Annotated in this window: 46 protein-coding genes and 2 pseudogenes (1 of these 48 running past the window's edge); 15 read left to right on the forward strand and 33 right to left on the reverse strand. The window is 71.8% G+C overall.

The window, feature by feature from the left end:
* Positions 1 to 45 precede the first annotated feature (45 nt).
* The 17 genes from ACFU5K_RS07195 to ACFU5K_RS07275 all read right to left on the reverse strand — a co-directional run bounded on the left by ACFU5K_RS07195 (position 46) and on the right by ACFU5K_RS07275 (position 21,992).
* A complete protein-coding gene (locus ACFU5K_RS07195; RefSeq protein ID WP_384057826.1) occupies positions 46 to 1,107 on the reverse strand; it encodes a sugar phosphate isomerase/epimerase family protein in 1,062 nt (353 codons plus the stop codon).
* Between the two features lie 41 nt (positions 1,108 to 1,148).
* Positions 1,149 to 2,540 carry an alkaline phosphatase family protein gene (locus ACFU5K_RS07200; protein WP_384057828.1) on the reverse strand — a complete coding sequence of 464 codons (1,392 nt, stop codon included), beginning with the start codon at positions 2,538 to 2,540 and terminating at the stop codon, positions 1,149 to 1,151.
* The gene (gene eboE / locus ACFU5K_RS07205; RefSeq protein WP_384057830.1) at positions 2,537 to 3,712 is read right to left on the reverse strand and encodes a metabolite traffic protein EboE; all 1,176 of its coding nucleotides are present in this window, start codon (positions 3,710 to 3,712) and stop codon (positions 2,537 to 2,539) included. The genes ACFU5K_RS07200 and eboE overlap by 4 nt, the downstream gene beginning before the upstream one ends.
* Positions 3,713 to 3,714: 2 nt before the next feature.
* Entirely contained in the window at positions 3,715 to 4,563 is an 849-nt protein-coding gene (locus ACFU5K_RS07210; RefSeq protein ID WP_384057831.1) for a TatD family hydrolase, read from the reverse strand.
* Entirely contained in the window at positions 4,563 to 5,192 is a 630-nt protein-coding gene (locus ACFU5K_RS07215) for an EboA domain-containing protein (protein WP_384057832.1), read from the reverse strand. The genes ACFU5K_RS07210 and ACFU5K_RS07215 overlap by 1 nt, the downstream gene beginning before the upstream one ends.
* Positions 5,186 to 6,103, reverse strand: coding sequence for a sugar phosphate isomerase/epimerase family protein (locus ACFU5K_RS07220; RefSeq protein ID WP_384057833.1), 918 nt, complete (start codon positions 6,101 to 6,103; stop codon positions 5,186 to 5,188). Before ACFU5K_RS07220 ends, ACFU5K_RS07215 begins: the two co-directional genes overlap by 7 nt.
* Positions 6,100 to 7,278, reverse strand: coding sequence for an SCO3242 family prenyltransferase (locus tag ACFU5K_RS07225; RefSeq protein ID WP_384057835.1), 1,179 nt, complete (start codon positions 7,276 to 7,278; stop codon positions 6,100 to 6,102). The genes ACFU5K_RS07220 and ACFU5K_RS07225 overlap by 4 nt, the downstream gene beginning before the upstream one ends.
* Positions 7,279 to 7,319: 41 nt before the next feature.
* Positions 7,320 to 8,438, reverse strand: a complete 1,119-nt coding sequence (locus tag ACFU5K_RS07230) for an inositol-3-phosphate synthase (RefSeq protein ID WP_384057837.1) — start codon at positions 8,436 to 8,438, stop codon at positions 7,320 to 7,322.
* A 93-nt stretch (positions 8,439 to 8,531) separates the two neighbouring features.
* Positions 8,532 to 12,236 carry a ThuA domain-containing protein gene (locus tag ACFU5K_RS07235; RefSeq protein WP_384057838.1) on the reverse strand — a complete coding sequence of 1,235 codons (3,705 nt, stop codon included), beginning with the start codon at positions 12,234 to 12,236 and terminating at the stop codon, positions 8,532 to 8,534.
* 350 nt (positions 12,237 to 12,586) lie between these two features.
* Positions 12,587 to 13,591, reverse strand: coding sequence for a sugar phosphate isomerase/epimerase family protein (locus ACFU5K_RS07240; RefSeq protein ID WP_384057840.1), 1,005 nt, complete (start codon positions 13,589 to 13,591; stop codon positions 12,587 to 12,589).
* A gap of 12 nt (positions 13,592 to 13,603) precedes the next feature.
* Complete coding sequence (locus ACFU5K_RS07245; RefSeq protein ID WP_384057841.1) at positions 13,604 to 14,824, reverse strand: Gfo/Idh/MocA family protein; 1,221 nt, start codon at positions 14,822 to 14,824, stop codon at positions 13,604 to 13,606.
* Positions 14,825 to 14,871: 47 nt separating this feature from the next.
* Positions 14,872 to 15,909, reverse strand: coding sequence for a substrate-binding domain-containing protein (locus tag ACFU5K_RS07250; protein ID WP_384057843.1), 1,038 nt, complete (start codon positions 15,907 to 15,909; stop codon positions 14,872 to 14,874).
* 78 nt (positions 15,910 to 15,987) lie between these two features.
* Positions 15,988 to 17,040, reverse strand: coding sequence for an ABC transporter permease (locus ACFU5K_RS07255; protein ID WP_384057845.1), 1,053 nt, complete (start codon positions 17,038 to 17,040; stop codon positions 15,988 to 15,990).
* Complete coding sequence (locus ACFU5K_RS07260; protein WP_384057846.1) at positions 17,037 to 18,563, reverse strand: sugar ABC transporter ATP-binding protein; 1,527 nt, start codon at positions 18,561 to 18,563, stop codon at positions 17,037 to 17,039. Before ACFU5K_RS07260 ends, ACFU5K_RS07255 begins: the two co-directional genes overlap by 4 nt.
* 275 nt (positions 18,564 to 18,838) lie before the next feature.
* Entirely contained in the window at positions 18,839 to 20,020 is a 1,182-nt protein-coding gene (locus tag ACFU5K_RS07265; protein WP_384057847.1) for an ROK family protein, read from the reverse strand.
* A 265-nt stretch (positions 20,021 to 20,285) separates the two neighbouring features.
* A complete protein-coding gene (locus ACFU5K_RS07270; RefSeq protein WP_384057849.1) occupies positions 20,286 to 20,963 on the reverse strand; it encodes a GntR family transcriptional regulator in 678 nt (225 codons plus the stop codon).
* 78 nt (positions 20,964 to 21,041) lie between these two features.
* On the reverse strand, positions 21,042 to 21,992 hold the full coding sequence (locus ACFU5K_RS07275) for a beta-ketoacyl-ACP synthase III (protein ID WP_384057850.1): 951 nt from the start codon (positions 21,990 to 21,992) through the stop codon (positions 21,042 to 21,044).
* Between the two features lie 277 nt (positions 21,993 to 22,269).
* On the opposite strand from ACFU5K_RS07275, the gene ACFU5K_RS07280 reads away from it, so the two are divergent.
* From ACFU5K_RS07280 to fdhD, 5 genes are read left to right on the forward strand one after another with little or no spacing between them, the layout of a single operon-like run.
* Positions 22,270 to 23,259 carry a 2-dehydropantoate 2-reductase gene (locus ACFU5K_RS07280; protein WP_384057851.1) on the forward strand — a complete coding sequence of 330 codons (990 nt, stop codon included), beginning with the start codon at positions 22,270 to 22,272 and terminating at the stop codon, positions 23,257 to 23,259.
* On the forward strand, positions 23,256 to 25,223 hold the full coding sequence (locus tag ACFU5K_RS07285) for a molybdopterin oxidoreductase family protein (RefSeq protein ID WP_384057853.1): 1,968 nt from the start codon (positions 23,256 to 23,258) through the stop codon (positions 25,221 to 25,223). Before ACFU5K_RS07280 ends, ACFU5K_RS07285 begins: the two co-directional genes overlap by 4 nt.
* Positions 25,214 to 27,115, forward strand: coding sequence for an NAD(P)H-dependent oxidoreductase subunit E (locus tag ACFU5K_RS07290; RefSeq protein ID WP_384057854.1), 1,902 nt, complete (start codon positions 25,214 to 25,216; stop codon positions 27,113 to 27,115). The genes ACFU5K_RS07285 and ACFU5K_RS07290 overlap by 10 nt, the downstream gene beginning before the upstream one ends.
* A complete protein-coding gene (locus ACFU5K_RS07295; RefSeq protein WP_384057856.1) occupies positions 27,112 to 27,972 on the forward strand; it encodes a 2Fe-2S iron-sulfur cluster-binding protein in 861 nt (286 codons plus the stop codon). Before ACFU5K_RS07290 ends, ACFU5K_RS07295 begins: the two co-directional genes overlap by 4 nt.
* A 5-nt stretch (positions 27,973 to 27,977) precedes the next feature.
* On the forward strand, positions 27,978 to 28,826 hold the full coding sequence (fdhD, locus tag ACFU5K_RS07300) for a formate dehydrogenase accessory sulfurtransferase FdhD (RefSeq protein ID WP_384057858.1): 849 nt from the start codon (positions 27,978 to 27,980) through the stop codon (positions 28,824 to 28,826).
* Positions 28,827 to 28,907: 81 nt separating this feature from the next.
* Here fdhD and ACFU5K_RS07305 read toward each other — a convergent pair whose 3' ends face one another.
* A complete protein-coding gene (locus ACFU5K_RS07305) occupies positions 28,908 to 29,939 on the reverse strand; it encodes a bile acid:sodium symporter family protein (RefSeq protein ID WP_384057860.1) in 1,032 nt (343 codons plus the stop codon).
* A gap of 115 nt (positions 29,940 to 30,054) precedes the next feature.
* Between ACFU5K_RS07305 and ACFU5K_RS07310 the strand changes: the two genes are divergently transcribed.
* The 3 genes from ACFU5K_RS07310 (at position 30,055) to ACFU5K_RS07320 (ending at position 33,946) form a co-directional block, all read left to right on the forward strand.
* Positions 30,055 to 30,948: a LysR substrate-binding domain-containing protein gene (locus tag ACFU5K_RS07310; protein ID WP_384057862.1), complete on the forward strand. Its 894-nt coding sequence runs from the start codon at positions 30,055 to 30,057 to the stop codon at positions 30,946 to 30,948.
* A 228-nt stretch (positions 30,949 to 31,176) separates the two neighbouring features.
* Complete coding sequence (locus ACFU5K_RS07315; protein ID WP_384057864.1) at positions 31,177 to 32,976, forward strand: AMP-dependent synthetase/ligase; 1,800 nt, start codon at positions 31,177 to 31,179, stop codon at positions 32,974 to 32,976.
* A 133-nt stretch (positions 32,977 to 33,109) separates the two neighbouring features.
* Positions 33,110 to 33,946: an aldo/keto reductase gene (locus ACFU5K_RS07320; protein WP_384057866.1), complete on the forward strand. Its 837-nt coding sequence runs from the start codon at positions 33,110 to 33,112 to the stop codon at positions 33,944 to 33,946.
* A gap of 68 nt (positions 33,947 to 34,014) precedes the next feature.
* Here ACFU5K_RS07320 and ACFU5K_RS07325 read toward each other — a convergent pair whose 3' ends face one another.
* The 3 genes from ACFU5K_RS07325 to ligA form a co-directional block, all read right to left on the reverse strand.
* Entirely contained in the window at positions 34,015 to 34,320 is a 306-nt protein-coding gene (locus tag ACFU5K_RS07325; protein WP_384057868.1) for a 4a-hydroxytetrahydrobiopterin dehydratase, read from the reverse strand.
* A 162-nt stretch (positions 34,321 to 34,482) separates the two neighbouring features.
* Positions 34,483 to 35,229, reverse strand: a complete 747-nt coding sequence (locus ACFU5K_RS07330; protein WP_384057870.1) for a DUF1275 family protein — start codon at positions 35,227 to 35,229, stop codon at positions 34,483 to 34,485.
* 193 nt (positions 35,230 to 35,422) lie between these two features.
* Positions 35,423 to 37,549, reverse strand: coding sequence for an NAD-dependent DNA ligase LigA (gene ligA, locus ACFU5K_RS07335; RefSeq protein WP_384057872.1), 2,127 nt, complete (start codon positions 37,547 to 37,549; stop codon positions 35,423 to 35,425).
* A gap of 65 nt (positions 37,550 to 37,614) precedes the next feature.
* Between ligA and ACFU5K_RS07340 the strand changes: the two are divergent.
* Positions 37,615 to 37,909: pseudogene (locus tag ACFU5K_RS07340) on the forward strand (substrate-binding domain-containing protein); the annotation flags it as partial.
* Positions 37,910 to 37,931: 22 nt separating this feature from the next.
* On the opposite strand, the gene ACFU5K_RS07345 reads toward ACFU5K_RS07340, so the two are convergent.
* Both ACFU5K_RS07345 and ACFU5K_RS07350 read right to left on the reverse strand, forming a co-directional pair.
* Entirely contained in the window at positions 37,932 to 40,295 is a 2,364-nt protein-coding gene (locus tag ACFU5K_RS07345; RefSeq protein ID WP_384057874.1) for an alkaline phosphatase family protein, read from the reverse strand.
* 129 nt (positions 40,296 to 40,424) lie between these two features.
* Positions 40,425 to 40,841, reverse strand: a complete 417-nt coding sequence (locus tag ACFU5K_RS07350; RefSeq protein WP_384057875.1) for a hypothetical protein — start codon at positions 40,839 to 40,841, stop codon at positions 40,425 to 40,427.
* A gap of 179 nt (positions 40,842 to 41,020) precedes the next feature.
* Between ACFU5K_RS07350 and ACFU5K_RS07355 the strand changes: the two genes are divergently transcribed.
* A complete protein-coding gene (locus ACFU5K_RS07355; RefSeq protein WP_384057877.1) occupies positions 41,021 to 41,797 on the forward strand; it encodes an MBL fold metallo-hydrolase in 777 nt (258 codons plus the stop codon).
* Entirely contained in the window at positions 41,797 to 42,414 is a 618-nt protein-coding gene (locus ACFU5K_RS07360) for a DedA family protein (RefSeq protein ID WP_384057878.1), read from the forward strand. Before ACFU5K_RS07355 ends, ACFU5K_RS07360 begins: the two co-directional genes overlap by 1 nt.
* A 191-nt stretch (positions 42,415 to 42,605) precedes the next feature.
* On the opposite strand, the gene ACFU5K_RS07365 is transcribed toward ACFU5K_RS07360, so the two are convergent.
* The 4 genes from ACFU5K_RS07365 to ACFU5K_RS07380 all read right to left on the reverse strand — a co-directional run bounded on the left by ACFU5K_RS07365 (position 42,606) and on the right by ACFU5K_RS07380 (position 46,644).
* Positions 42,606 to 43,631, reverse strand: coding sequence for an MBL fold metallo-hydrolase (locus ACFU5K_RS07365; RefSeq protein ID WP_384057880.1), 1,026 nt, complete (start codon positions 43,629 to 43,631; stop codon positions 42,606 to 42,608).
* A 13-nt stretch (positions 43,632 to 43,644) separates the two neighbouring features.
* Positions 43,645 to 44,883 (reverse strand): aminotransferase class I/II-fold pyridoxal phosphate-dependent enzyme, encoded by a 1,239-nt coding sequence (locus ACFU5K_RS07370; protein ID WP_384057882.1) that lies wholly within the window; start codon positions 44,881 to 44,883, stop codon positions 43,645 to 43,647.
* A 142-nt stretch (positions 44,884 to 45,025) separates the two neighbouring features.
* Positions 45,026 to 45,874 (reverse strand): SMP-30/gluconolactonase/LRE family protein, encoded by an 849-nt coding sequence (locus ACFU5K_RS07375; protein ID WP_384057884.1) that lies wholly within the window; start codon positions 45,872 to 45,874, stop codon positions 45,026 to 45,028.
* On the reverse strand, positions 45,871 to 46,644 hold the full coding sequence (locus ACFU5K_RS07380) for an IclR family transcriptional regulator (protein WP_384057885.1): 774 nt from the start codon (positions 46,642 to 46,644) through the stop codon (positions 45,871 to 45,873). Before ACFU5K_RS07380 ends, ACFU5K_RS07375 begins: the two co-directional genes overlap by 4 nt.
* A gap of 214 nt (positions 46,645 to 46,858) precedes the next feature.
* Here ACFU5K_RS07380 and ACFU5K_RS07385 point away from each other — a divergent pair, with 214 nt between their 5' ends.
* From ACFU5K_RS07385 to ACFU5K_RS07400, 4 genes and pseudogenes are all read left to right on the forward strand, one after another.
* Positions 46,859 to 48,355: a bifunctional phosphatase PAP2/diacylglycerol kinase family protein gene (locus ACFU5K_RS07385; protein ID WP_384057887.1), complete on the forward strand. Its 1,497-nt coding sequence runs from the start codon at positions 46,859 to 46,861 to the stop codon at positions 48,353 to 48,355.
* Positions 48,356 to 48,457: 102 nt separating this feature from the next.
* A pseudogene (locus ACFU5K_RS07390) lies at positions 48,458 to 48,747 on the forward strand (SAM-dependent methyltransferase); the annotation flags it as partial.
* 153 nt (positions 48,748 to 48,900) lie between these two features.
* Positions 48,901 to 49,254, forward strand: coding sequence for a VOC family protein (locus ACFU5K_RS07395; RefSeq protein ID WP_384057889.1), 354 nt, complete (start codon positions 48,901 to 48,903; stop codon positions 49,252 to 49,254).
* A gap of 130 nt (positions 49,255 to 49,384) precedes the next feature.
* Complete coding sequence (locus ACFU5K_RS07400) at positions 49,385 to 49,840, forward strand: SRPBCC family protein (RefSeq protein WP_384057890.1); 456 nt, start codon at positions 49,385 to 49,387, stop codon at positions 49,838 to 49,840.
* 20 nt (positions 49,841 to 49,860) lie between these two features.
* Here ACFU5K_RS07400 and ACFU5K_RS07405 read toward each other — a convergent pair whose 3' ends face one another.
* The 6 genes from ACFU5K_RS07405 to ACFU5K_RS07430 all read right to left on the reverse strand — a co-directional run.
* A complete protein-coding gene (locus tag ACFU5K_RS07405) occupies positions 49,861 to 50,949 on the reverse strand; it encodes a glutamate--cysteine ligase (RefSeq protein ID WP_384057891.1) in 1,089 nt (362 codons plus the stop codon).
* A 128-nt stretch (positions 50,950 to 51,077) separates the two neighbouring features.
* Positions 51,078 to 51,308: a DUF1049 domain-containing protein gene (locus ACFU5K_RS07410; RefSeq protein ID WP_384057893.1), complete on the reverse strand. Its 231-nt coding sequence runs from the start codon at positions 51,306 to 51,308 to the stop codon at positions 51,078 to 51,080.
* A 114-nt stretch (positions 51,309 to 51,422) separates the two neighbouring features.
* Positions 51,423 to 53,210 carry a CocE/NonD family hydrolase gene (locus tag ACFU5K_RS07415; protein WP_384057894.1) on the reverse strand — a complete coding sequence of 596 codons (1,788 nt, stop codon included), beginning with the start codon at positions 53,208 to 53,210 and terminating at the stop codon, positions 51,423 to 51,425.
* 173 nt (positions 53,211 to 53,383) lie between these two features.
* Entirely contained in the window at positions 53,384 to 54,328 is a 945-nt protein-coding gene (locus tag ACFU5K_RS07420; RefSeq protein ID WP_384057895.1) for an LD-carboxypeptidase, read from the reverse strand.
* Positions 54,325 to 56,325 carry a S9 family peptidase gene (locus ACFU5K_RS07425; protein ID WP_384057897.1) on the reverse strand — a complete coding sequence of 667 codons (2,001 nt, stop codon included), beginning with the start codon at positions 56,323 to 56,325 and terminating at the stop codon, positions 54,325 to 54,327. Before ACFU5K_RS07425 ends, ACFU5K_RS07420 begins: the two co-directional genes overlap by 4 nt.
* 22 nt (positions 56,326 to 56,347) lie before the next feature.
* Positions 56,348 to 57,260 carry the 3' portion of a M20/M25/M40 family metallo-hydrolase gene (locus tag ACFU5K_RS07430; RefSeq protein ID WP_384057898.1) on the reverse strand. 431 nt of this gene lie beyond the right edge of the window, so the window shows 913 of its 1,344 coding nt (coding positions 432-1,344); the start codon falls outside the window, past its right edge; the stop codon is at positions 56,348 to 56,350.

Genomic DNA, 57,260 nt, shown 5'->3' on the forward strand with positions numbered 1-57,260 from the left:
GCCCGGTTCCTGGAACCGGGCCCCACACGTGTGTGCCGTCAGGCGTCAGTCGCCGCAGCGGCTCTCGCGCAGCGAGTGCAGGTGCTCGCTGGACTTGCGGGCGAAGGCGAAGGACTCGACCGGGTTGTCGTGCTCGGTCTGCCAGTGGTGGTAGGTACGGCCGCGGTGCGTGCGCGCGGTGACCCGGCTCAGGAAGTTCTTGTAATCGATGTCGCCGTCGCCGACGTCGGTCATGTCGTAGCCGTCGCGGGCGCTGTCGTTACGTGTGCCGTCCTTGACGTGGAAGAGGGGGTACCGGTCGGGCTGCTTGAGCACGTAGTCGATGGGGTTGAAGGGCGCCGGTGTGCCGTCGGCCCGCTTGCCGAAACGGAACTGGGCGCAGAGGGCCCAGTAGATGTCCATCTCCAGGTACACCAGGTCGGGGTCGGTCTCGGCGAGCAGGACGTCGTAGAGCCGTACGTTCGGCTTGTCGGTGGCGAAGGAGAACTCCTCCGCGTGGTTGTGCTGGTAGAACTTCATGCCGCGCCTGCGGGCCGCGGCGCCGTAGGTGTTGAAGTCCTCGGCCGCACGCTTCCAGCCGTCGACGGTCGAGCCGTAGCGGAAGGGCCCGGAGGCGGTCCCGATGTGCTTGAGGCCGAGGGCCTCGGCGTCGTCGAGGACCTTGGTGAGGTTCTGGGCGAAGGTGTAGGCGCCGGGGTTGTTGTCATCGGAGTAGCCGACATGGCTTCCGATGGGGTTCAGTCCGTGGTCCTTGGCCAGCTTCTTGAGCTGGGCGAGGGTGATGGCCCCGGCCGAGCCCTGGGTGTACCCGGCGAACTCGATCTCGTCGTAACCGTACTTCTCCAGTTCGGCGAAGACAGGCGCGAAGCCGAGGGTGGAGACCTTGTCCCGCAGGCTGTACAGCTGGATGCCGAGGCGGCCGGGGGGCAGGACGGGGCGGCCCTTGCCCTGCCCGTGTCCGTGTCCGTGGCCTTGCCCGCTCTGCGGGGCCGCCGCCTGCGCGGCGCCGCCGATGAGTGTGGCGGCAGCGGTTCCTGCTGCGACGCCCAGGACGTTGCGACGGCTGAGTCTGCTCGCGAGTTCCGGGTCCTTCGGGGTGCGGCTCATGATCACGTATCTCCCTGTGGATGTGCGGGGCGGGCGGATTGTCAGTGGAGTCCGGCAAGCTGGAGGAGCAGGGACTTCACTTCGGTGGCCTGGACTCGGCCGGTGAAAGCGTGGGGGGTGGAGCAGAGGATGAGCGGACCTTCGTCGTCGCTCGTGGGGAGGCGGCCGTGGCTGCCGCGGATAGGTGAGGGGTCGAGCGGGACGACCGCCATGCGGTAGCGCATCCCGAGCTTCTTGCGGGCGACCGCCGAGACCGCCTTGACCCGGACATAGGGGTCCTGGGGGTCCATGAAGAGCTCCACGGGGTCGTAGCCCGGTTTGCGGTGGATCTCGACGAGCTGCGCGAAGTCGGGTGCGTGCGCGTCGTCGAGCCAGTAGTAGTACGTGAACCAGGCGTCCTTCTCCGCGACGGCGACGAGCTCGCCGGAGCGGGGGTGGTCCAGGTGGTTCGCCTTCTTGCCCTCGTCGTCGAGGAGTTCGGCGATCCCCGGCAGGTCCGCGAGTGCCGCCCTCGTGGCCTCGAGGTCCTCCGGCCTGCGCACGTAGACGTGGGCGAGCTGGTGGTCGGCGACGGCGAAGGCGCGGGAGGTCATCGGGTCGAGATACTCCATGCCGTCCTGGGTGTGCACCTCCAGCAGGCCGGCCCGGCGCAGGGCGCGGTTGATGTCCACGGGGCGGTCGACCCGGGTGATGCCGTACTCGGAGAGTGCGACGACGGTGCGGCCCTGGGCTCTGGCGTCGTCGAGGAGCGGCGCCACGGCACGGTCGAGGTCGGCCGCCGCCCGGTGGGAGCGCGGGTCGTCGGGGCCGTAACGCTGGAGGTCGTAGTCGAGGTGAGGGAGGTAGCAGAGGGCCAGGTCAGGGGTACGGGTGGCCAGGACGTGGCGGGTGGCGTCGATGATCCACTGCGAGGAGACCAGGTCGGCACCGGGGCCCCAGAAGTGGAAGAGGGGGAAGGTGCCCAGCTTCTCGGTCAGCTCGTCGTGCAGCGCCGGGGGCCTGGTGTAGCAGTCGGGTTCCTTGCGGCCGTCGGCGTAGTACACGGGCCTGGGGGTGACGGTCCAGTCGGTGTCGGCGCCCATCGCGTACCACCAGCAGATGTTGGCGACGGTGTAGCCGGGGTGCGCGCGCCGGGCCGCGTCCCACAGCTTGTCGCCCTCGACGAGTCCGTTGTGCTGGCGCCACAGGAGGACGTCGCCGAGTTCCCGGAAGTACCAGCCGTTGGCGACGATGCCGTGCTCGGAGGGCATCGTGCCGGTGAGGAAGGTGGACTGGGCGGCGCAGGTTACGGCGGGCAGCACGGTGGACAGCGGTGCCTTCGACCCGGCCATGGCGCGGAGGTTCGGCATGTGCGCGAGCAGCTGCGGCGTGAGTCCGACGACGTCGAGGACGAGCAGCGGGGTGGGGTGCGTACCGGTTTCAGGTGCGGTCATGGGAGCTCCTTCAGACCCAGGTCGACAAGGAGGTCCCGGGCGAGGGTGAGTTCGGCTGCGATGCCGTCGGCCAGCTGGGTGCGGGTGCGGGGCCGCTGTTCCGCGGGGAGTGCCTGCCAGGTGTACGTCTCGACCTCGAGGTGCCGGGTGAGGGGCACGGCCCCGCCGACGAGCCGGGTCAGCACGGACTGGAGGACGGGGAGCGTGGAGGAGAGCGGCGGCGCGGGGGGCGCGTGCAGGGGGACGTGGAAGTGCGAGCGCCAGGGCGTGCTGTCGGGGAGCGCCCCGCCGGACACCGCTTCGTCGAGGTCGTCGGTCCCCACGAGACCCTCGGCCGTCGATGCGCGTGTCTGGTGAAGGAAGCGGGGTTCGGCGAACGCGCCGAGGGCGGCGCGCACCTCGGGCAGATGGGGGTGTTCGGCGTGCAGCGCGGCCGAGAGCTGCGCCTTGGCGACGCGGATGCCGGCCGTCCGCAGGGCGTCGAGCGCGGTCTCGGGGTCCTCGAAGGATGTCGCGAGGTGACAGGTGTCGACGCAGATGCCGATGCGTTCGTGCCCCACGGCGCTCAGGGGCGCGATGGCGTCGGCCGTGGTCTCCACGGTGCAGCCGGGCTCGGGTTCGAGGCCGATGCCGATGGACTTGCCGGTCAGTTCGGCGAGGGCGTCGAGCCGCTGCGCGAGCACGGTGAGCGCCTTCCGGGCGGTGCTCCCGGCCGTGGGGTCGTCGTCGAACGGAGTGCGCCAGGCGATCGGGAGGGTCGAGATGGTCCCCTCGGTGACGTCGTCGGGCAGCAGGGCGGCGAGCAGCCGGGCCAGGTCCGTGGTGTGGGCGAGGCGCTCGGGGTCGGTCCAGTCCGGACTGTAGACCCGGTACTTGACCTCCTGGGCGCCGAAACCCTCGTAGGGGAAGCCGTTGAGGGTGACCACTTCCAGGCCGCGCCGCTCCAGCTCGCCGCGCAACGAGCGGAGCGCCGCGGGGTCGTTGATCAGGGCACGCGCGGCGTCCTTGGCGAGCCAGAGGCCGATGCCGATGCGGTCACGCCCGAGCCGTTTGCGTACGGGCTCGCAGTGGTCGCGCAGCTGGGCGCGCACCCCTTCGAGAGTTTCGGCAGGATGCACGTTCGTGCAGTACGCGAGGTGGACGACGGAGCCGTCGGGGTGGCGGAAGCGCACGGTCACTCCCCGCCGCGGAGGATGGAGTTTCCCTCGTGGAGCCGCGCGGGAGCGACGGTGTCGAGCTGGAGCCGGCCGCTCTGGCCGTAGAAGGCGACGGGGTTGCGCCAGAGCACCTTGTCGACCTCGTCCTCGTCGAACCCGGCCTTCAGCATGGCGTCGGCGACCTTGCGCGTCTTCAGCGGATCGCTCTTCCCCCAGTCCGCCGCCGAGTTGACGAGGATCCTGTCACTGCCGTGGCTCCGCAGGACCGAGACCATCCGGTCCTCGTCCATCTTGGTGTCGGGATAGATGGAGAAGCCGGCCCAGCAGCCGCTGTCCAGGGCGTCCTCGACCGTCGTCTCGTTGAGGTGGTCGAGCAGGACGAACTCCGGGGCCAGGTCGGACTCCCGGACGACATCGATGGTCCGGTGCAGCCCGGCGAGCTTGTCACGGTGCGGGGTGTGGACGAGCGCGGGCAGACCGTGCTCCGAGGCGAGCTGGAGCTGGGTGGCGAGGGCGGTGTCCTCTGCGGGTGTCATCGAGTCGTAGCCGATCTCACCGACGGCGACGACGGAGTCCTTGACGAGATACCGGGGCAGTGCGTCGAGGACCGGGGTGCAGCGCGGGTCGTTCGCCTCCTTGGGGTTCAGGGCGAGCGTGCAGTGGTGGGCTATGCCGTACTGCGAGGCGCGGAACGGCTCCCAGCCCAGGAGTGCGTCGAAGTAGTCGAAGAAGCTGGCGGGCGAGGTGCGGGGCTGGCCGAGCCAGAAGGAGGGCTCCACCAGGGCCCGGACACCCGCGTCGTACATCGCCTGGTAGTCGTCCGTGGTGCGGGAGGTCATGTGGATGTGGGGGTCGAAGATGCGCATCAGGACTCCTCCGTGGGGGCGGGGGCGGGGCCGGGGGCCGTGTGTTCGAGGACGGTCAGCAGACCGGGGGGTACGGGGCGTCCCGCGGCGATGCGCTCGGCGGCGAAGTCACCCAGCATCTCGGCGAGTTCGGCGTCGCCACGGGCGCGGGCGGCGAGCCGGTCCAGGGCCTCCACGGGGACCTCGGTGAACAGGCACTTGAGGACGGCGTGCCGCCAGCCGTGGGCGTCGAGGTGGGCCGCGCCGTAGGGGCCGACCGCCGCGGCGACCAGCCGGGTGTCGTTGGTGCGCAGTGCGTCCTCGACGAGCGGCAGCGCGCGGGCCCCGAGATCGAGCCGGTGCAGAGTGAGGAGGACGGCACGCCGCTCGGCCGCGGTGCCCTGTTCGTAGAGCCGGGTGACCGCGGACAGTCCGGCCCGCGCCTCGACGAGCAGCAGCGCGCGTACGGAGTCGGCGTTTTCCAGTCCGCAGTGCCGGCCCGCGGAGGCGAACCGCAGTTCCCAGGGTGGTGTACCGCTGTCGGCGCCGGGGTGGGACGCCGCGTGGGCGGCCTCGTCGAGCGCCTCGTCGAGCCAGGCCCTGGCCGCACCCGGGAGCAGGCCGTCGAGTTCCTTGTGGTCGATCAGCACGGTGCGCCTCCGTTCGTCGCTCCGGTGGCCCGGTCGGCCGCGACCAGGGGCGTGCTCGTCCTCGCGGGGGCCCGGCCGGCAGCCGCGCGGAGGAAGTCGATCGAGTGGCGGGCGAGTTCGGGTCCCGCGTGGGAGTGCCGGGGCAGTTCGACGACGGTCAGACCGCTGTACCCGGTGGCGGCCAGGGCTTCCAGCACCGGCGGGAAGTCGATCTCGCCGTCGCCGAACGGCAGGTGTTCGTGCTTTCCCCGCCGCATGTCCTCGATCTGGACGTGGCGCAGCCACGGCGCGGCCTCCTTCACGCACTCGACGGGCGGTGCGGGTTCCAGGCACTGGCAGTGGCCGATGTCGAGTGTGAGCCCGAGCGGCCCGGGGTCTGCGAGCAGGGTGCGCAGCCGGTGGAAGTCCGCGAGCGTGGCGAGGAGGTGGCCGGGTTCCGGCTCGATGGCGACGGGGACGCCCGCGCGCCCGGCGGCGTCGAGGACAGGGGTGAGGGCGTCCGTCAGCCGGTGCCAGGCGGTGTCGGCGGTGGTGTCCGGCGGGGTGATGCCGCTGAAGCAGTGCACGGCGTGGGCACCCAGTTCGGCGGCCACGTCGACGGCACGGACCAGCAGGGCCGTACGGGCGGCGCGAGCCTCGGGATCCGGGTCCAGGAGGGAGGGGCCGTGCTTGCGCCGGGGGTCCAGGACGTACCGGGCTCCGGTCTCGACGGTCACGCCCAGCCCGAGGTCTGCGAGCCTGCCCGCCACCCGGCGGGTCCGGACGGCGAGGTCCGGGGCCATCGGGTCGAGGTGCATGTGGTCGAGGGTCAGCCCGACGCCGTCGTAGCCGAGGTCGGCGAGCAGGCCGAGGGCGTCGTCGAGCCGGAGGTCGGTCAGTCCGTTGGTGCCGTAGCCGAAGCGGAGCGTCATGTGGGGCTCACCTTCCGGGCCAGCGCGCGGGCGAGGGGGACGAGCCCCATGACCGCGAGCCCGTTGACGGGTGCGCCGGCCCTCGCTGCCAGTGCGGCCTGCAACGGGATCATCGCCCGGATGCCGCCGCCGACGGCGCGCTGGGTGAGGGGCGGCGAGGGGTTGAGTGCGGCGTGGAGGAGCGGGATCGCGGACGTGCGCAGGTAGGAGCCGGTGAAGGCGGGGAGAAGGAGCCGCCCGGAGCCGGACGGCACTTCCGGTGGGCCGCTGTCCGCACTCCCGACCCGGGTTCCCGGTGTGCCGCGCCCACCTGGCGATGACGGGCGCGCGCGCAGGACGGCCGCCGCGAGCGCGGCGACCCCGGCTAGCGCGGCCAGCGGCGCGGCGGAGGATCCGCCCTGTGCCTCGTGGCGGGAGACAGCTGTGACCGCGTAGGTGTGTGCGCCGAGCACGAGGGCGGAGGGGAGCGCGGAGCGGAGTGGCCGTGCGGCGCCCGAGCTCCTGGTGGCCTGGTGCGGGCGTACAAGGATGGCCGGACGGTTGCCTGAGCGGGATGCCCCTGGGGCCTCTCCCCCGCGTCCCGGCGCCTCCGCGGCGACCGGCCGGCTCCCTGCCCGGGTTCTAGGCGTCGCCGTCGCCGTGGCACCGAGCATCAGGTCCAGGGCGCGGGCCGAGGCCATCGCCGCCGGGCCCAGCTTCGTGTGCTTCAGGTGCAGGTCGTACGCCCAGACCGTGGCCGCAAGCCCGGACGCCACCGCGAGGGCCGGTCGGCCGGCGCGTGATGCCAGGGCCAGGCCCGCCGCGGTGAGGACGCCGGCCGCCGCCAGGGCCGCGCCGGGGGCGACGCGGCCCGAGGGGATCGGGCGGTGCGGGCGGTCCAGGGCGTCCTCCTCGCGGTCCGCCCAGTCGTTGAGGGTCATGCCGGCCTCGTACAGGCACAGCGACGCACCGATGGCGAGTGCCGTGCCGCGCCCGGGGCGGCCGACGGCGGCGGCTCCGGCGAGCGCGTCACCGGGCACGCTGAACAACGCGGAGACCCGCAGCAGTTCGGCCCAGGCGCGCAGGCGTCCACGGTTATGGGGCCTGTCCGGTGCGGGCGCAGTCCCGCCCGCACCGGACAGGCTGTCCGAAGGCCGCGGAACCGGGACCGCGGCCAGGGGCCGGGCTCCGGGCACCCGCGGTGTCCCGGCCGTCTCCGCGGCCGGCCTGAGCGGCCTCACCGGGCGGCCCGCAGCCGGTCGGCGAAGGCCAGCAGGGAGGCGTACTGCTCGGACAGTGCGGCCGGCCCCCCGTCGGGATCCTTGAAGTAGAAGCCCAGTTCGGGTCGCGGCCCGGTCAGGCCCGCCTCGTGGGAGCGGGCCAGCAGCCGGGCCAGGTCAAGGACCAGGGGAGCGGCCAGGGCCGAGTCGCAGCCCTGCCAGATCGTCTGGAGGATCATCCGCGAGCCGAGGAAGCCGTCGAAGGCGACGTGGTCCCAGGCGGTCTTCCAGTCGCCCATCGCGGGGACGTCGTCGATGTGGACCTCGCCCTCGGGGGCGGCCCCGAGGGTGTCGGCGAGTACGCGCTCCTTGCCCGCGTTCTTGGCCGCCGCCGCCGCGGGGTCGGCCAGCGCCGCCCCGTCCCCGCCGCCCAGCAGGTTCGTACCCGACCACGCCCGCACCGGCAGCGCGCGCTGCACGAACATCGGGGCGAGCACGGAGCGGAGCAGGGTCTGACCCGTCTTGCCGTCGCGTCCGGCGTGGGGAAGTCCGCTGGATTCGACGGCGTCCTGGAGGCGGGGGCTGCGCAGGCCCGTGGAGGGGGTGAAGTTGGCGTACGCGCAGCCCGCGCGGAGTGCGGCGGCCGCGTAGAGGGAGCTGGCGGGAAGCCGCGCGTCGTCCTCGGCGGGCGCGGGCTCCGTCGACGCCACGTTGATGACGACGGTCCGGGCCAGTTCGTGGCGGCGGGCGAAGTCCTCGAGGTCGGTGGTGAAGGCGGCGATCAGCTCCTCGTCGGTCCGTGTGTCACCGGCGAGTGGTCCACCTGGGCGTATCTCCGCGTCGGCACGGAGGAGTTCGGCCTCGACGGCGGAGGGAAGCCCGTGCGGGAGCACACCGCCGGCCGCGAGGGCTTCGGCCCGCTTGGGCAGCGGGCAGTCGAGGGTGTCGTGACCGCCGAAGACGAGTGAGGACAGGGGTGGCAGCCCGGTGTCCGTGAAGGGGGGTGTCTCGGTGACCATGCCGGTCGGTGGGTGGAGACCGGCCGCGATGGCCGCGCATCCGGCGGTCGCGGTGGTGGCGACTGAGCCGCGGGCTCCGATGAACCAGACTCCGGTACGAACGGCATGTGCGCTCACGGGCTGCCTCCCTGGGGGGATGTAGAGGGGTGGTGGACGGTGGGCGGGGAGCCGGGGCATCCCCGCCCACCGTCGGCGCAGGAGGTGGCCGCCCTACGTCGAGGGCAGTTCCTTCAGCTGGATGTCACGGAAGGACACCTGGTCGTCGGCCCCGTGGTTCTGGAGACCGATGAAGCCGTCCTTCAGACTGCGGCCGGGCACGGTGTTGGTGAAGTCGTTGATCTTCACACCGTTGAGGAACACCTGGAGGCGCTCGCCCTGGACCTTGATCTCGTAGCTGTTCCACTGGCCGGGAGGCCGCAGGACCCGGTCACGGGCCTTGAGGTCGGCGGACTTGAAGGTGTAGACGGCACCGGTCGTGCGGTCGGCCGCGTCGGTGGCGTCGATCTGGACCTCGTAGCCGTTGTCCACCGCGGACCACGGGTCGTCCGACTCCGGAAAGCCGACGAACACACCGGAGTTGTCGTCGCCCGCCATCTTCCAGTCGAGCTTCAGCGAGTAGGACTTCAGCTCCTTGGCCTGGTAGGTCAGCAGGCCCATGCCGCCCTCGGAGCGCAGCTCGCCGTCGGCGACGGTGAACTTGCCGGGGCCTGCCTGCTTCCAGCCTTCGAGCGTCTTGCCGTTGAAGATCGACCGGTAGCCGGTGTCGGGCTTGCAGTTGGCCTTGACCTGGCCCGAGGCGTACCGCAGCCCGCCCAGCAGGTGCTGGCGGAATGCCGGTTCGGCGTAGGACTCCTTGGTGTGGCCGAGGCCCGTGTAGAAGGAGCGGCCACCCTCGTATGCCTGGCACCAGGCGATCGGGTGGTCGCCCTTCATCGTGCCGCCGGTGTAGCTGGTCTCGTCGAGCGTGGCGAGGACCTGGGCCTTGTCCCGCGGGTTGGTGCGGTAGTTGTACCACTCGTCGGTACGGTCCCAGGCCTCGTCCAGGTGCGCGGTCGCGGGGTGGTCGTGGTTCTCCACCCGCACGGTCGCCGGCTGGATCTGCGGGTGCGAGGAGAAGTACGCCCCGACCAGTCCGCCGTAGAACTTCCAGTCGTACTCGGTGTCGGCGGCCGCGTGGACGCCCATGTACCCGCCGCCGGTGGCCACGAAGTTCTCGAAGGCCTTCTGCTGGTCGGCGTTGAGGATGTCACCGGTCGTCGACAGGAAGACGACGGCGTCGTAGCGCGCCAGGTTGCTGGTGGTGAACTGGCCGGCCTCCTCGGTGGAGTCGACCGTGATGTTGGTGTCCTTGCCGAGCTCCTTGAGCGCGGCGACGCCGGTGGGGATCGAGTCGTGGCGGAAGCCGCCGGTCTTGGAGAACACGAGGACGCGCTTGGCGGTCTTGTCCACGGGGCTGTTCGACAGCTCGAAGTCGTCCACGTCGTAGAGTGCCCCGCTCCCGCCCTTGAAGACGAGGAAGAGTTCCGTGGCCTTCTTCGGCGCCCCGCGCAGCGGCACGTCGATGTCCTGGAACGAGTCCCAGCTGCCGGTCACCGGGACCGGAGCGGAGCCGAGGATCTTGCCGGTGGGCGATCCCGCCCGCACTTCGAGGAACCCTCCGGCACCCGCCGAGGAGGTACGGGCGGTGAGCTTGGTGGTGCCGTCGAGGATGTACGGGGTGAAGGAGATCCAGTCGTCGTTGTCGATGTCGCCGACTGTCCTGCCGCCGTGGGCGCTGGTCTTGCTGGGTGTGCTGATGCCGGAGGACCTGTCGAAGTGCTCGGCCTGGCGGTGGCGGGGCTGGAGCTTCGCCTGGTCACGGCCGGTCAGTGCGGCCTGGCCGCCGCCCCCGCCGTCCGTGTAGGACGCGGAGATGCCGCCGTAGATGTTGGCGTTGGGGTCGTGGCCGCCCTCCATGGCCGTCGTGATGGTGCCTTCGCAGCCGTGCTCGGTGGTGATGTCGTGGCCGTGGCTGTCGTGTCCGAGGGTGAACTTGACCTCGACCTTGCTGCAGTCGACGGTGCCGTCCTCCGGGTCGGTGACGGTCACCTTGAAGGGCACCTTGTCGCCGAACTCGAAGGGCCTGCCGTCGAGCGGGGCGTCCAGCACGACGGTGGGCGCGGTGTTGCCGACGGTCACGTGCACGCTCGCCGAGCCGGTGCGGCCCGTCGGGTCCTTGGCCGTGACGGTGGCGGTGTACGTACCGTTCTTCTTGTACTTGTGGGTGGGGTTGGCCGAGGTGGACTTACCGCCGTCGCCGAAGTCCCACGCGTAGGTCAGGGCGTCGCCGTCACCGTCGGTCGTGCCGGCGGACGAGAACTTCACCTTGAGCGGCGCGGTACCGGAGGTCCTGTTCGAGGACGCCTCCGCGATGGGTGAGCGGCCGCCGGTGGCGTTCTCGATGCGGTAGAGCGCCGAGTGCTCGTCGCCACCGAACCAGGAGAGGCCGTAGTCCAGGACGTACAGTGCCCCGTCCGGGCCGAAGGCCATGTCCATCACCTGCGTCCCGGTCCACGGGACGTCGTTGATGGACTTCACGGCTCCGTCGCCGTCCTGCTCGATGCGCTTGATCCACTGCCGGCCGAACTCCCCGGCGAAGAAGTCGCCGTCGTACTCCTCGGGGAACTTCACCGGCGAGTCGAGGCCGGCGTCGTAGTGGTAGACGGGCCCGCCCATCGGGGACTCGGAGCCGGTGCCGAACTCGGGCACGGACGCGCCGTCGTACGGGATCCAGGCGGCCTGCGACGGCGGGAGGTCCACAAGACCGGTGTTGTACCGCGACTCGTTCTTCGGGGCGGCGCAGTCGAAGCGCGGGCCGGAGGTCCCCGTGGCGAAGTCGTAGTCGTTGAAGGCCTGGTTGTCCCCGGTGCAGAAGGGCCAGCCGAAGTTGCCCGGCTTCGTCACGCGGGCGAACTCGACCTGGCCCGCGGGTCCTCGGTTCGGGTCCGCTGAGCCCGCGTCGGGGCCGTAGTCACCGACGTACAGGATGCCGGTGGCCTTGTCGACACTGAAGCGGAAGGGGTTGCGGAAGCCCATGGCGTAGATCTCGGGGCGCGTCTTGTCCGTGCCCGGAGCGAAGAGGTTGCCGTCCGGGACGGTGTACGAGCCGTCGCCGGCCACCTTGATGCGGAGGATCTTGCCGCGGAGGTCGTTGGTGTTGCCCGAGGTGCGGCGGGCGTCGAACGCGGGGTTGCGGTCCGCCCGGTCGTCCAGCGGCGAGTAGCCGTCGGACGCGAACGGGTTGGAGTCGTCGCCCGTCGAGAGGTAGAGGTTGCCCTGCGCGTCGAAGTCGATGTCCCCGCCGACGTGGCAGCAGATGCCACGGGTGGTCGGGATGTCGAGGACCTTCTTCTCGCTGGCGTTGTCGAGGGTCCCGTCCTCCTTGAGGACGAAGCGGGAGAGGCGGTTCACGCCCTCGAACTTCGCGAAGTCCGCGGCGGTGCCGTTCTCCGGGGCGTCGCCGGCGGGGGTGTCCAGCGGCGGCGCGTAGTAGAGGTAGATCGCCCGGTTCTGCGCGAAGTCGGGGTCGATCGCGACCCCCTGGAGGCCTTCCTCGTCGTGCGAGTAGACGGGGATGGTGCCGGAGATCCGGGTGTTGCCCGCACTGTCGGTGATCCGCAGCTCGCCGCCGCGCGACGTGTGCAGCACGCTGCGGTCGGGGAGGACCGCCAGCGTCATGGGTTCGCCCGTCTCGGCCGCCCCCTTGGCGAGGGTGACCTGCTGGAAGTCCTCGGCAGCGTCCTGCGCGGCCGAGGCCTTGGGGGCGTCGGCGGTGGCGGGCGAGGAGCCCAGGGTGAGCGTGGCGGCGGCGAGCAGGCCACCGGTGAGAAGTGCGAGTGTCTTTCGGGCGCGGAGCCGTCTGCTGCTTCTGTGCACGTGCGTCCTCCGGAGTGTGCCGGTTGTTCGGGCGGGTGCGTTTCTGCCGTTCCGCGCGGGGACTGCCGCGCTCGTCCCCGGAGCCGTGTGGCCCCGGTGACGCGAGTCATGTCGTGTACACGTATGGGACCGTAGCCGCGTTCGTCCCGTACGGAAAGCCCTTGCGCAGAGACTGGGTTGAACTTCTCCCCGCGGAAGGACAAAGGTGCGTCCGGGCATGCCGAGCGGCCCCCTGGCTTCCTGTGCCGGCCGCCGAGGGGGTTGGTGCCGCCGTGCGTCCCGGCCGCCGCCGGGGTACGGGAACTGGGGGCGGGGCCCTCCCGGTAGATGCGGGAGGGCCCCGCCCGGTGTCAGTCGCCGCCTCCGAACGCGGCGTCGAAGGACGCGCTGGGCGGGTCGAAGTCGAAGCGCTTCAGCGACGCCAGTGCCTCCGGTGCACCCGTCAGCCGGTCCATGCCGGCGTCCTCCCACTCCACCGAGACCGGACCCTCGTAACCGATGGACCGCATCATCCGGAAGACGTCCTCCCAGGGCACGTCACCGTGCCCCGCGGAGACGAAGTCCCAGCCACGCCGCGGGTCGCCCCAGGGCAGGTGGGAGCCGAGGCGTCCGTTGCGGCCGTCGAGGCGCTTGCGCGCCTCCTTGCAGTCGACGTGGTAGATCCGGTCCCGGAAGTCGTAGAGGAAGCCGACGGGATCGAGGTCCTGCCACACGAAGTGGCTCGGGTCGAAGTTCAGCCCGAACGCCGGCCGGTGGTCAACCGCTTCCAGGGCCCGGTGGGTGGTCCAGTAGTCGTACGCGATCTCACTGGGATGTACCTCGTGGGCGAAGCGGACCCCCTCGGCGTCGAAGACGTCCAGGATCGGGTTCCAGCGCTCCGCGAAGTCCTCGTACCCGCGCTCGATCATGTGCGGGGGTACCGGCGGGAACATCGCGACCAGGTGCCAGATGGAGGATCCGGTGAAGCCGATGACCGTGTCGACGCCGAAGGCGGCTGCCGCCCTGGCGGTGTTCTCGATCTCCTTCGCGGCCCGGCGGCGTACGCCCTCGGGCTCCCCGTCCCCCCAGATGCGGGCGGGCAGGATGCCCTGGTGGCGCTCGTCGATCGGGTCGTCGCAGACGGCCTGGCCGACCAGGTGGTTCGATATCGCCCAGCACTTGAGGCCGTACTTGTCGAGCAGCTCCCGCCGCCCGTCGAGGTAGCCGGGATCCGCGAGGGCCTTGTCGACCTCGAAGTGGTCTCCCCAGCAGGCGAGTTCGAGGCCGTCATAACCGAAGTCCCGCGCGTGCCGGGCGACCTCCTCCAGTGGCAGGTCGGCCCATTGGCCGGTGAAGAGTGTGAAGGGACGGGGCATGCGCACAACCTCCTAGTAGGGCACCGGTGTGTAGACGGAGTTCTTGGCGGCGCTCTCCTCGACTGCGGCGAGGACCCGCTGAACCTGGAGCCCGTCGGCGAACGACGGTACGGGCGGGCGGCCTTCGGCGATGGTGCGCACCACGTCCCTGGCCTGGTGCACGAAGGTGTGCTCGTAGCCGAGGCCGTGACCCGGCGGCCACCACGCCTCCAGGTAGGGGTGCTGGGGCTCTGTGACGAGGATCCGCCGGAAGCCCGCGGTGGTGGCCGGCTCGGTGTGGTCGTGGAAGGAGAGTTCGTTGAGGCGTTCCAGGTCGAAGGCGATCGACCCCAGCTCACCGTTCATCTCCAGCCGGAGGGCGTTCTTGCGCCCGGCCGCCATCCGGGTCGCCTCGAAGGAGGCCAGGGCGCCGGACGCGAGACGTCCGGTGAACAGTGCCGCGTCGTCGACGGTGACCGTCCCTCGCACGGTACGGTCCGCGGAGCCCGAGAGCCCCGCGCCCGGACCCGCGAGCACGGGCCTCTCCCGGACGAAGGTCTCGCTCATCGCCGACACTCCCACCAGCGGCTCACCGGCCAGGTACTGGGCGAGGTCGACGATGTGGGCCCCGAGGTCCCCCAGCGCACCGGACCCGGCGTGCTCACGCTTGAGCCGCCAGGTCAGCGGCGACTCGGGGTCGACGAGCCAGTCCTGGAGATAGGTGGCCCGGACGTGCCGCAGGGTGCCCAGCCTTCCCTCCTCGATCATCCTGCGGGCGAAGGTGAGGGCGGGCACCTTGCGGTAGTTGAAGCCCACGATCGCCACCTGGCCCCGGGCGGAGGCGCGTTCGGCGGCGTCCACCATGGCCTCCGCCTCCGCGACGGTGTTGGCGAGCGGCTTCTCGCACAGCACGTGCTTGCCCGCCTCCAGCGCGGCGATGGCGATCTCCGCATGGCTGTCGCCGGGTGTGCAGATGTCGACCAGCTGCACGTCGTCCCGGGCGATGAGCGCACGCCAGTCGGTCTCCGCCGCCGCCCAGCCGTGCCGGGCGGCGGCGGCCTCGACGGCCGTACGGTCGCGTCCGCAGATCGCGGCGAGAGCCGGCCTCACCGGCAGGTCGAAGACGTGCCCCGCGGTGCGCCACCCCTGTGAGTGGGCGGCTCCCATGAACGCGTACCCGACCATGCCGACCCCGAGCGTCGCCGTCGGTGGCGGTGCTCCGGTCTCCTGCTCCGTCTCTTCCCTACGGGCCATGCGGACTTCCTCCTCGTCGGTGGTTCGGTGGCGGCGGTGGTGCGGGATCAGCTGAAGCCCGTCGGCAGGTACTGGTCGATGTTCTCCTTCGTGACCACGGCCGAGTAGAGCGTGAGCGAGGTCGGGATCTCCATCTCGGAGAGGCCCGCGACGCCCTTGTTCTGGCCGAGTGCGCGGGCCAGGTCGATCGCGGACGCGGCCATGGTCGGCGGGTACAGCACGGTCGCCTTCAGGACGCTGTTGTCGGCCTTGATGGCGTCCATCGCGGACTTCGCGCCGGCTCCGCCGACCATGATGAACTCGTCGCGCCCGGCCTGCTGGATGGCCCGCAGGGCGCCCACGCCCTGGTCGTCGTCGTGGTTCCAGAGGGCGTCGAACTGCTTCTGCGCCTGAAGCAGCTGCGCCATCTTCGCCTGCCCCGACTCCACCGTGAAGTCGGCCGCCTGACGGGCCACCAACTTGATGTTGGGGTAGTTCTTGAGGGCGTCGGCGAAGCCCTGGCTGCGCTGCTTGGTGAGTTCCAGGGCGTCGATGCCTGCGAGCTCGACGACCTTGGCGCCCGACTTGTCCTTGAGCTGTTCGCCGATGTAGTGCCCCGCGTTGAGGCCCATGCCGTAGTTGTCGCCGCCGACCCAGCAACGGTAGGCCTGCGGTGAGGCGAAGATGCGGTCGAGGTTGACGACCGGGATGCCCGCCTTCATGGCCTCCAGGCCGACCTGGGTGAGGGCCTTGCCGTCGGCGGGGAGGACGACGAGGACGTCGACCTTCTTGTTGATGAGCGTCTTGACCTGGCCGATCTGGATGGCCGTGTCGTTGGATCCCTCGGTGATCTCCAGGGTCACCTCGGAGTACTTCTCGGCCCGCGACTTGGCGTTGACGTTGATCGCGTTGAGCCATCCGTGGTCGGCCTGGGGCCCGGCGAAGCCGATGGTGACGGGCGTCCCCGGCTTGTCGTCGGCGGCGGGCTGGTTGCTCTGGGCGGCCGTCTTCTCCTTGGGCTCGTTGCTGGTGCAGGCGGTGAGGAAGGCTCCCGCGGAGACGGCCGCGGTGCCGAAGAGCAGTCCTCTGCGGCTGGTTTCTGGCATGGCTGTCGAACCCTTCATCCGGTGCGGTGTGTACGGAACAGCGGGTGGGTGATCAGTGCTCGGTCACGAGAGCGGTGCTCAGGTATCGCCGCCGCGCAGTGTGCGGCGCTGGACGAGGACGGCGGCGACGATGATGGCGCCCTTGGCGATCTGCTGGACGTCGCTCTGAAGGTTGTTGAGCGCGAAGATGTTCTGGATCGTGGTGAACACCAGGACCCCGAGCACCGAGCCGACGATGGTGCCCCGGCCGCCGCTCAGGAGGGTGCCGCCGATGATCGCGGCGGCGATGGCGTCGAGCTCGTAGAGGTTGCCGTTCGTGTTCTGGCCCGATCCGGACAGGATGACCAGCATGAAGGCGGCGATGCCGCAGCACAGCCCGGAGAGCAGGTAGAGGTAGAGACGCTGACGGCGTACGTCGATGCCGGCGAGCCGTGCCGCTTCCGCGTTGCCGCCGACGGCGACCGTGCGGCGCCCGAAGGTCGTGCGGTTCAGAATCAGCCACCCCGCCACGGTCACCGCCGCGAAGACGAGGACCAGGGGCGGGATACCGAGGACGTAACTGTCGGGCAGGCCCAGGTCCAGTACGGACTGGACGGTGACGATCTGCGTCTTGCCGTCGGTGAGCTGCAGGGCAAGGCCGCGCGCTGACGCGAGCATGGCCAGTGTCGCGATGAACGGGACCATGCCGCCGTACGCGATCAGGAGCCCGTTGACCAGACCGGCCCCGAGTCCGACGACCACGGCGGTGAACAGGATGCCCGCGAAGCCGAAGTCCTGGGTGGCGAGCGTCGTCGCCCAGACGGATGCGAGGGCCACCATCGCGCCGACCGACAGGTCGATGCCCCCGCTGATGATCACGAAGGTGACGCCGACGGTGACGACCCCGATGACGGAGGACTGCGTCAGGATCAGCTGGAGGTTCCCGGTGTCCAGGAACGCGTCCGGTTCGGTGAAACCGCCGACGGCTATCAGTACGGCGAGGACGCCGAGCAGCGACAGGTTCCGGACATCGGCGCGCAGGCCGAGTGCGCGCAGGCCACCGCCCTGCTTCGAGGGCGGCGCGGCGGCGGGACCGGCGACGGCCCCCTTCTCCGGCCCGTGGTGCTGCGCCGACGGTGCGGGCTGTGTCATGACGTCGGGCTCCCTTCCATGACGAGGTCGAGTACACGGTGCTCGTCGAGCTCCCTGGCATCGGCCGTGTGCACGACACGGCCCTCCCGGAGCACCAGCACCCGGTCGGCGAGGCCCAGCACTTCGGGCACTTCGCTGGAGACGAGCAGAACGGCGAGGCCTTCGTCGGCCAGCCGGCGGATCACGGCGTACAGCTCGGCGCGGGCGCCGACGTCGACGCCGCGGGTCGGTTCGTCGAGCAGCAGGACCCGGCATCCGCGGAGCAGCCAGCGGGCGAGGACCGCCTTCTGCTGGTTGCCGCCCGACAGGGTGCGCACCGCGGCGTCCGGGTTGTCCGGGCGCAGGGAGAGCTCGCGGGTCGCCGTCCGGGCGGCCTTGCGCTCCGCGCCCCGGTCGATCCAGCCGGCCCGGGCGAAGCGGGAGAGGGAGGAGACGGAGACGTTCCGGGTGACCGATTCGGTCAGCAGCAGGGCCTGAGCCTTGCGTTCCTCGGGCGCCAGGCCGATCCCCGCCGCCACCGCCGCCCGTACGCTGCCGGGGCGCAGGGGCTTTCCGCCGACCAGGACGCGTCCCGAGGACGGCTTGCGCGCGCCGTAGACGGTCTCCAGGATCTCGGAGCGCCCGGAGCCCACGAGCCCGGCCAGTCCGACGATCTCACCGGGCCTCAGCTCCAGGTCCACCGGTTCGAACTCGCCCTCACGGCTGAGGCCTTCGACCCGCAGCACCGGCTCGTCCGCGGTGTGCGCGGTACCGGGCGCGGGCCGCTCGGGGAAGACATACTCGACGTTGCGGCCGGTCATCATGGCAACGATGTCGCGTGTGGGGGTGGACTTGGCGGGAAGGCCGACGGCGACGGCCCTGCCGTCCTTGAGCACGGTCACACGGTCGCCGATACGGCGGATCTCCTCCAGCCGGTGCGAGATGTAGACGACGGCCACACCGTCGGCGGTCAGGCCGTCGACGATGCGGAAGAGGTTGTCGACCTCGTCGGGGTCGAGTGCCGCGGAGGGCTCGTCCATTACGATGAGGCGGACGTCGTGGGAGAGGGCCCGCGCCATGGAGACGATCTGCTGGTGCGCTGCGGAGAGGTCACCGACCGCGCGCGCGGGGTCGATCTCCGGGTGCCCGAGTCGCTTCAGGAGGGCGGCGGCCATGGTGCGGCCCTCGCGGGTGCGGACGACGAAGCCCGCGCTGGTGGGCTCGTGCCCGAGGAAGACGTTCTCCGCGACCGACAGGCCCTCCACCAGGTCGAGTTCCTGGTAGATGGTGGCGATTCCCAGGCGCATCGCGGTGATCGGCGAGGAGAGCTGGACCGGCTCGCCGCTCCAGGTGATGGCGCCGTCGTCCGGCTGGTGGGCCCCGGCCAGCACCTTGATGAGGGTGGACTTGCCGGCACCGTTCTGGCCGAGGAGACAATGGACTTCGCCGGCCTGGACCTCCAGGTCCACACCGTCGAGGGCGCGGACTCCGGGGAACGACTTGGTGATGCCGGACATCGTGAGCAGGGGTGGTTCTGGTGCCATGACGATTCCCCTCGGCGAATGGGGTCTCCCCGGCTCGGACGGGGCCGAGGGCCCGGGGAGGGCCGGTGAGCGGGCAGGAGCGCAGTGCCGGCGGTGCCGTACTGCTGACGGGAGTAGCTGCGTGGTGCGTGCCGTGCTGCCGTGCGAGGTGCTGGCTGTGCGTGCCGTACGTGGTGCAGACGGTGCGTGGTGCGTGCCGTGCGGGCGGTGCTAGGGCCGGGGTGTTCACCGAGGTGACTGCTGGACCCTCGCTGAACAGCACACCGGCTCCGACATCAGGCCGGTGAGAACAGGTGGTCGCTGATGAGCCTGGCCGCGCCGGTCACTCCGGCGACGGGCCCCAACTCACCGAGGACGATGGGGAGGTTGCCGGTGGCCAGCGGCAACGACTGCCGGTAGACCTGGGTACGGACGCTGGCCAGGAGATTGTGCCCCAGGCCGGTCACCCCGCCGCCGATCACGACGAGACCCGGATTGAAGAAGCTGACGAGTCCCGCGATGACCTGGCCCACCCGGTTGCCGCCCTCGCGGATCAGGTCGAGCGCGGTGGGGTCGCCCGCCGCCGCGGCGGCCGCCACGTCGACGGCCGTGAGCCTGCCGGCCGAGTCCAGTCGGGCCGCCAGTTCGGCGGACCGGCCGGCGCGGGCGGCGTCCTCGGCGTCACGGGCCAGGGCCGCGCCGCTGAAGTGGGCTTCCAGACAGCCGCGGTTGCCGCAGGCGCAGGCACGCCCGTCGGGTTCCACCTGGATGTGGCCGATGTCCCCGGCGCTGCCCGTCGTACCGCGGTAGACCTCGCCGCCCACGACGATGCCGCAGCCGATACCCGTACCGATCTTGATGCAGAGGAAGTCGCCCACGGATCGGGCCACGCCCGCGTGCTGCTCCCCCATCGCCATCAGGTTCACGTCGTTGTCGACCATGACGGGGCAGCCGAGTTCCTGGCTCAGCGCCTCGCGGACCGGGAATCCGTCCCAGCCCGGCATGATCGGGGGTGCGACCGGCACGCCCTCGGGGAAGCGGACCGGTCCGGGAACCCCGATGCCGGCGCCGTCGAAACCCTCGGCGAGCCCGGAGGCCCGGAGCTTGGCCGCCATGGACAGTACCTGTTCGAAGATGGCGACGGGTCCCTCGCGCACGTCCATCGGGTGGTTGAGGTGTCCGAGGACCTCCAGCTCCGCGTTGGTCACGGCGACGTCCACGGACGTCGCGCCGATGTCGACCCCGAGGAAGCGCAGTTCGGGGGCGAGCCTGATGTTGTGGGAACGGCGTCCGCCTCGCGAGGCGGCGAGTCCGTCAGCCACGACGAGCCCGGTCTCCAGCAGCCGGTCCACCTCGACGGCGAGCTTCGAACGCGAGAGGTCGACCTGGTCACCCAGCTGCGCACGGGAGTTGGGACCGCCGTTCCGCAACAGCCGGAGCAGCCGCGCCTGGTGCGTGTTCGCGGGTCGTGCCGTCATGCGTCTCACGCGTCCCTCCCCGCCACAATCGGCCAGTCCGTCGGGCTTTCGAGGGGAACGTAGCAGCGGTTTACCCGAGTGGGAAGAAGTTGCGCACGAATCCGCTCCAACTTTCTCCACACTCAGGACAAAGATGCCGCCGTGGCAAGGAAGGGTGGATGCGGGCCGGTCCTCGCGGCGTCGCGAAAGGTGGACGGGGCGCACGCGCACGACGAAGGCCGGGGCGTTCACCCCGGCCTTCGTCGATGTGAGGCAACCGTCGTGGTCAGGCCTGTTCGCGACGGTGGTAGGTCTGCCGGGTGTGCTCGGTGTGGGCCCGCATGATCTCCGTCGCCCGCTGCTCGTCCCGGTCGGCGATCGCGGCGATGAGAGCGCGGTGCTCGATCCAGGACTGGGTGCCGCGCTGACGGGCCACCGGCGTGTAGTACCAGCGGACCCGCCGGTCCACCTGCCCCGCGAGCTCGGCCAGGACGACGTTGCCCGCCAGTTCCATGACCTTGGCGTGGAACGCGGCGTTCGTGGCGACGGCGAGGTCCACGTCGTCGGCGGCGACGGCCCGCTCACCCTGCGAGCAGAGCTCCTCCAGGATCTCGATGCCGGGCCGGCCGGAGTTGGCGGCGGCGAGCCTGGCGGCCTCGGCCTCCAGCAGCGTACGCACCGAGAGGAGCTGGTCGGCCTCCTCCTCGGTGGGTTCGTGCACGAACGCCCCCTGCGCGGGACGCAGATCGACCCAGCCCTCGGTGTTCAGCCGCTGGAGCGCCTCGCGCACCGGCTGCCGCGACACACCGAGGTGCCCGGCCAGCTCGCTCTCCACGAGGTGCTGGCCGGGCCTGAGCGCGCGCGTGGTGATCAGTTCGAGGAGCGCCTCGTAGACGCGCTCGCGCAGCGGCCCCGGCCGTTCCAGCTTCGGCACCGTTCCATGCGGCAGTCCTGCGGACAACATCGCGGTCCCCCTCCGGGCGCCCGGGCAGCCATTGCTTATCGTCTACAGTCTACCGAGCACAATGTCTCCGCGGGGGCATCAGGGGCAGCGGATCACCTGACCCGCGTACGAAAGGTTGCCCCCGAAGCCGAAGAGCAGGACAGGCGCACCGCTCTCGACCTCTCCCCGCTCCACCAGTTTGGACAGGGCCATCGGGATCGAGGCGGCAGAGGTGTTGCCCGAATCCACGACGTCCTTGGCGATGACGGCGTTGACCGCGCCGATCTTCCTGGCGACGGGTTCGATGATCCTCAGATTGGCCTGGTGCAGGACCACGGCGGCGAGTTCCTCGGGCGTGACACCGGCGCGTTCGCAGACCTTGCGGGCGATCGGCGGCAGCTGCGTGGTCGCCCAGCGGTAGACGGACTGGCCCTCCTGGGCGAACCGAGGGGGCGTGCCCTCGATGCGCACGGCATTGCCCATTTCCGGCACCGAACCCCACAGGACGGGCCCGATCCCGGGCCTGTCACCCCCGTCCGGGTCGGCGGTCACGACGGCCGCCCCCGCGCCGTCACCCATCAGGACACAGGTGGAACGGTCGGTCCAGTCGACGATGTCACCCATCTTGTCGGCCCCGATGACGAGGACACGCTCGGCCGCGCCGGCCCGGATCGCATGGTCGGCGGTGGCGAGCGCGTGGGTGAAACCGGAGCAGACCACGTTGATGTCCATCACCGCGGGGGACCCCAGGCCCAGCCGCGCGGCGACCCGGGCGGACATGCTCGGCGAACGGTCGATCGCCGTGGAGGTGGCGACGAGGACCATGTCGATGTCGGCGGGCTGCAGCCCCGCCGCGGCCAGCGCCTTGGCCGCCGCGTGCGCGGCCAGTTCGTCCACGGGCTCGTCCGGTCCGCCCACGTGCCGGGTTCTGATGCCGACCCGGCTGGTGATCCACTCGTCACTGGTGTCCACCATCGCCGCCAGGTCCTGGTTGGTGAGGACCTTGGCGGGCTGGTAGTGGCCGAGCGCCACGACACGTGAGCCGGTCATGTACGGGTTCCCCTCGCTACGTCTGGCAGGAACTATCCAGTCTTGGTTGCTACCGACCGGTACAGGGGCACGTGATCCCACAGGATTACGGCCTCGAGGTTGGAGCGTCTCGAACAGCTCACCGGGAACTCGCGCCGACACACCGTCGGCACACCGGAAACGCAGATGGAGCAGGCACTCGCTGTCACGAGTATTGACCACCTCCAACAGCATACTGTAGACAATATTCTGTCGACTTGACACCCTCGCTCGGTCCTCTCACCGAACGGAGAGCCCCGTGAAAGTCGCAGTTGTCGGTGCCGGAGCCATCGGTGCCTATGTCGGGGCCGCGCTCCACCGCGCCGGCGCCGAGGTCCACCTCATCGCCCGGGGCCCGCACCTGGCGGCCATGCGCCGCGACGGCGTGCGCGTGCTCAGCCCGCGCGGTGACTTCACCGCACGGCCCGCGGCGACCGACGACCCGTCGGACGTCGGACCCGTCGACTACGTGTTCCTCGGTCTGAAGGCGAACTCGTACGCACGGTCGGGACCGCTGGTCCACCCGCTGATGCACAAGGACACGGCGGTGATAGCCGCTCAGAACGGCATCCCCTGGTGGTACTTCCACGGCCTGACGGGCCCTTACACCGGGCGCAGGCTCGACAGTGTCGACCCGGCCGGCTCGGTCAGCGCCACCCTTCCGCCCGAACGCGCCATCGGATGCGTGGTCTACGCCGCCACCGAGATCGAGGCACCTGGCGTGGTCCGCCATCTCGAAGGCACCCGGTTCTCCATCGGCGAGCCGGACCTGTCCGTGTCGGACCGCTGCCTGGCCTTCAGCGAGGCCATGGTCGCGGGCGGGCTCAAGTGCCCCGTGGAGTCCGATCTCCGCAAGGACATCTGGATCAAACTGCTCGGCAACATCTCCTTCAACCCGATCAGCGCGCTGGCCCGCGCCACCATGGGCCAGATCTGCCGCCATCCGGACACCCGCGCGCTCGTCGAGTCGATGATGCGCGAGACCCTCGACGTGGCGGCCGCCGTGGGCTGCCGCCCCGAGATCTCCGTGGAGCGGCGCATCGCCGGCGCCGAGCGCGTCGGGGACCACAAGACCTCCACCCTCCAGGACCTGGAGAAGGGCAAACCCCTCGAACTCGACGTGCTGCTCGCGGCCGTCGTCGAGCTGGCCGAACTGGCCGGCACGCCCGTACCGACGCTGCGCGCCGTGCACGCGCTCGCGGATCTCCTCGCCACCACCTCCTCCGCCCCAGCAGGGAGCGCACCATGACCAGCGACCGCACAGGCGGCAGGAACCCCGGCGGGAAGCGCAGGGGCCGGCAGCCGAAGACGTACGAACGCCTCACCCACCCCCTCGTCCGCTCCGAGGACGGGGTGCTGCGCCGCGCGAGCTGGGACGAGGCTCTGACCAGGGCGGCCGAGGGCTTCCGGCGCACCCGGGAGGCATACGGACCCGATGCCTTCGCGATGCTGTCCTGCGCACGCGCCACCAACGAGATGAACTACGTGGCACAGAAGTTCACCCGGGTCGTGATGGGCACGAACAACGTGGACTCGTGCAACCGCACGTGCCACGCGCCCAGCGTCGCCGGGCTCTCCGCCGCCTTCGGGTCCGGCGGCGGCACCTCGTCCTACGAGGAGGTGGAACACACCGACCTGATCGTGATGTGGGGCTCCAACGCCCGCTTCGCGCACCCGATCTTCTTCCAGCACGTGCTGAAGGGCATCCGCAACGGCGCCCGTATGCACGCCGTCGACCCGCGCCGCACGTCGACCGCCGAATGGGCGGAGAGCTGGCTCGGCCTCGATGTCGGCACGGACATCCCGCTCGCGCACGCCATCGGCCGGGAGATCATCCACGCCGGGCTGGTCAACCGGGCCTTCGTAGACCGCGCGACCAGCGGGTACGAGGAGTACGCGGCCCTCGTCGAACCCTGGACCCTGAGCGCCGCCGAGAAGGTCACCGGGGTGCCGGCCGAAGCGATCCGGGACCTCGCTCACGCATACGCCACGGCCGAACGGGCCCAGCTCTGCTGGACCCTGGGCATCACCGAGCACCACAACGGCACCGACAACGTCCGCGCGCTGATCAACCTCTGCCTGCTCACCGGCCACGTCGGACGGTACGGCTCGGGGGTCCAGCCCCTGCGCGGGCAGAACAACGTGCAGGGTGGCGGTGACATGGGAGCCATCCCCAACCGCCTGCCCGGCTTCCAGGACATCCTCGACCCGCCCGTACGGCGGAAGTTCGAGCTGTCCTGGGACACCGTAATCCAGCCGAGGTACGGCAAGACGCTGACCGAGATGTTCGAGGCGATGGAGACCGGCGACCTGCGGGCGGTGTACTGCATCGGGGAGAACCCCGCCCAGTCGGAGGCCGACAGCGACCAGGCCGTACGGCGGCTGCGGGCCCTGGACCACCTGGTGGTGCAGGACATCTTCCTGACGAAGACCGCCGAACTGGCCGACGTCGTCCTGCCGGCCACGGCCGCCTGGGCCGAGACCGACGGCACCACCACGAACAGCGAGCGCCGGGTGCAGCGGGTCCGCGCCGCGCTCACGCCACCGGGCGAGGCCCGCGAGGACATCGACATCATCTGCGCGATGGCCGGACACCTGGGCCACGACTGGAAGTTCGACGATGCCGAGACCGTCTGGAACGAGCTGCGCTCCCTGTCCCCGGACCACTTCGGGATGACGTACGAACGGCTCGCCGAGCACCAGGGGCTGCAGTGGCCGTGCCCCGACACGGAGAAGCTGCCTTCGGGCTTCCTGCACGCGAGGCTCTGGGAGACCGATCCGGTGCGGCGCGGCCCCGCCGCACCGTTCGGCCTGGTGCAGCACGACCCCCCGGTCGACCTCACCGACGAGGCCTACCCGCTGCGACTGACCACGGGGCGCCGACTGGACTCGTACAACACGGGCGTACAGAGCGGGAGTTATGCCTCTCCACTGCGCCGCGGCGAGTACATCGAGCTCTGCCCCGAGGACGCCGAGACCTATGGCGTCGAGCGCGGCGAGGAGGTGCGGGTCTCCTCACGCCGGGGCAGCGTCACCGCTCCCGTCTGGATCGATCCCGCACTGCGTCCGGGCCTGGCGTTCATGACGATGCACTTCCCCGACGAGGTCGACACGAACCAGCTGACCATCGAGGCGAACTGCCCGATCGCGGGCACCGCCGAGTTCAAGGCCTCCGCCGTCCGGATAGAGAAGCTGGTGCCCGCATGGACCTGAGGTACACCGACGCCGTTCCCTCCGACGCCGAGCGTGAAGCGGTCGACGCCCTGCTGGGGCCTCCGCCGTCCGGCTGGGAGGGCGGCGCCGAGCGCACGGACGAGGACCTGCGCTGGGCGAAGGGGGGCGCCTCGGCGGCCAAGGACCGCCGCGACCAGTTGCTGCCCGCGCTGCACACGGTGAACGACCGGGTCGGCTGGATCAGCGAGGGCGCGCTGAACTACATCTGCCGCCGGCTGACGGTCCCACCGGCCGAGGCGTACGGGGTGGCGACGTTCTACGCCATGTTCTCGGTGCGCCCGCGCCCGGCGAAGGTGCTCCACGTCTGCACGGACCTGGCCTGCGCGGCCCGTGGCTCGGCCACCGTGTGCGCGGACCTCACCGACCGGCTGGGCCCGCCGGGCACTCCGGCCGAGGGTGCCGTGTGGCAGGAGAGCCCCTGTCTGGGGCTGTGCGAGCGGGCACCGGCGGCACTGCTGCTCCAGGCCGGGCCGGAGGCCCCCTCCGGCGGGGGCCGCACGGCGGCCGGGGACGGTACTGCCGCCGGGGACGCCCAGCGCCACTGCGCGGTCATCGCCCCCGCCACGGCGCCCGCTCTGGTCGCCGCAGCACGCTCACCCCGGGACGCCCCCGAGGAGCCGCCGGCCGCCGTGGCGGTCCCCCAGGCCGGGGACCCGGCTCTCGTCCTGCTCAGGCGTGTCGGTACCGTCGACCCCGAGTCCCTGGACGACTACCGCGCCACCGGGGGCTACGCCGCACTGCGCCGCGCCTTCGCGCTCGGCCCGGCCGGCGTGATCCGCGAGGTCCTCGACGCGGGGCTCGTGGGGCGGGGCGGCGCCGCGTTCCCCACCGGACGCAAGTGGCAGGCGACCGCCCAACAGGCGGACGGCCCGCACTACCTGGTCTGCAACGCCGACGAGAGCGAGCCCGGCACCTTCAAGGACCGCGTGCTTATGGAAGGCGACCCGTACGCCCTGGTCGAGGCCATGACGATCGCCGGGTACGCCATCGGCGCCCGGCAGGGCTACATCTATCTGCGCGGCGAGTACCCGCGCGCCCACGAGCGGCTGAGCCGCGCGCTGGCCGGCGCCCGCACCCGGGGGCTGCTCGGCCCCGACGTCCTCGGGCAGGGTTACGCGTTCGACATCGAGATCCGGCGGGGCGCGGGCGCGTACATCTGCGGCGAGGAGACCGCGATCTTCAACTCCATCGAGGGGCAGCGCGGCGAGCCGCGCTCCAAGCCGCCCTTCCCGGTGGAGAAGGGCCTCTTCGGCAAGCCGACCGCCGTCAACAACGTCGAGACTCTGGTGAACGTGCTGCCGATCCTGGAGCACGGGGCCGCCGCCTACGCGGCGACGGGCACGGAGACGTCCACCGGCACCAAGCTGTTCTGCGTCTCCGGGCAGGTGGCCCGCCCGGGTGTCTACGAACTTCCCTTCGGTGCGGACCTCAGGGAGCTGCTCGACCTCGCGGGACCACCCGAGCGTCTGCGGGCCGTGCTGCTCGGCGGCGCGGCAGGCGGTTTCGTCCGTCCCGACGAGCTGGACGTGCCCCTCACCTTCGAGGGGACCCGCGCCGCCGGGACGACACTCGGCTCGGGTGTCGTCCTGGTCCTGGACGACACGGTGGAACTCCCGCGTGTGCTGCTGCGCATCGCGGAGTTCTTCCGTGACGAGTCGTGCGGCCAGTGCGTGCCCTGCCGGGTGGGGACCGTACGGCAGGAGGAGGCCCTGCACAGGATCGTGGACCGCACGGGCGCGGCGGCCGCCGAGGACATCGCGCTCATGCGGGAGGTGGGGCAGGCCATGCGCGACGCCTCGATCTGCGGTCTGGGCCAGACCGCGTGGAACGCCGTGGAATCCGCCATCGACCGTCTGGGGGTCTACAAGTGACCGCTGTCCCGCTCCAGCCACCGCGCCGCCTCGTCTCGTTCACGCTGGACGGCGAGGAGACCCGCGTCCCGGAGGGCTCGACGATCCTGGACGCCTGCCGCTCGGCCGGCACCGACATCCCGACCCTGTGCCAGGGCGACACGCTCACGCCGAAGAACGCGTGCCGGGTGTGCGTGGTCGAGGTGGAGGGCGCGCGCACGCTCGCGCCCGCCTGCTCCCGGCGGGCCGAGCCGGGTATGACGGTCCGCACGGACACCGAACGGGCCACGCACAGCCGCAAGGTGGTACTGGAGCTGCTGGCCTCCTCGACGGACCTGTCGACGACCCCGCGGGCGGCCGAGTGGATCAAGGAGTACGAGGCGAAACCCGACCGTTTCGGCGCGGACGCCGCACGGGTCGCCGAACAGCCCAGGATCGACAACGATCTCTACGTCCGCGACTACGACAAGTGCATCCTCTGCTACAAGTGCGTCGACGCATGCGGTGACCAGTGGCAGAACACGTTCGCCATCGCCGTCGCCGGGCGCGGGTTCGACGCCCGCATATCCACGGAGTACGACGCTCCCCTGCCCGACTCGGCCTGTGTCTTCTGCGGCAACTGCATCGAGGTGTGTCCGACCGGGGCGCTCTCGTTCAGCACGGAGTTCGGTATGCGGGCCGCCGGGACGTGGGACGAGCCCGCCCAGACGCAGACCACCACGGTCTGCGCCTACTGCGGCGTGGGCTGCAACGTGACCCTCCACGTGCAGGACAACGAGATCGTCAAGGTCACCTCGCCGCATGACAACCCCGTGACCCATGGCAACCTCTGTATCAAGGGCCGGTTCGGCTTCCAACACGTACAGAATCGGGATTGACGGCTATGGGACGGGTCACCGAGCGTCGCCGCATCATCCGCATCCGGGACGGGGCGGTCACCACACGCCCCGACACCCTCGTCGCCGAGGAGCCACTGGAGATCCGGCTGAACGGCAAGCCGCTCGCCATCACCATGCGCACCCCGGGCGACGACTTCGCGCTCGCGGCGGGCTTCCTGGTGAGCGAGGGCGTGATCGGTGAGGGCTCCGACGTGCAGTCGATCGTGTACTGCGCCGGAGCGAGGGCCGACGGTGTGAACACGTACAACGTGGTGGACGTGAAGCTGGCGCCGGGCGTAGTGGTCCCCGACATCACGCTGGAGCGCAACGTCTACACCACCTCGTCCTGCGGCCTGTGCGGCAAGGCCAGTCTCGACGCGGTCCGCACGACGACCCGCCATCCCGTCTCCGACACTCCCCCGGTCCGGGTGACACCCGCACTGCTCTCCGCTCTCCCCGACCGGCTGCGCGAGGCGCAGCGGGTGTTCGACCGGACCGGGGGCCTGCACGCCGCGGCGCTGTTCTCGTCGGAGGGCGAGCTGCTGGACATCCGGGAGGACGTCGGCCGGCACAACGCGGTCGACAAGCTCGTGGGGCGTGCCCTCACCGACAACCGGCTGCCCCTCTCCCAGTCGATTCTGCTGGTGTCGGGGCGCGCTTCCTTCGAACTGGCGCAGAAGGCGGTGATGGCGGGGATCCCGATGCTGGTGGCGGTCTCGGCGCCGTCGTCGCTGGCCGTGGACCTCGCGGCCGAGAGCGGACTGACCCTCGTGGGTTTCCTGCGGGGGCAGTCCATGAACGTGTACGCGGGTGACCACCGCATCGCCCTCGAGGCGACGGTGGGCCAGGGCTGATCCGGCCCGCCCGCTGCACGGGGCAGGGGTCCGGCCGACGGGGAGCGCCCCCTGCGCCGGCCGGGCCCTCTCCTGCCGGCCTCAGCCCACCGGGACGGGCTGCTGCGACAGGGTCGCGTCGTCCGGGAGCGGGTCGCGTGAGCGGCGCTTCGCGATGACCGCGCAGACCATGAGCTGCATCTGGTGGAAGAGCATCAGCGGCAGCACCGCGAGGCTCGCGTGCGCGCCGAACAGCACGCTCGCCATCGGCAGCCCAGCGGCGAGGCTCTTCTTCGATCCGGCGAACTGGATGGCGATCGTGTCCTCGCGTCCGAAGCCCAGCCGTTTCGCCCCGTGCCGGCTGACCGTGAGCATCACGGCCAGCAGGACGGCCTCGGCGGCGAGCAGCGCGCCGAGCCGCGCCGGGGTGACCTGGTGCCAGATTCCGGCCACCATGCCCTCGCTGAACGCCGTGTAGACGACGAGCAGGATCGAGCCGCGGTCGACGAGGCCGAGGACCTTGCGGTGCCGGGTGAGGAAGGCCCCGATCCAGCGGCGCAGCACCTGCCCTGCGATGAAGGGCACCAGCAACTGGAGGACGATCTTCAGCAGCGAGTCCAGGGAGAACCCTCCCGCGCTGCCGCCGAGCAGCGCGGCGGCCAGCAGCGGGGTCAGCAGGATCCCGGCGAGGCTGGAGAAGGAGCCGGCACAGATGGCGGCCGGCACGTTGCCGCGGGCCATCGAGGTGAAGGCGATGGACGACTGGATGGTCGAGGGCACCAGGCACAGGAAGAGGAACCCCTCCTGGAGCTGCGGGGTCAGGACGTACGGCACGAGACCGTGGCTGGCGAGCCCGAGCAGGGGGAACACCACGAAGGTGCAGGCCAGGACCGTGAGGTGAAGCCGCCAGTGCTTCAGCCCGTCGAGCGTCTCCGCGGTCGAGAGGCGCGCCCCGTAGAGGAAGAAGAGCAGGGCCACCGCCCCGGTCGCGGTACCGCCCGCCACGTCCGCGCCGGTCCCCGATGCGGGCAGCAGCGCCGCGAGAACCACCGTGCCGATCAGCGTCAGTATGTACGGGTCGACCGGCAACCAGGTCGGCAGTGCGGGGATACGGCGGCTGGTGCGGCGGCTCATGTGCTCCGTGCCCTCTCGGTGGAATCGTGGCCTCCCCAGCCTGCTCCTGATCACGGAAAACGGGAATCCGGCATACCAAACTGACTGTCATCACGTATCGCGATAACCTCGCCCCATGTACGACCCCGTCCAGCTCCGCACCTTCCTCGCAGTGGCGCAGACCCTGAGCTTCACCCGGGCGGCGCGCAGGCTCGGCGTCCGGCAGTCAACGGTGAGCCAGCACGTGCGCCGCCTGGAGTCGGAGGCCGGACGCCGACTGTTCAGCCGTGACACACACCGGGTCGACCTCACCGAGGACGGCGAGGCCATGCTGGGTTTCGCGCGGACGATCCTCCAGGCCAACGAGCGGGCGGCGGCGTTCTTCACCGGGACGCGGCTGCGCGGACGGCTGCGCTTCGGGGCGTCCGAGGACTTCGTCCTGACCAGGCTGCCGGAGATCCTGGAGTCCTTCCGCCGTGAGCATCCCGAGGTCGAGCTGGAGCTGACGGTGGAGCTGTCCGGTGCGCTGCACCGGCAGCTCGCGGCGGGCCGGCTCGATCTGGTCCTCGCGAAGCGCCGCGCCGGCGACACGCACGGCGAGCTGGTCTGGCATGACACCCTCGTCTGGATCGGGGCCCCGCAGCTGCGCATCGACCCCGACCGCCCGCTGCCGCTGATCGCCTTCCCTCCGCCCGGTATCACCAGGGCAAGGGCCCTGGAGGTGCTGGAGGAGCACGGCAGGCCCTGGCGGTTCGCGTGCACGAGCGCGAGCCTGAGCGCCCTCGTCGCGGCCGCGCGCGCCGGCCTGGGCGTCATGGCGCACACCCGCGGGCTCCTTCCCCCAGGCCTCGTCCCCGTGCCTGCGAGGGCGGGGCTGCCGGATCTCGGAGATGTGGATTTCGTGCTGCTGCACGGGCGGCGCAAAGACGCCGCGAAGGGTGCGGCCGACGCACTCTCCGCCGCGATCCTGGCCAGTGGCGACCGGCTCCACCGCAGTCCGGTCGTCCCCGGGCACTCCGAGTCGGCGTAAGTGCCGCGTACAGATTCCGTGGAGATTCCCGCCCGAGCCGATTACCACTCGGTCGGATGTCCGCCCGAGCCCAGCCCATCTGGCCCGATTTACACGGTCGGCCTGACCAGATGCCACGTTTTTGGGAGACTTCGGGCCCTCCCGCGGCCCCGCGCCGTGAGGTAGCGTCGCGGCGCCGTGCGGAGCGCAACAAGGAGCAGGTCATTGCGTGAGTTCACTGTCCCACCCATGGCCGCTGCCCCTCAAGCCGGCGGTCTCGCCGACACCGTCTTCGATTTCGCGGAGGAAGACCCCCGGCGGACAGCCCTCGGCCGCAAGGATGCCGACGGGCACTGGCACGACGTGTCCGCCGCCGCGTTCCGCGACGAGGTGCTCGCCCTCGCCAAGGGGCTCATCGCCCAGGGCGTCCGGTTCGGTGACCGGGTCGCCCTCATGTCGCGTACGCGCTACGAGTGGACCCTGTTCGACTTCGCGCTGTGGACCGTGGGCGCCCAGTCGGTGCCGGTCTACCCGACGTCGTCGGCCGAGCAGGTGCTCTGGATGCTCCACGACGCCGACGTCGTGGCCGTCATGGTCGAGCACGAGGACCACGCCATGACCATCGGCTCGGTCATCGACCGGCTGCCGAAACTCCTGCGGCTCTGGCAGCTGGACGCCGACGCGGTGACGGAGCTCACCGAGGCCGGAACCCTGGTCGACGACGAGGTCGTGCACCGGCACCGTCGCGCGGTGACCCCCGAGTCGGTGGCGACCGTGATCTACACCTCGGGCACGACGGGGCGCCCCAAGGGCTGCGTGATCACCCACGCCAACTTCATGTTCGAGGCGGACACCATGGTCTCGCGCTGGCATCCGGTGTTCCTCTCGAAGCCCGGGGAGGAGGCCGCCACCCTCCTCTTCCTGCCGCTGGCCCACGTCTTCGGCCGCATGGTGGAGATCGCCGCACTGCGGGGACAGGTGAAGCTGGCACACCAGCCGGAGCTGTCCGCGAAGGCGCTCATGCCGGATCTGGTGTCCTTCCGGCCCACCTTCATCCTCGCCGTGCCCTACATCTTCGAGAAGGTCTTCAACGGTGCCCGGCGCAAGGCGGAGTCCGAGGGGCGGGCCGGCGCCTTCGACAAGGCCGTGGAGATCGCGGTGAAGTACGCGGAGGCGCTGGAGGAGCGGGCCTTCGGGACAGGACCCGGGCCGTCCGCGGGCCTGCGGGTGCAGCACCAGTTCTTCGACAAGGTCGTCTACCGCAAGGTACGCGACGCGATGGGCGGCCGGGTGCGGCACGCGATGTCCGGAGGCTCCGGGATGAACAGGAGACTCGGGCTGTTCTTCGCGGGTGCGGGCGTGAGCGTCTTCGAGGGCTACGGACTCACCGAGACGAGCGCCGCGGCCACTGCCAATCCCCCCGAGCGCACCCGCTACGGCACCGTGGGCCAGCCGATCCCCGGGTCCACCGTGCACATCGCCCGGGACGGCGAGGTGTGGGTGCACGGAGCGAACGTGTTCTCCGGCTACCTCGGCGATCCCAAGTCCACCGACGCGGTGCTCAACGACGGCTGGCTGGCCACCGGCGACCTGGGGTCGCTCGACGAGGACGGCTATCTGACCATCACCGGGCGCAAGAAGGAGATCCTCGTGACGTCCGGCGGCAAGAGCGTCGCCCCGGCGGGGCTGGAGGAGCGGGTCCGCGCACACCCGCTGGTGGCACAGTGCATCGTCGTCGGGAACGACCGGCCCTATATCGCGGCCCTGGTGACCGTGGACACCGAGGCGGTGGAGCACTGGCTCGCCATGCAGGGCCGTACGCCGATGCGGGCGGCCGATCTGGTGCGCGACCCCGATCTGGAGATGGAGGTGCGCCGGGCGGTGGTGGCCGCGAACACCGCCGTCTCCCAGGCCGAGTCGATCCGCACGTTCCGCATACTGGCGCACCAGTTCACCGAGGAGCACGGTCTGCTGACGCCGTCGCTGAAGCTGAAGCGGAAGGCGATCGAGACGACGTACTCGGCGGAGGTCGACGCCCTTTACCGGTGAGTTGCCCGGCCTCTCACCTGACGTCGCATCAGGCCCGGCCCCGTTTCACGGGATCCCGCGGACGGGAATGCGCGGGGCTCCCCGATCGTTGTCCTGGGGAGTACCAACTCCGCAACGTTAGGATCGACTGCTCGTGAGCCAGGTCCCCACCATCACCCTCAACAACGGCCTCGAGATGCCGCAGCTCGGCTTCGGTGTCTGGCAGGTGCCGGACGACGAGGCCACGGCGGCCGTGACCACGGCCCTGGAGGCCGGGTACCGGAGCATCGACACCGCCGCGATCTACGGGAACGAGGCGGGCACGGGGAAGGCCCTCGCCGGCGTCGGCGTGCCCCGTGAAGAGCTCTTCGTCACCACCAAGCTGTGGAACTCCGAGCAGGGTCACGACTCGACCCTCCGCGCGTTCGACGCGTCGCTGGACAAGCTCGGTCTGGACTACGTCGACCTCTACCTGATCCACTGGCCCGTGCCGGCCAAGGACGCCTACGTCGACACGTACAAGGCCTTCGAGCGGATCCTCGCCGACGGCCGCGCGAAGTCCATCGGGGTGTCGAACTTCCACCCGGAGCACCTGGAGCGCCTGATGGGCGAGACCTCGGTGGTCCCGGCGGTCAACCAGATCGAGCTGCACCCGCAGCTCCAGCAGGCCGATGTCCGCGCCTTCCACGCCAGGCACGGCATCGTGACCGAGGCCTGGTCGCCGCTGGGCTCGGGCAGGGGCCTCCTGAAGGTCCCGACGGTGGCCGCCGTCGCCCACAAGCACGGCCGGACCCCCGCGCAGGCGGTGCTCCGCTGGCACCTGCAGACCGGCCACGTGGTGATCCCCAAGTCCGTGACGCCGTCGCGGATCGCGGAGAACATCGACGTCTTCGACTTCGACCTGGACGCCGACGACCTCGCCGCCTTCGCCGCTCTCGACGAGGGCAAGCGCCTCGGCGCCGACCCTGCCGAGTTCAGCGCCGGCGCCTGACCCGCGCCCGCCCGACGGCGCCCACACCGCTGTACGCGCGGTGTGGGCGCCGTCGTGTTCCCAGGGCGCTACTCCGCGCCGTGCGAAGGGGCCACGGCTTCGATCCGAGCGGCGAGTTTGAGGTCCTTCTCCGTGACGGCGCCGCCCGCGTCGTGTGAGTTCACCGAGAGGGCCACGGTGTTGTACCCCAGCGTCAGCTCCGAGTGGTGGTCGAGCTCGTCCTGGATCCGGGCGACATGGACGGTCAGCGCGGCGGCGGCGAAGTGGGACGGCAGCCGGTAGGTACGCGTGATCCGGTCGCCCTCCAGCCGCCAGCCGGGCAGTTCGCCCAGTCCGGCCTCGATGTCGTGCGCGGACAGCGGTTCGGTGGGCACAGGGAGTCTCCTCGGGGTACGGAACGGTCGGCGGTGCCCGTGAGGTTACGGTCCCCGACGGCTGCTGTCGCGCCCGACACGGGAAGGCGCCACCGCACGGCGGCCGGCGGGAACGGCAGCGCGGCGGGAACGGAGACCGGTCCGCGGAACGGGGTCGCGGCGTCAGGTGGTGGTGGCGGCCGGCCGTGTCCACGGAGCGTCTCCCCGGCCGAGCACAACCGTGACGGCGACGGCTCCCAGCAGGATCACCACGGCGGCCAGCAGGGGAAGTTCGCGGGGACCGCCGAGTACGGCGGTCCCTCCCGCCACGGCGCCGGCCAGCATGGCCGCGGGCGAGAGGCCCCGTCGCCCGACTCTGCTTCCCGGCCCCATCGCGAGCCGGCTGTCGGCGACCGTGCCGGTGATGGTCCGGGTCAGTACCGTGGTCGTGAAATCGGGGACGGCGACGGCCCGGACGGCGGCGTTCTGCACGCCGAGGCCGAGACCGAGCAGCGCGATGAGCGTGAAGCGGGCGCCGCCGGTGTAGGGCCGGCCCGACACGAGGGAGACGACGAGGGCGGCCGCCAGACAGGCTGCCTCGACGAGGAGGGCGTGCCGCAACTGACGGCCACGGTCCGTGCGGGCCCGGTGCACCGCGATGCCGCCCGACCAGGCCCCGGCCACGAACGCCGCGAGGGCCACCGCCGAGGCGAGCGCGGAGAAACCGGGGGCTCCCGCGAGGGCGAAGCCCATGAAGACGACGTTGCCGGTCATGTTGGCGACGAAGACGTGCCCCAGGAGCAGGTAGCTGAAGGCGTCGACCAGCCCGGTGAGCACGGTCAGGGCCAGCAGGAGCGGCGGCAGCGGCCCGTCCGGACCGTTCATGTCGGGTACGAACGTGGTCCAGGCGTCACGCAGCACGACGGGCATGAGCGGCAGACTCCGATCGGTGGATGTGATCGGGATTGTGCCGCAGCCCCACGGCAGCACGGTCCGTACGCGCCGGGCGGGAGCGTGTTCGTCCTGCCCGGCGTTCCGGATCGCACCCGCGAGCCGCCGGGGCGCGGGGACGTGGCACTGCACCCCCGTCCCGGCGGCGCACGGTGTTACACCCGTGGGCCTTCTACGCGTCCGGCGTCAGATAAGCCTCCACCAGCGCCGCGAACTCCTCGGGCCCGGCGATCTCGACCCCGAGATCCTCGGCCTTGGCGCGCTTCGACCCGGCCTTCTCGCCCGCCACCAGCAGACTCGTGCGCTTCGAGACGCTGGACGAGGACCTGCCGCCCGCCCGCTCGATCAGCTCGTTCATCTGGTTGCGTGAGAGCTTCTCCAGAGCGCCCGTCATGGCACCCGTGACCACGACGGTCATCCCGTCGAGCGGCAGACCGGAGGGCTCCTGTCCCTCGGCGCTGTCGCCCTCCGCGGCCCCGGGCTCCGGCGGAGGCGTCGCACCCGGCTCGTTCATGTTGACCCCGGCCGCCATGAGTTTGCCGATGAGCGGCTCCAGTTCCGCCAGCTCCGTGACGACGGCCGCGGCCTTTTCCTTGCCTATGCCGTCCACCCTCTGGAGCGCCTCGGCGTCCGCGGCGACGATCCGGTCCATCGAGGCGAAGTGGCGGGCGATCCGACGGGACATGGAGCGTCCCGTGCCGCGCACTCCGAGGGCGCAGAAGACGCGGGACAGCGGCCGCGCCCTGGCCATGTCGATGGCCGCCAGGAGGTTGTCCGTGGAGGTCTCCCCCATCCGCTCCAGCGACAGGAGCTGGTCCCGCCCCAGGAGGAACAGGTCGGCGAAGTCCCGGACGAGACCGGCGTCGACGAGCTGGACGACCCGGGTGGCGCCGAGGCCCTCGATGTCCAGCTGGTCGCGGCCGGCGGCGTACGAGATGGAGGCGACCACGCGGCAGTCGCGGCCCCGGGTGCAGCGCCAGCGCTGCTCGCTCATGTCGATCTCCGAGCCGCACTGCGGGCAGACCTCGGGGAATTCGATCGGCTTCTCGTCGCCCGTCCGCAGATGCGCGACGGGGGCCTCGATGCGGGGGATGATGTCGCCGGCCTTGTAGACCATCACGTGGTCGCCCAGGCGCAGATCGCGGCGGGTGATGTCGGCCGGGTTGTGCAGCGTGGCGTACCCGACGGTGGATCCGTCGATCTCGACGGGCTCCAGGACGGCCCTCGGCGCGATGATGCCGGTCCTGCCGACGTTCCATTCGACGCCGAGCAGCCGGGTGACCTTCTCGACGGCCGGCAGTTTGTAGGCGATGGCCCAGCGCGGCGCCCTGGTCCCGGAGCCGGCGTCGCGCTGGTCGGCCGCGAGGTCCGCCTTGATCACGATGCCGTCGATCCCGAACGGCAGTGAGGGGCGCAGGGAGGCGATGTCCTCCACCCTCGCCTGCACCTCCTCGGCCGTGGTGACGGCGCGCGGCGCGACCGCGCTGTCCGCGGCCGTGTGCACACCGAGCTCCGCGACGTACGACAGGACCTCACTGTGCGGAAGTTCGGCGAGGGTGGTGGTCAGCTCGCCGGAGTCCGCCAGCGCGAGCGCCGCGTAGGCGAAGAAGGTCATCTCCACGCGGTAGGGGCGGTCCTTGGCCCGCAGGGTTCCGGCCGCCCCGTTGCGCGGGTTGGCGAAGGGCGCCGCGCCGTGCTCCGTACGCGCGGCGTTCGCCTGCTCGAACTGCTCGTCGGTCATGAGGATCTCGCCGCGCACCTCGATGGTGACCGGGGCGTCGAGCCGCGCGGGCAGTCCGAGCACCGTGCCCGCCGCGTGCGAGACGTCCTCGCCCGCCGTCCCGTCCCCACGGGTGATCAGCCGCTCCAGACGTCCCTGCCGGTAGCGCGCGGCGACGGCCAGACCGTCGAGCTTGGGCTCGACGCTCCAGGCGACGACGGGCCGCTTGATCCGCCGCTCAACGGACGCGGTCCAGGCGACGAACTGCTCGGCGGAGAAGACATTGTCCAGCGAGAGCATGGGAACGGTGTGCGGCACGTCCCCCGAGGCCGCACCGCCCGCCACCTTGCCGGTCGGCGACGCGTCCAGAACCTCCTCGGGGTTCTCCTCCTCGTAGGCCGCGATCTCGCGCACCAGGCGGTCGTACGCGTCGTCGTCGAGCCTGCTCTCACCTGCGGCGTAGTACGCGGCTGCGGCGCGCTTCGCCTCTTCCACGGCTGCCGCGTAGGCGGCGGTGTCGGCGAGCGCACCAACTGAGTTCGTCGTCATGGGCACCATCCTGCCGTTCACCACTGACATCGACGGAACGCCGCCGGACCCACGCCGGAACCCTTCGCCCGCCCGTCGGATCACCCGGTATCGCCAGCATCGCCGGCCCCAAGGACAGGCCTGCGGGCCAGGTACGTCTTGACGGGTTCCTGGAAGCACTGGTGCGGCACGGGATCGAGGACGTGGAGATGGCCGAAGGGGACTTCACACACGGGCGGTGCCTCGGCGATGCGGAGGCTGTTGCACGACCGTCCCGATCTGGACGGTGTGTTCATCGCGTCGGACCTGATGGCCCTCGGCGCCCTGCCCGTGCTGCTCCGGGCGGGCAGGGACGTACCCGAGCCGTCGGTGGTCTTCCATCCGACGCTGGTGCGCCGTGAGTCAGCCTGACGCGTTCCCGAGGCGGCCCCGGTCAGTCGTGTGCGCCCCGGACGGCACCGTCGGTGTCCGTGCGCGGCACCTCCCGTGCGGCCTGCCCCGGCAACTCCGTGCGGGGCGGCTCCTCCTGGGACGGCCGTCGGCCGGGTGACGCGTGCGCGGGCGGTTCCGCCAGCGAGGACTCCTCCTGCCGCGGTCCGTCCGGCAGCCGTCCGTCGAGGAGGCGGACCGGCCCGTCCGGGGGGGCTTCGCCCGTGCGGGCGGCGCCGTCGACGCCCCCCGGCTGCAACGGGACCTGGGGTCCGGAGAGCTCCCGCAGCCAGCGCGCGAGGACCCGATGCACCGACTCCGCCCCCACCAGACCGGCCGGAGATGTGCCCCGGAGGCCCTCGGCCGTCACGGGGTCGGGCGTCCGCGGAACGTCGGCCGCCATCGCGTCCATGGGGTCCGCCAGTGTGCGCGGCCACAGCAGGAACGGCCGGGACTGTTCGCCCCCCAGCCCTCCGTGCGAGCCGATCTGCTCCTCGAAGGCGTGCACCCGCCCGGTGTCCGGGTCGTACATCGAGTTGACCATGACGTCCGCGACGTGCGGGAAGGTGTCGGTGCGCCGCACCGCGTCCGCCGCGCCGTCACCGAAGACCGCGATCGGTCCCTCACCGTCGGTCAGCTCGGCGACCGGGACCTCCTCCCCGCCCCGGCCGAGCACCACCGACCCGTGCCTCTCGCTCCGTACGAGCAGGAAGCCGACGCCCGGGTGGGCGGCGAGCGTGCCCAGGAGTGCGGGACAGCGGCGGTCGATCTGTTCGCGCGAGGCACGGCCCTCGATGTCCGGGAAGGACAGCAGACCGAGATTCCCGGAGGCCAGCACGACCGGATCGGAGGACTTCGCCGGGTGCTCCGCCTCACGTCCGCCCACGGGTCTGTGCAGCGCCGTGCGCACGGCGTCCCTGGCCTCCGAGGCGCTGCGGGTGCGCTGGGCCCTGCGCGGTACGGGCAGCCCGCAGCCTGCCCGTACGAGATCCCTGAGCGTCAGACCGTAACGCCCGGCGAAGGTCTCACCCGGGCTCTGGCCGTGGTCGGAGAGCAGCACGATCCGGTAGTCGCGCGGGGTGTGGTCCGCGATCTTGATGATGAGGCCCAGCGAACGGTCGAGGCGGGTGAGGACCTTCTCGGCGTCCTTGCTGTGCGGTCCGGAGTGGTGGGCGACCTCGTCGTAGGCGACCAGGTCCGCGTAGACGGCGGTGCGCCCGGCGAACATGTCGCCGATCACCGCGGAGACCACCACGTCACGCTCGACGACCGTCGCGAATGCCCTGATGAAGGGGTAGAGCCCGCCGCGCTTGACCCGGGGGGACTCCTTGCGTGCCCGGGCCAGGGTGGACTGGCCGATCTCCCGGCCCACCTCGGCGACGAAGGACAGGAAGGTGCGGACCGCGTTGGCGGGGTCGGAGAAGTAGGCGAAGTAGCCCGCCCTGGACCGGCGCCCCTTGCCTCGCCTGGCGGCCATCGAGAGGACCAGGGCCAGCTGGTCGGCGCCCCCGCTGAAGAGGTTGCCGCGGCTCGCGCCGTCCACCGTGAGGAGGCCGCCGTAGCGGGTGCGGGCTATGGCTCTGCGCTGGAGTTCGAGGGCGCTGGCCGGCCTGCTGGAGACCATGACGGTGCCGCTGTCCTTCTCGAACCAGCGGAAGGCGGGCACGTCGTGGTTGCTGCCGTGCAGGATGCCGAGCTGGCTGGCTCCCGTCTGGCTGGACCAGTCGGTCGTCCACGGGGTGAGGCGGTGGCCCGCCTCGTCGGCCAGCAGTCCGGCCACGGTGGGCATGACTCCGTCGGCCGCGGCCCGTTCCAGGACGCGGTGGCCCACTCCGTCGAGCTGGACGAAGACGATCCCGGGCGGCCCCCCGCGCCCGCGGTCGGGGGATCCTGGCGTGCCGTCGCGGCGGCGGCGCCGGTCGGCGAGGCGGGAGAGCCTGCGTCGGTAGGCGTCGTCGTCCCGGACCGCGAGCGCCGTGGAGGCCGCGGAGGCGACCGCGGACATGACGGCCGCCACGACGACGGCGGTCTCCGGTGCGGCGTCGCCGCGCCCGTCCGGGATGAGTCGCAGTGCGATCAGCAGCAGCGAGCCGTTGAGGAAGAAGACGAGGGCGCCCAGGACGAGGGCGGGCACGACGAGCAGGGCTCTGACGAGTACGGGCCACACGAGGGCGGAGAGGAGACCGAAGGCGCCCGCGCCCCACGCCGCGGTGAAGGCGGTCCGCGTGATGCTGTCCCCGTCGTCGGACTGGAGCCGGAAATCAGGCAGGATGGCCGCGAGCGCCAGCATGGTGAGGGTGGACACGGCCCACACCGAGATCACGCGCAGGAGGGCTCCGCCCGCGGTCCGCCATCGCCCGTCACTCACGCCGTCCCACCTCACGTCAGGGCCCGGCGTCCGCCGCGGACCCGCGACAAGCCTGTCATAGCCCTCGCGGGGTCCGGCGGTGGCCCGGGCCGCGGTCGGCGGACGGTGCGCCGGCGGGCTCCTGGCAGGTCAGCAGCCGTCGTAGCCGGCGGTGGGCATCGAGAGCCTGCGGTGAACTCTGGCCTTGGTGCTCGCCGTGTACACAGGCTCGTCCAGGTCCGCGAGTTCCAGCCGGACGCCACGCCTGCGGCATTCCGCCCGGAAGCCCGGCACCGATACCAGCGCCCGTTCGAGAACCCGGTCGTTGGGGGCCACGAACAACTGGACCTGCCGGCCGTCGGCGCCGCCCCACAGGGCGTGGTGGTCGGGGCGCAGCCCGTACGCCCGCAGCTGGCGGGTGACGACGTATCCCTGGTCCGCGGCCCAGCGCGCACACATGGCGTGCTGGCTGCGGGTGTCGACGAGGAACGGGTCGCCGTCGAGTTCTTCCAGCGGCGTGAGACTGGCGATGGCCGCCACACGTACGTCCCCGACGACGTCCCCCATGAACGGAACCCCCCGCGCTCGGATGCTGGCGACGACCCTACCCCGGCCGTAGCCCTGTGTAGCCGTGCGTGCCCGTGACGGAACCGGCGTGAAGGAGCACTCCGGCGTGGGGAGGGCGCGGAGCGCCTAGGCTCGTACGCGTGCGGCCGTGTCGGCGGCAGGGACGAGGAGGCGGAGCGGTGGAGGTCACCTGGTGGGGTCATGCCACCTGCACGATCGAGGACTCCGGGGTCCGGGTGCTGACCGATCCGTTGTTCGCACGCCGCTTCGCGCATCTGCGCCGCCGCCGCGGCGAGATCCCGCCTCCGAGGGCCGCGGTCGCGGACGCGGTCCTGATCTCGCACCTGCACTCCGACCATCTTCATCTGCCCTCCCTGGCCCGGCTCGCCCCCGGCAGCCTGCTGATCGTGCCCCGCGGCGCGGTCGGGGCCGTCCCGGGCCTGCGGGTGCTGCGCAGGGTCCGCCGGCTGCGGATCTCCGAGGTCGGCCCGGGGGACGTGGTGCGGGTCGGCGGGGTGCTGGTCCGCGCGGTGCCCGCCCTGCATGACGGGCGCAGGCTGCCGGTGGGCCCGCACCGGGTGCCTGCCCTGGGGTACGTCGTCGAGGGTGAGGCGCGCACGTATTTCGCGGGGGACACCGGGCTCTTCGACGGCATGGCTGACGCGGTGGGGCCGGTGGACGTGGCGCTCCTGCCGGTCGGCGGCTGGGGGCCGAATCTGGGCCATCACCATCTGAACGCGGCGCGTGCGGCACAGGTGCTGACGATGCTGAAGCCGATCTCGGCGGTCCCGGTGCACTACGGGACGTACTGGCCGATCGGGATGGACGGTGTCCGGCCGCACGAGTTCCACGCGCCGGGTGACGAGTTCGTGCGGCAGGCGGGCCGGCTGGCCCCGGAGGTGGCGGTGCACCGGCTGGGGCACGGCGAGCACGTGAGGCCGGAGGTCCGTAGGTGATGGAGGAAGTGCTGCGGCAGCTGCCGACGGGGTCGACGCAGCAGGCCGTTGCCTATCCGTCGCTGTTCGTCCTCGTGGCTCTGGGCTCGCTGGTGCCTGTGGTGCCGACGGGGGCCCTGGTGAGTTCTGCCGCCGTAGTGGCGCTCCACCGGATGTCACCGCTCACCCTGCTGGTCGTCTTCGCGGTGGCCGCGGGTGCGGCGTTCCTCGGCGACATCTGCCTGTACTGGCTGGGGCAGCGGGGGGTCCGGTCGAAGAACGGGTCGAAGTGGCTGGAGGCGATAACCCGGCGGGCCGCTCCGGAGCGGCTCGAGCAGGCTCAGCAGAAGCTGGAGGAGCACGGCACGGCGGTCCTGGTGCTGTCCCGGCTGATACCGGCCGGCCGCATTCCGGTGATGCTCGCCTGTCTGCTGGGGAGGATGCCGCTGAAGCAGTTCGCCCGGGGGGACGTGCCGGCGTGCCTGGCATGGGCTGCGACGTATCAGCTGATCGGGATCCTGGGCGGTTCGCTCTTCCGCGAGCCGTGGCAGGGCGTGCTTGCCGCGGTCGTGCTGACACTGCTGATCAGCGGGTCGCCGGCGCTCTGGCGACGGCTGCGGACCCGGATGGCGGGCTGAGAGCCTGTCGGGTGGCCTTCGATCGGAAAGTGGGCGCGGTCCGGTGCGTGCGATTCCAAGGCGCCGGAGTGTCCTCGTAGCGGAGCTACTAGGGCATTTCGGCAACGCGGGAAGCGTGCGTGCCGGGGCGTGGCCGCCCGATCAGAGGTCACCCGACAGGCTCTGAGCCCCCGGAGCCGGTCCGGGCGGGATCAGGCGCCCAGGACACGCGAACCGCCGACCGGCAGGTCCCAGAGGTCGGCGCGCGGGTACCCGGCCCGCTGCCAGGCGGTACGCAGCCGGGTCAGCGGTTCCAGGACGGGTTCCGCCGACAGGAGGAACGTCGCCCAGTGCATGGGTGCCATCGCGCGCGCTCCGAGGTCCTCGTACGCCTGCACGGCCTCCTCGGGATCGGTGTGGACGTCCGAGAGCCACCAGCGGGGCTCGTACGCCCCGATCGGGAGCATCGCGAGGTCCAAGTCCGGGTAGCGGCGGCCGATCTCCTTGAACCAGTGGCCGTAGCCCGTGTCCCCCGCGAAGTAGAGCCGTCGCCCGCTCGGGTCGCCGAGCACCCAGCCGCCCCACAGGGACCGGCAGGTGTCCAGGAGGGTCCGCTTGGACCAGTGGTGGGAGGGCACGAAGTCGAAGGTGACCCCGCCCAGTTCCACCGATTCCCACCAGTCGAGCTCGGTGACGCAGGTGAAGCGGCGTCGCCGGCACCAGCGGCCGAGCCCGGCCGGGACGAGGAGCGGGGTGTCCCTCGGGAGCCGGCGGAGCGTGGGGGCGTCGAGGTGGTCGTAGTGGTTGTGGCTGATCAGGACCGCGTCGACGGGCGGCAGTTCCTCCCAGCGGATGCCGACCGGGGTGATCCTGGCCGGGGTACCGAGGATGCGCCGCGACCACACCGGGTCGGTGAGGACCGTGAGCCCGCCGATGCGGACGATCCAGCTCGCGTGCCCGGCCCACGTCACGGCCGTGGTGTCCGGTCCCGCGACGGGCAGCGGACGCGGGGCGTACGGCAGCCGGTGGATGCCACGGAGCCCCTCGGCGTTGGGGCGCAGGGCGCGCTCCCTGGCCAGGCGGGTCATGCCCCTGACACCCGGGAGCGGCGCCGTGAGCCGGTCGGCGAAGGTGCGGGGCCACGTGCGGAGCTCGCCGAGGCGGCGCGGAGCGGTGCCGGGGCGGCCCGTGGGCGCGTGGCCGGCTCCGGCGGTCGGGCGCTCGGTCTGTTCCGTCATCGAGAGGCTCCTGTCATCGGAGTTCATCGAGGGCTGCTTCGAAAATGCTCAGCGCTTGGGCGACATGGGGCAATTTCAAGGGCTCCACCGCAGTGAGGGACTCCGTCTGCTGCTCCGGGGTTGCGCCGAGCAGCGGGCCGGTGCTCAGCCGCACCCGCAGGGCGCCCAGTTCGTCGCCGAAGCGGTGACCACCGGGGGCGGGATCACCGAGGCGTCGGGTCAGGTACTCCTCCAGTTCCATGGAGTCCGTGACGCCCCTGGCCGCCAGCCGGCCGCGCAGCGGGCCGAGGTCGGCGTAGAGGTGGCGCCCCGCCTGAGGGGGTCTGGCCAGTGCGCCCGCGCCGAGGACCGCGCGGTGCGCGGCGGAGGCGACGTGCGCCTGGAGGGCCGCCGCCTGACGGGTCCTGTCCCGGACGGCCTCGGGCTCACCCAGTGCGTGCGCGGCGGCCCTGGCGACCGGTTCCGCGACGAGGGCGCCGAGCGCGGTGAGGATGTCGAGGACCCGGGCGCGGCGTGCGGCCGCACGGGCGGTGAAGGGGAAGCGTGCGACGGCCACCGGCCAGGCGGACGGGGTCAGGGCTCCCGCCAGGTCGCAGACGACGGTCACGTCGTCGGGGCACATCTCGGCAGGGCTGAGCAGGACCGTGTCGCGGGGCCGGTGCAGGGTGTCGCGCCAGGTCTCGTCACTCACGACGTGCAGCCCCTCGGCGACGGCCGCCTCGCAGACCTCGCGGATCAGTTCGGGCGGGGCGAGGGTGGCGGTCGGGTCGTCGGCCACGGAGATCAGGAGGAGCCGTGGCCTGCCTCCCTCGGCCCGTACCCTCCGCACGGTCTCCAGAAGCGCGTAGGGGTCGGGGATGCCGCCGCATTCGGCCGGGGTGGGCACGTGGTAGGCGGGGCGGCCCAGCAGCCGCGCCTGTGGCATCCAGCCGGCGGGGCAGGGCCGGGGCATGAGGACGTCGCCGCCGTGGGCGGCGATCAGGGCGAGCAGGAGGGGCTGTGGGCCCGGCGCGGCCACCACGGCCTCGGGGTCGCCGTGCAGGCCGCGGCGACCCCAGTAGCCGCGCGCGGCCTCACGCAGGATCGCTCCGCCTCCAGGCGGCTCGGGCAGGGTGCGGGCGGCTGACGCGGCGAGGACCCCGGCGAGCTCGGGCAGGACGGGGAGGCCGGGGTCGGGTGCGGGCGGCCCGTATCTGACCGGGCCCCGGTCTCCCCCGATGGGGTGGGGCTGCTTCCGCTCGCTCCGTGCCATCCCGGGGCCTCCTCCGCCTGCATCGCCCTCAGGGCCCTTTATACGGAGGTTCTCCGGGGCGCGCCCGCGCACAGGGTCCGGGCGGCGACAGCGATACGCACCCCCTGCGAACCGGGCGCCCCACCATCCCCTCGCGCCTCGCTCACCCGGCGAACGGCGTCCCCGGCTGCCCCTGCCCCGCGTCCGGGAGCACGAGCAGGGAGCCCGACAGCGGGTGGGGCGCGTCCAGGCCCGTGCGGGCCGTGGATACGTACAGGTCACTCAGACCTGGTCCGCCGAACGCGCAGGCCGTGGGCCGCCGGACCGGCAGTTCCACGACCCGGTCCAGCCTGCCGTCGGGCAGGTAGCGGCGGACGGCGGCGCCGTCCCAGAGGGCCACCCACACGCAGCCCTCGGCGTCCACGGTCAGTCCGTCGGGCCACCCCGATCCGGGTTCGACGACGGCGAACGGGCGCCGGCCGGTGACGCGCTCACCGTCCACGTCGAAGACGTCGATGCGCCGCGTCGGAGTGTCGATGTAGTACATGAGCCGGCCGTCCGGACTCCATCCGGTTCCGTTACTGACCGTCACGGCGTCCAGTACGCCCGTCACCGATCCGTCGGGCGCTATGCGCGCCAGGTTGCCGCCGCCCTCCGCCTCGTCGTAGCGCATGCTGCCCGCCCAGAGCGCACCGTCCGCCGCCACGGCGGCGTCGTTGCCGCGCCGCCCGGGGACGGGAGCGTGGACCAGCCACGAGAAGGCGCCCCCGGCGTCGTACAGGCCGATGCCGTCGCGCAGGACGGCGACGAGACCGCCGCCGGCCCGCGGTTTCGCCGCACCCACGTGCTGTCCGGTGGCCATGACCGTGCGGCGGCCGGTCGAGGGGTGGTAGGTGTGTATCCGGGCCGAGAGTATGTCTACCCAGATCAGCCGCTCGGCAGCGGCGTCCCAGGTCGGCCCTTCACCGAGCTCGGCGCACTCCCGCACGGCGACCTCCGGACGGGGTGTCACGCCTGCCCCCCGTGGTGCCCCAGCCGGCCGGACAGCGCGTCGGCGCCGCCCGCCGCGAGCTGCGCGAGTTCCGCCTCGCGCTCCTCGCTCCAGCGGATCATCGGCACGGAGATGGAGAGCGCGGCGACGACATGTCCGGAGCGGTCCCGCACCGGCGCCGCCACGCAGCTCACGTCCGGATTCGACTCACGGTGCTCGACCGCGATGCCCCGCTCGCGCACCGCCGCGAGCGCCACCCGCAGCTCGGCGGCGTCGGTGAGGCTGTTGTCGGTCATGGCGACGAGCTCGCGTCCGTCGAGACGTGCGTCGAGCTCGGCCTCCGGCAGCGCGGCGAGCAGCAGCTTGCCCACGGAGGTGCAGTGAGCGGGCAGCTTGCGGCCGGCGGCCGAGACCATGCGGACGGCGTGGGTGGAGTCCACCTTCGCGATGTAGATGACCTCGGCGCCCTCCAGGATCGCCACGTGGACCGTCTCACCGCAGGTCTCGGCGACCTCGCGGGCCACCTGCTGCCCCTCGGCCGCGAGGTCGAGCTTCTCGGCGTACCGGCTGCCGAGCTGGTAGGTGCGCACGCCCAGCCGGTAGCGGCCCGGCTGTTCGGGGACCGCCACCAGGTAGGAACGCGCCGCCAGCGTGGTGAGCAGTTCGTGGACCGTGGTCCGCGGCAGCTGGAGCTTGCGGGTGACCTCGGGTGCGGAGAGAGTTCCCTCACCCTGGAGGAAGAGCTCGAGAACATCCAGAGCCCTGGTTACCGCAGGGACGAGTCGCCCCATGATCGCCCGCCTATCTTGTTCGACACTCCGGTCAATGACCGGAATCACGAACGCAGGCTAACCGCACAGAACTTGTCCGGGCAACGCTTTCCCCGAGACGGAGCGGGCGCAGCAGGCACAGAACGGCACATCAGTCATGATTCGGCCGTATCCGACGGGCGGCCGTGTGCGTGCCTCCTGGTTCACGGCCCGGTCGCAGGGTATTCGCTGTCCCATGTCGACATCGAGCAGCTTCCCCTCCTCCGGCGGCTGGCGGGCCTGGTTCCACCAGCGCGACCTCGCCGCTTTCCAGCGCGTGGCCGACCGGCACTGGCCGGGCGCCGAGCCTGTGCTGCCGCGCCTGAGCCGCAGTGCCAACCACGGCCTGCTGTGGTTCGGGGCCGCCGCGGGCATGGCGGCACTGGGCGGCAGCGCCCGGTCCCGCAGGGCGGCGCTGCGCGGGGTCGCCTCGCTGGCCCTCGCCTCCGCCGCCATCAACACCGTGGGCAAGGGGGCGGTCCGCAGGGAACGCCCGATAGTGGATCTGGTTCCGGTCATCCGGCAGCTGAAGCGGCAGCCGTACACCACGTCCTTCCCGTCGGGGCATGCGGCGTCCGCCGCGGCCTTCGCCACGGGGGTGGCGCTCGAGTCGAAGGGCTGGGGCGCCGTCGTCGCACCGGTGGCGGCCGCCGTGGCCGCCTCCCGCGTCTACACGGGGGTCCACTATCCGAGCGATGTGGTGGCAGGCGCGGCGCTGGGCGTAGGGGCCGCGTTCGCGCTGCGGGGGGTCGTACCGACCCGTGGGCAGCTGCCCGCGCCCGGCAGACCGCCGGCCGAGGCCCCTGCCCTGCCCGCCGGACAGGACCTGGTGGTCGTGGTGAACCGCGAGTCCGGCTCGGCGACCGCCGCGGCGGCCGTGATCCGCGACGCCCTCCCGCTCGCGGCGACGGTGGAGTGCGCACCGGCCGACCTGTCGGGGTGCCTGGAGAAGGCCGCGGAGCAGGGCAAGGCCCTGGGGGTGTGCGGAGGCGACGGCACGGTCAACATGGCGGCGGCCGTCGCCGCGACCCACGGCGTGCCTCTCGCCGTGTTCCCCGGCGGCACCCTCAACCACTTCGCCTACGACCTCGGCATCGAGACGGTGCAGGACACCGTCACGGCGCTCACCGCCGGTGACGCGGTCCGGGTCGACCTGGGCCGCTTCAGGCCGGGCCCGCAGGGGCCGGGCGGGGCCCCCGGGTACTTCCTCAACGCCTTCAGCCTGGGCGTCTATCCCGAGCTCGTCCGGACCCGGGAGCGCTGGTCGCCCCGGATCGGCGGCTGGCCGGCGGGCGTTCTGGCGGCCTTCGAGGTGCTGCGCGGCTCACGCCCGCTGACCGCCGAATTCCACGGGAAGCGGCGGCCGCTATGGCTGCTCTTCGTCGGCAACGGGCTGTTCCAGAGGGTGGGCCCCAACCCCGGCCGCCGGCACAACCTGGCGGACGGCCTGCTCGACGTACGCGTCGTGCACGGCGGCTGGACCCCCGGGCTCCGACTGCTCGCGGCGGCGTTCGCCGGACCCCTGTCCCGTTCGCCCGTCCACGCGGCCGTACGCCGTCGCCGGGTGCGGATCTCGGGCCTCGCACCGGGAACTCCGTACGCCTTCGACGGCGAAGTGGCCCACTCCGGTGCGGAGTTGATGATCGACAAGCTGCCCGAGGCGCTCACCGTGTACTGCCCCATGCCGATCTGACGTCGGATCGCATCGTGAGACGCATACCTCAGGATGCGACACCGCGACGTACGGTCGTCCCCGTCGCCCGCGAACGCCGCCCGAGAGAGGACGTAGTGCCATGCCCGAGGAAATGCGCCGCCCGACGCGGGACGACGGCTGCTCTCCTGGGCCCGCCGGGCCGGCTTCACCGACATCACTCCGACGGCCGCCGCCTGGTGCTTCGCCACCCCCGGGAACCGCGCCTGGTGGAGCGGTCTGTGGGCCGACCGTACGACGGCGTCGCGCTACGGGGAGCTGGCGGTGGACGGCGGGCACGCGAGCCGGAGCAGCTGGCCGCCGTCGCCCGGGCCTGGCGTGCCTGGGGTGAGGAGCCGGACGGATGGTTCATGGTGCCGCACGGCGAGATTCTCTCTGCCGGGTGTGATCCCGGGCGCGGACACGCACGGGCCGGGTCCCACAGGGCGGGTCCCCCGGCTCGGGTCCCACGGACCGGTTCCTGCGGGAACGCGGACCACCCGCCGAACCGGTCTCATGCCGCGGGGCCGGCAACTACCCTTGTGGGCATGGAGATCCTGGGAACCACGCTGCGTATCTGCGTCGACGACCTGGAGGCCTCGGTGGTCTTCTACGAAGGCCTGACCGGCACTCCGGCCCTGCGCTTCGAGCGCGGCGGGGTCTCGGTGGCCGCGATCGGCTGCTTCCTGCTGATGAGCGGTCCGGAGTCCGAACTGGAGGTGCTGCGCAAGGTCTCGGCGACGATCGCGGTCAAGGACGTCGACGAGGCACACGCGGCACTGAACCGGGTGGGCGCGAGGGTCATCGCCGGACCGGTGCCCACTCCGGCCGGACGCAATCTGATCGCTCTGCATCCGGACGGCTCGGTCTTCGAGTACGTCGACCGGAACGTACCCGCCTGACGACGGCCGCCCCGCCCCCTCGTCGGCCCCGCGCGCTCACGAGATGTGGACCGCGAACAGGCGGCGTAGCATCGCTGGAGACTTCGCCCGTCGTCCCCATCCGTCCCGATGTCCGAGCGCGGAGGCGTCCATGGCCGTTCGCCATCATCTGATCCACCATCCGCCCTCCGCCCTCTGGGCGGTCCTGGAGCAACCCGGCCTGTACTGCGCGTGGGTGGTGGGCACACACGACTCCCGCCCGCTGGAAGGGCGGTGGCCCGAAGTCGGCTCGTCCATCGAGTACACCCTGCGGCTCGGCCCGAAGGACTTCCGGGGCCGCACGACCGTGCGCCGCCTGGAGCGCCCGGGTGCGCTCGAACTGGAGGCGTACAGCGGCCCCCTGGGCACGGCCCGGATCGCGTTCGACATCCGGCCCTGGGGCGACGAGACGCTCGTGATACTGAACGAGCACCCCCTGCAGGGCCTCGGCGGCATCCTGCACAACGTCGTCGTCGACGCCGCACTCCAGATCCGGCACCGGGCGATGCTGGCGCGGCTGGGCGACGTGGTGGACGCACGGGCGAAGGGCCGCCGAGCGCCCGGGTGACCCGGAACCCGGGCTACGGGTCAGCCCCGCGTCCTGGCCGCGCACTCCGTCACCGCGGTACGCAGGCTGCCCGAGTCCGCCAGCAGGTCCCGCTGGATCCGCGCCCCGGTCCCTCGCGCCTCCACTGCCCGCAGGGCCTTCTCCGCCTGCCCGAGGTCGCCGCTGTCCTCCAGCGCGTCGCTCACATGGGCGAGCAGGGCGCGCGCCACCTCGGCCGCCGGAGCGGGGCGCATCGTGAGGGGGCTGAGCAGTGGCCCGTCCATGCCCGAGCGGCCTGCCTGCCAGGCGGCCATGCGGAGCACGCTCACGGCGACGGGGTCCGGCTCCCTGCCCGTCCGCCAGTCGCGTGCGGCCGTCTCGACGAGACCGCGCGCGAGCGTGGCCAGCAGCACGGTGTCGGCCGGGTCCAGGCACACGTCCGCGACCCGGATCTCCACCGTGGGATAGCGGTGCGAGAGCCGGGCGTCGAAGTAGATCATCCCCTCGTCGCGCAGCACCCCGGTGTCGATCAGCGCGCGAACCCTCTCGTGATAGGCGTCGGCGGAGCCGAACACCTCCACCGGCCCGGCGGACGGCCATCGCCCCCACACCCTGCTCCGGTAGCTGCCGTAGGAGGTGTCCTTCGCCTGCCAGAACGGGGAGTTCGCGCTGAGGGCGAGCAGGACCGGGAGCCAGGGGCGCATCCGGTCCAGTACGGCGACGCCTTCCTCGTCGGATTCCACCGACACGTGTACATGGCAGCCGCACGTCAGCTGTTCCTGTGCCGTCAGGCCGAACCGATCCGCCAGCCAGCGGTAGCGCTCGTCCTCCCCGATGGAGGGGCTCACCGGGAGCGGCGAGGTCGCCATCGCCGCCACGGCGGCCCCCGCGTCCGCCGCGCTGCGCGCCGCCTCGGCACGCGAGCGGCGTATCTCGTCCGCCACGTCCGCCATCGTGGCGCACGGCCGGGTGGCGAATTCCAGTTGATGGTCGTGGAGCTCGGACTCGAAGGCGGACTCCCCCTCGGCCCGCCGTTCGGCGAGGGCCAGCACCGCCGTCGACAGCGCCTGCGGCTCACCGCTCTCCGCATCCACGAGCAGGAGCTCTTCCTCGACACCGACAGTCCGCACGTCCGCTCCCTTTTCGCCGCCCGCTCCCCGTTCACACCGGCGAGTACCCCGGGGGCTCCCCTTCAAGTGTGCGCCGTGGAAGTGCGTGACGGGCGTGCCGGCCGGGGGCTCAGGTCCGGGGGCCGGGTCTACCGGCGGGCCCTCCTGCGGAAGTAGTAGGCCCCGCAGAGCAGCCCCGCGACGAAGACCCCGAGCAGCGCCGCCCAGAGCGGCATCGTGACCTCCGGGATGATCACGCGGATGGTGACCTCGTCCGTGTTCACACAGATGAAGACGAGGGCCAGCACCGCGAGCACGGTGACGGCGACACGGGCGGGCGTGAACGCCCCGGTGCCGCCGGATACGTCCTTGGGGCTCATGTGCGGCCCTTTCGCTGGGTCCTGGGTCCAGGGGCCGGGAGCGGTGGTCCCCGGACCCCAGGATGCATGCCTCCCGGGTCCGGTGAGCGGCGGAGCGGGCCGTACGGGTGAGCGTCAGCCGACGACGGGGAGCTCCAGGACCCCGGTGTCCTGGGGAGCGCTGACGACGGTGACGGGCTTGATGCCGCGGTTGCCGAAGTAGGCGTCGTCGCTCGCGGCGATCACGAACCGCAGCCGGTGCCCGGTCCCGTACCGGTGCACGATCCCGGGCAGCTCCACCGTGAAGGGGCGGGTGACGTCCGGGACGCGTACCGGCGCGACCAGGCGGTTCACGAGCTTCTGGGTCCCGTCCGGCGCCACGTCGTAGACCTTCGCGAACAGCACGAGCCTGTCAGCGGCGTCACCGCTTCCCTGGGCCCGCTCCGCCGTGGGCGAAACGACCTTCAGCGTGGCCCTCGGAGCGCCGACCACATCGAGCGGGGCTGTCAGTGGCGAGCCGGTCCAGTCGAGGTAGGTGCCCTTGATGTCGTACGGTGCCCGGTCGGACAGGCCGATCAGCCCGGCCAGGGAGCTTTCGGAGTGGCTGCTCGGCAGGAGCCAGTTGGTGTACTTGCGGCTCCCCCGGACGACCTTCGCGCGGCTGTCCACCAGGGCGCCGTCGCCGGAGAGGTACATCGTGCGGGATGTGCCGGGCACGGCCGCCGCGGTGCCGTAGCCGTCCGCCCAGTCCCGGTAGTAGGCGAACTCGGGTCCCGTCGCGGTGGAGCCGTCGTGCCGGAGGTAGCGGTCGAACCAGGCCAGGATCCGCTGTCCGACGTAGCTGGTCTCCAGGTTGCCGGTGGCGAGGTCGAGTTCGCCGGGCACCGCTCCGCCGCTGTGGCCCCAGGCCTGCCAGATCATCTTCGTCGTCGTGCCCCGCTCCTTCAGGGCGCGGTAGGTGGCGGTGGCCTCGTTGAGGTTGAACAGGCTGTCGGCCTGGCCCTGCACGAGCAGGGTCGGCGCCGTGACGCCTGACAGGTAGGAGACCGGTGAGACGCTCCGCGCGTACGTCAGCATCTCCCGGGTCGCGGCGGCCGGGTAGCGGCCGGAGTTCAGGAGGCGGATGGTGTCGCACGCCCGCGCGGCGAAGTGCAGGCAGGCGGGACTGCCGAACCGGGACGGGTCGAGGCTGGGCACCAGCAGCGGCTGCCCTTCGCCCATGAGGTAGAAGCCGTTGGTCCACTGCCACTTGAACACACCGGGGGTGTCGGACGAGACGCCCCTGGTCGCCCCGGCCGCGTTGGGTGCGAGTGAGTGGGCCAGGTCGTTCCAGGTGATCAGCGGGACGAGCGCGTCCACGCGGTCGTCGGCGGATGCGGTGGCCAGCTGGACCGCTCCGCCGTACGAGCCGCCGATCATGCCTACCACGGGGTCGCCCGGCGCGTCCGTGGTGACGTAGTCGGCCCTGGTCCCGTCGTCGGCGGCCCGGGTCCCGGCGAGGAAGTCGACGAGGCCGGAGGCCGCTCTGCCGTCGATCGCGGGGTCGTCCAGCGTGATGAGGCAGCCGGACCTGCCGAAGCCCAGGCCGGAGTAGACGAGGCCGACGTAGCCGCGTTCGGCGAAGGCCCTGCCGATGACGTCGGTCGAGCCGTCGGACTTGCTGCCGCCGAATCCGTTGGTGGCGAGGACCGCCGGCGCCGGGTGCTCCGCGTCGACCCCTGCGGGGCGGTAGAGGTCGGCGTCCACGGTGCAGGTGCGGCCGCCCGCCCGGACCGTGAACTCCAGCGGGGTGACCGTGTACCGGTCCGCCGCCGATGCCACGGGGGCAGCGGTCAGGGCCAGTGGGGCGAGCAGCGCCGCCCCGGCGAGCAAGGTGAGTGGACGGCGGAATCTGGACACGGCACGCGACACATGGACCTCCACACCGAGGACACCTTACCGACCGGTAAGTACCGGGCCCGGCCCATGCTGTGACACGGCTCATACCGATGTCAACGCACTGGGACGGGGTTTCACAGGATGATTTCGCTTCCGCCGGGCGGGACCGGGGCCGGGTCCCCACCGACGGCGCGGCGCCGACGTAGGGCGACGTCGCGTCAGACCAGTGCGGGGACCTGCACGGTGAGCGTGCAACGGCCGCCGTCGGCAGGCGCGTCGAGCACGGCCGGCACACCGAACGGGACGGTCAGCGCGGTGGGGCTGTGGCCGAAGCCCAGCTCCTCGACCACCGGCACGCCGAGCCCGCCGAGCCGGTCGGCGAGTACCGCCCGCACCTGTTCGTACGGCCCGCAGTCCTCCCACGATCCGCAGGCCACGCCCGATATCCCGTCCAGTGCCCCCATGCGCAGCAGCCGCGTCAGGATGCCGTCGATGCGGTACGCGTCCTCGGTGATGTCCTCGATCATGAGCAGGCCGCCGCGGGCGGACGTCCGGGCTCCGGGGGTACGCGCGTCGGCGGCGAGCAGGCTCACGCAGCCGCCGTAGGTGACGCCCCGGGCATGGCCGGGGACCAGTGCGGCCGCCCCGTGAAGACCCAGGGTGCGCACCGATTCGGGCTCGAAGAGCGTGGACCGCAAGCTCTCCCGGGTGGCCTCGTCCTTCAGGAACACCTCGGTGGCGACCATAGGTCCGTGCAGGGTCGAGAACCCGGCACGCACGGCGAACGCCTCGTGCAGGACGGTGATGTCGCTGTAACCGACGAAGGCCTTGGGCCCGGCGGCCCGGATCGCCGGCCAGTCCAGGAGATCGACCATGCGGTGGGCGCCGTACCCTCCGCGGGCGCAGAGCACGGCGTCGACGGACGGGTCGCACCATGCCTCCTGGAGGTCGCGGGCACGGTGCTCGTCCGTGCCCGCGAGGTGGCCGAGCTCGGGGTGCGTGTCGAGTACGTGGGGGGCCACCACGGGGTCGAGGTCCCAGCCGCGCAGCAGATCGAGGCCGCGCTCGAGCCGGTCGGCCGGCACGGGCCCGCTGGGGGCGACGACGGCGACCCGGGCTCCGGGCCTCAGCCGCGCCGCACGGGCGAGCGGTTCCAGGGTCACGGTTTCAGCTCCAGCAGCGGCACGTCGGGGAGGTCGATGCCGAACGTCTGTGCGTAGAGGGAGAGTTCCGCCTCCAGTGCGCGCCTCACGGTGTCGGCACGCCGGAAGCCGTGGCTCTCGCCCTCGAAGGCGAGGTAGGCGTGGGGAACCCCGCGGCCTTCGACCGCCGCGAGGAAGCGGTCGCACTGGGCGGGCGGGCAGATCGGGTCGTCGAGCCCCTGGAGCAGGACGAACGGGGCGGTGAGACCGTCGACCCGGTTGACGGGCGAACGCTCGCGGTAGCGCTCCGGCACCTCGGCGTACGGGCCCACGAGCGATTCGAGGTACCGCGACTCGAAGTCGTGCGTCTCGCCGGTCGCCCAGCCCTCCAGGTCGAGGATCGGGTAGCTGATGGCCCCGCAGGCGTACACGTCCGTCTGCGTGAGGGACGCGGCGGCCGTCCATCCCCCCGCGCTGCCGCCCCGGATGGCGAGCCGGTCACGGTGCGCCGAGCCCTCCTCGGCCAGTCCCAGGGCGACGGCGGCGCAGTCCTCGACGTCCACCACACCCCACTGCTCGCGGAGCCGTTCACGGTAGGCGCGTCCGTATCCGGTCGATCCCCCGTAGTTGACCTCGGCGACTCCGAAGCCCCGGGAGGTGAAGTAGGCGATCTCCAGGTCGAGCACGAGCGGGGAACGGCCGGTGGGGCCACCGTGCGCCCAGATCACGTAAGGCGGCGGCTCGCCCTCGGGACCCGTGCGCTCGGGGTGGCGCGGGGGGTACACGTGGGCGTGGATCTCCCGGCCGCCCGGCCCCGTGAAGGTGCGGATCACGGGCTCGGGGCAGTAGGCGGGGTCGACCGCGTCCTGATGCGCCGAACCGATGGTCCGGGTGTGGCCGGTGGCGGTGTCCAGCTCGACCACCTCGTACGACGTGTGAGGGCTCGCCGCGATGCCGATGACCCGGGTGTCCTGCACGGCGAGCGTCTCGGCCCACGCGGTCCAGGGGCCCACGGCGTCGACCAGTTCGCGGGTCTCGGGATCGAGGACCCCTAGCGCGGTGGTGCCCCGGCCGTGGATGACGGCGATCAGGCCGTTGTCCAGCAGCCGGAACCAGCGCAGGCCGATCCTCCACAACGGACCGCCGAACTCCTCGTCGTGCACGGCGCAGAGCCGGGTGCTGGGCACGACGCCGCCAGCCGCGGCGTCCGGCCTGATGCGCTGGAGCTCCCACCAGCCCCCGAGGTCCGAGACGAAGACCAGCGAGCCGTCCCGGTCCCACTCCACCTGGACGACCGACTCGTCCGTGTCCCCGACGAGGGGGCGCACCCCGGTGAAGGCACCCTCCGGTGTGACCTCGGCGCACATCACGACGGTGCCGTCCCACGGCATCTCCGGATGGTCCCAGGCGATCCAGGCGACGCGCCGGCCGTCGTGCGACAGCCTGGGCCCGGTGACGAACCTGTGCCGGCCGTCACTGAGTTCACGCACCGCGGCACGGTCGTCCGCCGCCGATCCGTCGAGCGGCACCGCGGCGATCACCCGGCGTACGTCGGTGGGCTTTTCGCCGGTGAACTCCTCCAGCACGCACCACACCTCACCGCGGTCGAGGTGCACCTCGGGGTCCACCCAGCGCAGCCCCTCGCCAGTGTCCGACACCGGCGTGAGCGGCCTCGGCCCACCGTGGCCGTCCGGCTCATAGGCGTACAGCCGCTGGTCGGCGTGGTGGACGAAGACGACCAGCGGTCCGCCCTCGTCGCGTGCCGTACCGGCCCACGGGGTGCCGCCGTACTCGATCACGCGGCTGCGCGGGTTCCACGGTGCTGGGAGCACGGACTCGGTGCCGCCGTCGGCCCGGCGGCGCACGAGCGCCCGGCGGCCGCCCTCGGCCGGGCGCGGTTCCGTCCACCAGACCTCGTCGCCGACGGTGCCGACGAACTCGGGCTTGCCGTCGTGCGAGGCGGCGAGTGCCGCGTCGATCGGTGACGGCCACGTGCCGTACGCCGCTGTGGTCACCATGTGGATTTCCCCCCGTAGTCGGTCAGGCGTTGCGCAGGAAGTGGTCCAGGACCCGGACGCCGAAGTGCAGGGCTTCGACGGGGACCCGCTCGTCGACTCCGTGGAACAGCGCCTGGTAGTCGAAGCCGACGGGCAGCTTCAGCGGTGAGAAGCCGTAGCCGGTGATGCCGAGCCGGGAGAACTGCTTGGCGTCCGTACCGCCCGACATGCAGAACGGGACGACATGGGCGCCCGGGTCGAACAGTTCGAGCGCGGCCCGCATCTTGGCGTACGTAGGTGAGTCGACCGGCGCCTGGAGGGCGACCTCCTCGTGGGCGAACTCCCACGTCACACCCGGTCCGGTCAGCCGGTCGAGGGTCTCGCGGAACTCGTCCTCGCCGCCGGGCACCATGCGCCCGTCGATGTGGGCGGTGGCATGTCCGGGGATCACGTTGACCTTGTAACCGGCGTCCAGCATCGTCGGGTTGCTGCTGTTGCGTATGGTCGGCTCGATCAGAGCGGCGGCCGGGCCGAGCTTGCCCAGGAGTTCGTCCACGTCGAAGCCGGGCGCGTCGGGGTCGACACGGATGTGGTGCAGCGCGGCGATCTCGACGAGTGCCGCGCGTACGGTCGGGGTGAGCCGCACCGGCCACTCGTGCTCGCCGATGCGGGCGACGGCGGCCGCGAGGGCGCTGACGGCGTTGGACCTGTTGACCTTCGAACCGTGGCCGGCCTTGCCCTCGGCGGTCAGCTTCAGCCAGCCCGTCCCGCGCTCGCCCGCCGCGACCGGGTAGAGCGCCAGGCCCGGACCCGCGTGGAAGGTGAAGGCGCCGGACTCGCTGATGCCCTCGGTGCAGCCTTCGAAGAGCTCGGCGTGCCGGTCCGCGAGGAACCCGGCCCCGTCGTTCGCGCTGGCCTCCTCGTCGGCCGTGTAGGCGATGACGATGTCACGGCGC

The organism is Streptomyces sp. NPDC057428 (genome assembly GCF_042803195.1).
GTDB lineage: Bacteria > Actinomycetota > Actinomycetes > Streptomycetales > Streptomycetaceae > Streptomyces.

What these genes read in the sequence shown, in the direction of transcription:
- ACFU5K_RS07195 (WP_384057826.1), bottom strand. Translation starts at nt 1,107, where the DNA reads ATGAGCCGCACCCCGAAGGACCCGGAACTCGCGAGCAGACTCAGCCGT.
- ACFU5K_RS07200 (WP_384057828.1), bottom strand. Translation starts at nt 2,540, where the DNA reads ATGACCGCACCTGAAACCGGTACGCACCCCACCCCGCTGCTCGTCCTC.
- ACFU5K_RS07210 (WP_384057831.1), bottom strand. Translation starts at nt 4,563, where the DNA reads ATGCGCATCTTCGACCCCCACATCCACATGACCTCCCGCACCACGGAC.
- ACFU5K_RS07220 (WP_384057833.1), bottom strand. Translation starts at nt 6,103, where the DNA reads ATGACGCTCCGCTTCGGCTACGGCACCAACGGACTGACCGACCTCCGG.
- ACFU5K_RS07240 (WP_384057840.1), bottom strand. Translation starts at nt 13,591, where the DNA reads ATGCCCCGTCCCTTCACACTCTTCACCGGCCAATGGGCCGACCTGCCA.
- ACFU5K_RS07245 (WP_384057841.1), bottom strand. Translation starts at nt 14,824, where the DNA reads ATGGCCCGTAGGGAAGAGACGGAGCAGGAGACCGGAGCACCGCCACCG.
- ACFU5K_RS07250 (WP_384057843.1), bottom strand. Translation starts at nt 15,909, where the DNA reads ATGCCAGAAACCAGCCGCAGAGGACTGCTCTTCGGCACCGCGGCCGTC.
- ACFU5K_RS07255 (WP_384057845.1), bottom strand. Translation starts at nt 17,040, where the DNA reads ATGACACAGCCCGCACCGTCGGCGCAGCACCACGGGCCGGAGAAGGGG.
- ACFU5K_RS07260 (WP_384057846.1), bottom strand. Translation starts at nt 18,563, where the DNA reads ATGGCACCAGAACCACCCCTGCTCACGATGTCCGGCATCACCAAGTCG.
- ACFU5K_RS07265 (WP_384057847.1), bottom strand. Translation starts at nt 20,020, where the DNA reads ATGACGGCACGACCCGCGAACACGCACCAGGCGCGGCTGCTCCGGCTG.
- ACFU5K_RS07270 (WP_384057849.1), bottom strand. Translation starts at nt 20,963, where the DNA reads ATGTTGTCCGCAGGACTGCCGCATGGAACGGTGCCGAAGCTGGAACGG.
- ACFU5K_RS07275 (WP_384057850.1), bottom strand. Translation starts at nt 21,992, where the DNA reads ATGACCGGCTCACGTGTCGTGGCGCTCGGCCACTACCAGCCCGCCAAG.
- ACFU5K_RS07285 (WP_384057853.1), top strand. Translation starts at nt 23,256, where the DNA reads ATGACCAGCGACCGCACAGGCGGCAGGAACCCCGGCGGGAAGCGCAGG.
- ACFU5K_RS07290 (WP_384057854.1), top strand. Translation starts at nt 25,214, where the DNA reads ATGGACCTGAGGTACACCGACGCCGTTCCCTCCGACGCCGAGCGTGAA.
- fdhD (WP_384057858.1), top strand. Translation starts at nt 27,978, where the DNA reads ATGGGACGGGTCACCGAGCGTCGCCGCATCATCCGCATCCGGGACGGG.
- ACFU5K_RS07305 (WP_384057860.1), bottom strand. Translation starts at nt 29,939, where the DNA reads ATGAGCCGCCGCACCAGCCGCCGTATCCCCGCACTGCCGACCTGGTTG.
- ACFU5K_RS07310 (WP_384057862.1), top strand. Translation starts at nt 30,055, where the DNA reads ATGTACGACCCCGTCCAGCTCCGCACCTTCCTCGCAGTGGCGCAGACC.
- ACFU5K_RS07315 (WP_384057864.1), top strand. Translation starts at nt 31,177, where the DNA reads ATGGCCGCTGCCCCTCAAGCCGGCGGTCTCGCCGACACCGTCTTCGAT.
- ACFU5K_RS07330 (WP_384057870.1), bottom strand. Translation starts at nt 35,229, where the DNA reads ATGCCCGTCGTGCTGCGTGACGCCTGGACCACGTTCGTACCCGACATG.
- ligA (WP_384057872.1), bottom strand. Translation starts at nt 37,549, where the DNA reads ATGTCAGTGGTGAACGGCAGGATGGTGCCCATGACGACGAACTCAGTT.
- ACFU5K_RS07350 (WP_384057875.1), bottom strand. Translation starts at nt 40,841, where the DNA reads ATGGGGGACGTCGTCGGGGACGTACGTGTGGCGGCCATCGCCAGTCTC.
- ACFU5K_RS07360 (WP_384057878.1), top strand. Translation starts at nt 41,797, where the DNA reads ATGGAGGAAGTGCTGCGGCAGCTGCCGACGGGGTCGACGCAGCAGGCC.
- ACFU5K_RS07365 (WP_384057880.1), bottom strand. Translation starts at nt 43,631, where the DNA reads ATGACGGAACAGACCGAGCGCCCGACCGCCGGAGCCGGCCACGCGCCC.
- ACFU5K_RS07370 (WP_384057882.1), bottom strand. Translation starts at nt 44,883, where the DNA reads ATGGCACGGAGCGAGCGGAAGCAGCCCCACCCCATCGGGGGAGACCGG.
- ACFU5K_RS07380 (WP_384057885.1), bottom strand. Translation starts at nt 46,644, where the DNA reads ATGGGGCGACTCGTCCCTGCGGTAACCAGGGCTCTGGATGTTCTCGAG.
- ACFU5K_RS07385 (WP_384057887.1), top strand. Translation starts at nt 46,859, where the DNA reads ATGTCGACATCGAGCAGCTTCCCCTCCTCCGGCGGCTGGCGGGCCTGG.
- ACFU5K_RS07395 (WP_384057889.1), top strand. Translation starts at nt 48,901, where the DNA reads ATGGAGATCCTGGGAACCACGCTGCGTATCTGCGTCGACGACCTGGAG.
- ACFU5K_RS07400 (WP_384057890.1), top strand. Translation starts at nt 49,385, where the DNA reads ATGGCCGTTCGCCATCATCTGATCCACCATCCGCCCTCCGCCCTCTGG.
- ACFU5K_RS07410 (WP_384057893.1), bottom strand. Translation starts at nt 51,308, where the DNA reads ATGAGCCCCAAGGACGTATCCGGCGGCACCGGGGCGTTCACGCCCGCC.
- ACFU5K_RS07425 (WP_384057897.1), bottom strand. Translation starts at nt 56,325, where the DNA reads ATGGTGACCACAGCGGCGTACGGCACGTGGCCGTCACCGATCGACGCG.